Genomic DNA, 54831 nt, shown 5'->3' on the forward strand with positions numbered 1-54831 from the left:
GAGCCGATGCATTCCTTATCGGCGCATTAGGTGAAGGGGTGGGACGATGTCTCCCACGGTCTGTACTGGTCAGAGTCAGAAGCGAGGCTTTAGTCCCACCCACCCCTTCAAGTCTAAACATACAAGCGGGCTTGCCCGCGATGGCGGTCTAACAGGCAACATAAATGTTGAATGTTATGGCCTCATCGCGGGCAAGCCCGCTCCCACAGGGTTTTATGGTGTTTGATTAATTACAACAACTCAAAACTCTGCTGCGTCACGTCCTCGGAGTTCAGGCCGATCTGCACGTTGAACTTGCCCGGTTCCGCTGCGTACTTGAGCTGGGTGTTGTAGAACTTCAGGTCGTCCTCGGTGATGGTGAAGTGCACGACTTTCTGTTCGCCGGCCTTGATCATCACTTTCTGGAAGTTCTTCAGTTCCTTGATCGGACGAATCATCGAACCGGTCTCGTCCTGGATGTACAGCTGGACCACGGTTTCACCGTCACGCTTGCCGGTGTTCTTCACTTTTACGCTGGCGTCGAGCTTGCCGGTCTTGTTCAGCGTGGTCGATGACAGCGCCATGTCGCTCAGGTTGAACTCGGTGTAACTCAGGCCGTAACCGAACGGGTACAGGGGACCGGTGGTGTCATCGAAGTACTGCGAGGTGTAGTTGCCCGGTTTGCCCGGGGTGAACGGCCGGCCGATGGTCAGGTGGTTGTAGTAGGTCGGAATCTGCCCAACCGAGCGCGGGATGGTGATCGGCAGTTTGCCCGACGGGTTGTAGTCGCCGAACAGCACGTCGGCGATGGCGTTGCCACCCTCGGTGCCGCTGAACCAGGTTTCGAGGATCGCGTCAGCCTGTTCCTTCTCTTCGAGAATCGACAGCGGACGGCCGTTCATCAACACCAGCACCAGCGGTTTGCCGGTGGCTTTCAGGGCTCGGATCAGCTCGCGCTGGTTTTCCGGGATGTTCAGGTCGGTGCGGCTCGACGATTCGTGGGACATGCCACGGGACTCGCCCACGGCAGCGACGACCACGTCAGCTTCCTTGGCTGCTTTCACCGCTTCGTCGATCAGCACGTTCGCCGGGCGTGGGTCATCCACCACTTCCGGGGCGTCGAAGTTGAGGAAGTTCAGGTAACCGAGGATTTTCGGGTCGCTGGTGATGTTGGCACCGCGAGCGTAGATCAGCGTCGATTTATCGCCCAGCGCGCTGCTCATGCCATCGAACAGGGTCACCGATTGCGCAGGGCGACCGGCAGCGGCCCAGCTGCCCATCATGTCGATCGGGGCCTTGGCCAGCGGACCGACCAAGGCGATTTTCGCGGTTTTCTTCAGTGGCAGGGTTTCGTTCTGGTTTTTCAGCAACACCAGGCTGCGGCGCGCCACATCGCGGGCCTCGGCGCGGTGCAGGCGGCTGTCGGCGTAGGTGTCGACCGGATCATCCTCAGCCTTGCCGATACGCAGGTACGGGTCCTTGAACAGGCCCATGTCGTACTTGGCATCCAGCACTGCGCGAACGGCGTTGTCGATGTCGCTTTGCTGGATCTCGCCGGCCTTCAACAGCCCCGGCAGTTCTTTGCCGTACAGGGTGTCGTTCATGCTCATGTGGATACCGGCCTTGATCGCCAGCTTCGCGGCTTCACGGCCGTCACGAGCGACGCCGTGCTTGATCAGCTCGAAAATCGCCCCGTGGTCGCTGACCGCCAGGCCCTTGAAGCCCCATTCCTTGCGCAACAGGTCGTTCATCAGCCAGGTATTGGCGGTGGCAGGCACGCCGTTGATCGAGTTCAGCGCAACCATCACCCCGCCAGCACCGGCGTCAATCGCGGCGCGGTACGGCGGCAGGTAATCCTGGTACATCTTGACCGGGCTCATGTCGACCACGTTGTAGTCGCGGCCACCCTCGACCGCGCCGTACAGGGCGAAGTGCTTGACGCTGGCCATGATGCTGTCGGCCGTGTTGGCGCCCGCCCCCTGGAACGCCTTGACCATCACCCCGGCAATGCGCGACACCAGATAGGTGTCCTCGCCAAAGCCTTCGGACGTGCGGCCCCAGCGCGGATCGCGGGAAATATCGACCATCGGCGCGAAGGTGAGGTCGAGGCTGTCAGCCGCGGCTTCCTTGGCGGCTATACGCCCGGACAGGCCGATGGCGTCCATGTCCCAGCTCGAGGCCAGGGCCAGCGGGATCGGGAAAATGGTGCGGTGACCGTGGATCACGTCGTAGGCGAAGAACATCGGGATCTTCAGGCGGCTGCGCATGGCAGCATCCTGCATCGGACGGTTTTCCGGGCGGGTGATCGAGTTGAACGTGCCGCCGATGTTGCCGGCCGCGATTTCCTTGCGGATCATTTCGCGGGGCATTTCCGGGCCGATGCTGATCAGGCGCAGTTGGCCGATTTTCTCATCGAGGGTCATTTGCTTCATCAGGTTGCTGACGAAGGCGTCCTTGTTCTCCAGGGGGGCGGGCGTCGTGGCGGCCAATACGTTATGACTGGCCAGGCCGACGAACAGGCCCAGCAAACACAGCTTCTTCATGAATAGTTTTCTCAAGGGCCCAAACGGCGATGTACACGCCGGCCAGCCAAAATTTAGGGAACGACTATTGTTGTTCGGGTGCTGACTTAAAAAGCGCCAGCCGAAGTCCGCACGCGCTTTCACGCGGGGCCTCTTTTTAGCCCATCGGCCCGTGGCAATCCAGAGGCGCGGGCGATTATGCCCCAACAGCCGGCCGAGAAGGTTTCACGGTCGGTTTTTTCATGAAATGTACAAGGGAGCATCATCCTGATGAATGTCAGTCCAACCCATCGTTCACGCTTGCAAGTCGCCATGTTGCTGATGCTGACGTCGTTACTGAGCGCTTGCGGCATCAACAACATCCCGACCCTCGACGAGCAGGCCAAGGCCGCGTGGGGGCAGGTGCAAAACCAGTATCAGCGCCGCGCCGACCTGATTCCCAACCTGGTGGAAACCGTCAAGGGCTACGCGGCCCACGAGAAGGAAACCCTGACCGCCGTCATCGAAGCGCGGGCCAAGGCCACGTCGATCCAGGTGGATGCATCGACCCTGGACAACCCGGAAAAGCTCAAACAGTACCAGCAAGCCCAGGATCAGCTCAGTGGTGCCTTGAGCCGACTGATGGTGGTGTCCGAGCGTTATCCGGACCTGAAGGCCAACCAGAATTTCCTTGCCCTGCAATCGCAGCTAGAGGGTACCGAAAACCGGATCAGCGTAGCCCGGCGCGACTTCATTCTTGCGGTGCAGAAGTACAACACCGAGATCCGTACCTTCCCCGGTCGCCTGTGGCATACGGTGATGTACAGCGACCTGCCGGTTCGCGAAACCTTCGAAGCCACGCCGGGCGCGGAAAAGCCCCCTGAGGTCAAATTCTGAATCAATCCCGTAGAGAGCGGTGTATGTATGGATGAGGTTGCCAATGCGCGTTTTGAAAGTGGGTCTGATGCTGTTGTTGTGGGGGGTGGCCGTCACGGCTCGTGCCGAGCTGGTTTTCCCGGCGCTGACCGGGCGAGTGGTGGACAACGCCCAAATGATCGAGCCGTCGGTGCGCCAGCAACTGACCCAGCAACTTCAGGCCCATGAAACCGCCACTGGCGAGCAGCTGGTGGTGGTCACCCTGCCGGATTTGCAGGGCACCGACATTGCCGATTTCGGTTATCAGTTGGGGCGTCACTGGGGTATCGGGCAGAAGGACAAGAACAACGGTGCCTTGCTGATTGTCGCCCGGGACGAGCGAAAACTGCGTATCGAAGTCGGTTATGGCCTGGAGGATCGCCTCACCGACGCCCAGAGTTCGGTGATCATCAATCAGGTCATCACGCCGGCATTCAAGACCGGGAACTTCAACAAAGGCATCAGCGATGGCGTCGCGGCAATGCTGGTGGTGCTAGGCGGAAATCCCTTGGACGAACCGTCGACCGCCTATGAATCCCGAGGCGATCCGGGGGACGATTTCGTCTCGCGCCATCCGGGGGTTTTCGTGTTTGTGCTGCTGTTGTTCATCCTGATTTTTTTTGTCGGCCAAATGCTCGGTATTCTTCCGGCCGGCCGTGGCGGCTCCGGAGGTTCCGGTGGCGGCTTTGGTGGTGGTGGTTTTGGCGGCGGCGGTGGAGGCGGGGGGTTCAGCGGCGGTGGGGGCAGTTTCGGCGGGGGCGGTTCGTCCGGCGGCTGGTGACAATAATAATGAGCAGGCATTTCACGACATGGCATTACTGACTGAACACGAACAACGCAAAGTCGCCGAGGCGATTGCCCGGGTCGAACGCGATACCGATGCGGAACTGGTGACGGTGCTCGCGGCCCGCGCCGATGATTACGCCTACATTCCGCTGCTGTGGGCCAGCCTGCTGGCGTTGCTGGCGCCGGGTATCGTGCATTACCTCACGGGTTGGCTGACCATGCACAGCCTGCTGCTGGTGCAGTGGATCACCTTCATCGTGTTGTGCCTGGTGTTTCGCTTGCCGAAAGTCACCACGCACCTGATCCCGAGGTCGGTGCGTCATTGGCGCGCCTCAAACCTGGCCCGTCGGCAGTTTCTGGAGCAGAACCTGCACCACACGCAAGGCAGCACCGGCATGCTGATTTTTGTCTCAGAGGCCGAGCGCTACGTGGAAATTCTCGTGGATGAGGGCATCTCCAGTCGTCTGGACAACAAGCATTGGGATGCGATCGTCGCCACGTTTACTCAGCAGGTGAAGGCAGGGCAGACCCTGCAAGGGTTTGTCAGCTGCATCGAAGCCTGTGGCAAGCTGCTCAAAGTACATGTGCCGGTGACCCATGCGCGCAATGAATTGCCGAACCGTTTAGTGGTGCTCGGCTAAGTCTGATCACGGCGTTGTGTAGCGCTCGCCGCTACAAGTCCCGTCAATTGTCCCGACTCAGCCTTCTCGTCAATATTTCTCTCTACCAGCGGATGCCCAGCGAAGGGCACTCCAGCGTAGAGGGATTCTTATGCCAACCCAACAATCAATTGACTCTCTTGTACGGATCGCTCCCCGCGGAGAGAAAAGTGCGTCGTCGGTGAAACTGACGGCGAAAGAAACACAAATCCTGATGTGGTGTTACAAGGGCAAAACTTCCTGGGAAATTTCCAGGATCGAAAATTGCGCGGAGTCGACCGTCAATTTTCACTTCGCCAATATTCGCCGAAAATTCGACGTCAGCTCTCGCAGTTGCGCCATCTTCAAGGCGATCGAGTCGGGAGCGATCAACGTTGACTCGGGCGTTGTGCGAGGTGCACATGAGCCTGACTGATTCGACCTACAACAGTATCAGCGCGCTGATGGTGGGAATGGGGATCGCAACATTGCCGGTGATCGATGGCGAGGTATTGTTCGGTGCATCGCTCGGCGCGTGGCTGGTGACCACCACGCGCGCTAACTTCAAGGCCTGGCAGCGTATCGGTTCCTGGTTGTTGTCTGCGGGTGTGGGCTACCTGTTTTCGCCTGTCGCCCAACCGCTGGCACCCTTTCTGACTGCGGGCGTGACGGCGTTTATCTGCGCGTTGATCGTCATTCCCATCAGTATCAAGCTCATGCAGTGGATTGATGGCGCGGGTATCGGTGAAATCATTCGGCACTTCAGGGGGCGAGGATGATGGGCCAGGAAATGGTTGCTCTGGTTTGGGTAACGGGTGTGGCTCACTTGATCAGTGCCTTCAGGCTGGCGTGTTATCAACGCGATGAACACCACCACTGTTGGCGTGAAAGTGTATTGATCAGCCTGTGTGGAGGAATGTTCTGCCTTGCCGGTATTGACGTGTTGCTGGCATTTCTACCGGTCAGCCCTTGGCATGCTGGGGTGAGCGTCCTGGCATGCGTAGTGATTGTTCGCAGCAGCGGTAACCTCATGGTTTTGTGGCACGCCTTAAAGCAATGACGTACTGGGCTTCAAGTTTTGTTCGAGAGTTCAAGTGCCGCCAGGGTGATGGACATCTCGGAAAGTTTGAGCTCCATTTCCCGCAGCCGTTGTTTTTCTTCCAGCGTGTTTTGTATGGCGCAACGATCATTTTCATCAAGCAACCGCCATAACGCGAGAATGGTGTTTTCCCGGGTTGTACTTTCCTGATTCGCTACCGAGGAATCAGTAACGGTTTGTCTCAGGATCGGCCCTTCACCCAGCAGCAACCAGTCGAGTGAGATGCCACGAGCTTGCGCGATATCTACGCATAATGAGTACGGTGTGCTGTCGCGGCCTTTCCAGCTGCTAAGGGTTTGCGGGCTGATCTGTAACGCTGAAGACAGAGAAGCATCGGTTTTTGTGCCGGTAATCTGCTTCAGGCGAGCCAGGACAGCTTGTGATTTTTTGCTACGCAATTTGAGCCTCTTCCTTTTGACATATGCTTTTTGAGTGCCTAATTTATGCGTAATGAGTACTTTTTTTCTTGTGAGTAATCAATCATCGACTATGAGTCAGAAGAATACGATGTCGAAACTTCCTAATGGTATCAGGGTGATTTCCTACGAGCATGGCTCGAACCCACTACGCGTCTGCCAGATGCACTTCCTTATGTCTGGCAGACATTGTTCACAAGACCTGAGCGCCGCAATCAAGGCCTCAAGCAGTATTGCGTTTGATCAGGTTGATTGCCACCCAATGACCGTCGGGAACCCAGCATGAGCACTTACAAAATGGTATGCCCGCACTGCTTGAACAGGATGCGCATTCGCACCAGTGAGGGCCGGCATATTTTTCTGCGGGTGGCGTACCTGCAATGCACGTCGGAGGCCTGTGGCTGGTCGGTACGGGCCGAGTTTGAAATGACCCACGAGCTTTCACCCAGTGGCATGCCCAACCCCGCCGTGCGCCTGCCTTGCGCCGGGCCCGACCTGCGTCATGCCGCGAAGCCTGTTGTGAGCCCTGCAACGACCGATGTACCGCAGGAGACGTGAGCATGAGCATCCTTGATGAAAATGCAGATCTGAATGAAGAGCTTTTGGCGATTGCCCAGGCGTTTCTGGTGCGGCATGAAAGTGAAGGGGGGGTCGACGATCAAGTCCTGTTCTGTCGTGCGGTGAAACATTTGCAGAACATGGAGGTGCCAATGCACCTGGCGGAAAGGTTGGTCAGCCGTGCCTACGGCTTACTCAAATCCTGCAACGATCGTCGGCGACTGGATATCGATGCAAGTTCCGAAACGGTCGCCGTGGTGACTGATCCGGTCAATGGCCTGACCTGGGCGGTGCCCGTGGGGTTGATCTTCAAACACATCATCAATTCGCCCAGCAACCGTAAGCTTCGCCTCGTGGAACCCTGAGGCATCAGCCGCCGCATCAAGGTCCTGGATCGCATGACTGGGACCTGCAACAAAATAACCCCGTGCCCAAAGTCCTCGACCCCCTTAAAATACCGGCATTCTCCGATTTGCATCGCCCGAGGCCGTTTTCCATGTCCGTCACCGCCACTCCTGCCAGCCTCGCGCCGGATCATCACGCCCAGTTCCTCGAGCTGCTGCAAACCAGCCTCGATCAAAACGCCTTCATCAAACTGGTGCTGGCCAAGTACGCAGGCACTGAGGCAGACCTGCAGCGGGTCATCATCAAACCCGTGACAGTCAAGGCGCAGCCCTGCCTGTCCTTCGTTTACCGCTACAAGACCCGCGATATCACCAAGAACCTGCCCTTGGCCGAAGGCGTGGCGACGATTGCCGAGCTGCTGCCGGCGTCGTTCAAAAATGCGCATTTGTTGTCGCTGACTGACGAAGCTCAGCTCGAATACAGTAAAAAGGGCAAATCTTCGCTGTTCAGGAGCAAACCCCAGCAATTGCGTGAAGCGCCGTCTGCCGAGCATAACCGCGAAAAAAACCGCTTTCTTGATCTGAACCGGCCGTTTCTCGCTGACCTTGGTGTGACAAACAGCAAGCATGAACTGATCCCGGCGATGTCTCGCAAATGGAAGCAGATCAACAAGTTCATCGAAGTCTTCAGCCATGCGCTGACTTCGTCGCCGTTGGCGCTGGACAAACCGGTGCGCGTGGCGGACTTCGGGTCGGGCAAGGGCTACCTGACCTTCGCCATCCACGATTACCTGCGCAATACCTTGAAGGCCGAAGGCGAAGTGACCGGCGTCGAGCTGCGTGAAGACATGGTCACCCTGTGCAACACCGCGGCGGCAAAGCTTGAGCATCCGGGGCTGGTGTTCAAATGTGGTGATGTGCGCAGCGTGGCGCCGAGTGAGCTGGATGTGATGATCGCCCTGCATGCCTGCGACATCGCCACCGATTATGCGATTCACACCGGCATTCGTTCCGGTGCCTCGATCATCATGTGCTCGCCGTGCTGCCACAAACAGATCCGCCTGCAAATCCAGAGCCCGGCGTTGCTCAAGCCGATGCTGCAATATGGATTGCACCTGGGGCAGCAGGCGGAAATGGTCACCGACAGCTTGCGCGCCTTGTTCCTGGAGGCCTGCGGCTACGAGACCAAGGTGTTCGAGTTCATCTCGCTCGACCACACCAACAAGAACAAGATGATTCTGGCGGTCAAACGTGCCGAGCCGGTGAATCCGGCGCAACTGTTGGCGAAAATCCAGGAGCTGAAGGCGTTCTACCACATCAGCGAACATTGCCTGGAAACCCTGCTGCGTGCTGACGGTTACCTCTGATCCTGTAGGAGCCCGGCTTGCCGGCGATAGCGATCTCGAGGACGCCTTCGCCGGCAAGCCGGGCTCCTACAGGGTTAAGCTGTGGCAGCTCGCGCCGGGTGCACTGCGGTCTTGCGCCCCAGCACCACCGTCACGATCACACCGGCCGCAAACACCCAGGTGATCGGCTCAACGTGTTCACCGAAGAACAGCGCCGAAAAGGCGATGGTGAAGAAGATCTGTAACAACTGGATCTGACTCACCCGGGCAATGCCGCCCATGGCGAGCCCGGCGTACCAGGCGAAGAACCCCAGGAACTGCGAGAACAGTGAAACGTAACCGAAGGCCCACCAGGTCCGGGCTGAAATGTCTCCCTGGTGTTGCAGCGCCAGATACATCACCGGCCCGATCAGCAAGGGCGTCGACAACACCAGCGCCCAGCAGATCACCTGCCAACCGCCCATCTCCTTGGCCAGCCGACCGCCTTCGGCATACCCCAGGCCGCCAACCGCAATCGCCCCGAGCATCAGCAGGTCCCCAGCCTGAATGCTGCCCGCGCCGCTGATCAATGCATAACCGAGCACCAGCGCACTGCCTAGCGCGGCGCAGGCCCAGAAGGCTTTCGACGGTCGCTCGTGGGACAGCCACGCGGCATACAGCGCCACGCACAGCGGCTGCAAACCGTTGACCAGCGCGCCGTGGGACGCCGGCAAGGTTTGCATGGCCCACGCCGACAGCACCGGGAAACCGAGGATCACACCCGCAATCACCAGGCTCAGGCCTTTGACCTGTTTCCAGGTTGGCCACTTTTCCCGTCGCCACAGCAACAGCAACGCCGCCGGAACCGCCGCGAACAGCGCCCGGCCCAAGCCATTGAGCAGCGGATGGAGTTCCTGCACGACGATCCGCGTGAAGGGCAGGGTAAGGCTGAAAATCACAACGCCGAGCAGGCCGAGGGCCATGCCGGTGTTTTCGCGGGAGGACATGATGGCAACCAGAATTCAAGGTGACAGAGGTGTCATCATCTAGCCATAAACCCTTGGTGTTTGGCGCTTACAGCTGGGGACAGAATTATCCGTACAGTTCCAGGTCCTTATGGCGAGGGAGCTTGCTCCCGCTGGGCAGCGCAGCGGCCCCTATGATTGCGGGAAATTGACGACTGCTTCGCAGTCGAACGGGAGCAAGCTCCCTCGCCACACAAGACAAGATCGATCCGCATCGTTCGTAGTAGCCGGTTGTTACCCGACCCGCCGGATAAGGACTACCTTGAATACTCCTACGTATTTTCCAGAGGAGTCCTCCCCATGGCAGCGAAGAAAATTTTGATGTTGGTCGGCGATTACGTCGAAGACTACGAAGTGATGGTGCCTTTCCAGGCGCTGCTGATGGTCGGCCACACGGTGCACGCCGTTTGTCCGGACAAGGCTGCCGGTCAGACCGTACGCACAGCGATCCATGACTTCGAAGGCGACCAGACCTACAGCGAAAAACCCGGTCACCTGTTTGCCCTCAACTTCGACTTTTCCAAGGTCAAATCTGCTGACTATGACGCACTGCTGATACCCGGTGGTCGTGCGCCGGAGTACCTGCGTCTGAATGAAAAAGTCCTGGAACTGGTACGGGATTTCGACAAGGCGGGCAAGCCGATTGCAGCCGTGTGCCACGGTGCGCAGTTGTTGGCGGCGGCGGGTATTCTTGAAGGTCGCGAGTGCAGCGCTTACCCGGCCTGCGCCCCGGAAGTTCGCCTGGCGGGCGGTACATTCATCGACATCCCGGTGACGGATGGCCACGTTCAAGGCAATCTGGCCACGGCACCGGCCTGGCCTGCGCACCCGAACTGGCTCGCTGGTTTCCTCGGGTTGCTGGGGACCAAAATCACGCTGTAACGAGGGACTGACCCATGTGCGAGTTGTACGTCAAAGCCGATCCGATTCTCTACGAATCGCGCTCCCGCTCGCTGCGCATCTGCGGGGTGGTCACCACCCTGCGCCTGGAGAATCAGTTCTGGGACATCCTCAGCGAAATTGCCGAGGTCGACGGCATGACCACCAATCAGTTGATCACCAAACTGTATGAAGAGGTGATGGACTATCGTGGCGAGGTGGTCAATTTCGCCTCCTTCTTGCGGGTGAGTTGTACGCGGTATTTGAGTCAGCGGCGGAATCAGGCGCCGGAGTTGTCGGTGGTGAAACGATCTACGGGTTAGGTTTATGGCGTACTTGCCGGCCCCATCGCGACAGATTTGCCGGGCTGGTCTTTACTCTGGAGCGCGCAACCTCTTCAATCGCCCAGGAGAAACAGCATGTCCGGATGGTACGAAGTCAGCAAAAGCAGCAGCGGTCAGTTCAGGTTTGTGCTGAAGGCAGCGAACGCCGAAACCATTCTGTCCAGCGAGCTGTACACCACCCGCGCCGCGGCCGACAAAGGCATTGCATCGGTCCAGGCCAACAGCCCGCTGGATGAACGCTACGAGAAAAAAACCACCAAGGATGGCCATCCCTACTTCAATCTCAAGGCCGGTAACCACGAAATTATCGGCAGTAGCGAGGCCTATTCATCACCCGCGGCCATGGACAAAGGCATCGCCAGCGTGAAGGCCAACGGGCCGACCACGGTGATCAAGGACAAGACCTTGCCGGTGCTTTAAAAGCGGTTGTCAAACCCGACTCGCCCCCACGCAGGAATGCATTCCACTGTGGGGGCGAACCTGCTCGCGAAGGCGTCAGCCGCAACCCGCTAAACCTCGACAGGCACCGCGAGCTTCGGGTTGCCCAGCGCATGACTCTTCGAATCAAAAAACCGCAACTCAATCCCCGTCCCCTCAAACACCTTCGCGTAATGCCGCTTCTGATGCTGGATGAACGCCTTGCTGCGCGGATAAATCGAGACCGCCATCACCTGCGGTTCCGCCAGCCGCAAGGCGTGGATGATGTGGTTGTCCTGCTCGCCCAGCGCGTGACCGAAAATGCACAGCGCCTGGCCATGGCCGAGTAGCTGCTCGTAGCAGAACGACAGGTAATCCGAACTGCGGATGGTCTTTAGCTTGTCTGCACTTGGGCCTTCGTTGACGAACAACGGCACGTCGTCGAGGGTCTTGATCGTGTTGTTGATGGCGAAACTGCCCAGCAACGTGCCCTCGGTCGACATCAGCTTGCGCGCCGTGCCGTCCTGATTGCGCACCAGGTGCAGACCACCGTGCAGGTACAGCAAGCGGGTTTTATCGGTGGCTGTGGCGCTGAGGTCAAAACCGGGTTCGGCGCCCTGAAACAGATCAGTAATCGCCTCGGGCTGATGCTGCAGCGCCCAGTAGTTGAGCAGGTCGTAATTGGTGGTGAACACCGTGCGGTAGCTCGCCATTTCCTGATTGATCGTTGCCAGTGTCGAAGGCACTACCAACCGCCATGGGATGTGCACCGCATGCACCGTGTTGATCAGCGCTTCCTTGATCGCGTAATAACGATTGCGCGGTGCGGCAGAACTGACGGCCAAGGCCTTGTTGACCCGGCTGGTGATTTTCAGCGCGCTGAGCACCTGCTCGAAACTGCGCGTCTGCATCGCATCGAACACACTCAGTTCCGAAGGGCTCAGGGGTTTTTCTTCAATGGTGCGGGCGTTTTCGAACAGCGACTCATAGCCAAAGTCGTCCCACACCACCCGGCTGGCGCCGTTACCCACCAGCAAACCGCTGAACGAAACGGTGCTGCGCAAGGCGTTCCAGTCTTCAAGTTGGGCATCGACATCCTGGAAATCGGTCATTGCGATCAAAGTCTCACGGCAAAAGGGGGCTGATGGGCGGCGACTTTATCACGACCGGGCGTTTGCCCTGAGCGACCTGCGCATCTGCGCGTTCTAACCGGGCACAGCTTGAACGAAGAACGTTATGCTGCGAGTTCGTTCGAGCCAACTTCGCCGAGTCCCAGATGCTGCAAAAAAGCCTGATCCGCCGTCTCGACCTGATCACTCTGCAACTGTTCGTCGCCGTGCATGAAGAGGGTACGCTGACCCGTGCGGCGACCCGTGAAGCCATTGCGGTGTCGGCGGCGAGCAAGCGTCTGATGGAGCTTGAAGAGGCGCTGGGCATCAGCCTGTTTGTGCGTCAGGCCAAGGGCATGACGTTGACGCCGGCCGGTGAAACCCTGCTGCACCATGCGCGGCAGATGCTGTTCAACGTCGAGAAGATGGGCCTGGAGTTGGGCGAGCACAGCCACGGCGTGCGCGGTTACGTGCGGATGCTCGCCAATCTGTCGGCGATCATTCAGTTTCTGCCCGAAGACCTGCGGGACTTTTCCGAGCGTCATCCGCAAGTCAAGACCGACCTTGAGGAAAGGCCTAGCGCCGGGGTGATCCAGGGGGTGCTCGATGGCGTGGCGGATCTCGGGATCTGTTCCATCGACAGTGACGTCAAGGGTTTGCACAGCGTGTTGTATCGCCAGGACAAACTGGTGGTGTTGATGCCATCGGATCATCCGCTGGCGAGCCGTACGAGCCTGGCGTTCGCCGACACCCTGGACAGCGATTACGTCGGTCTGCATGCGGCCAGTTCTATCAATATGCGCACCCACGCGGCGGCACGTCAGGCCGGCAAGGTGTTGCGCCTGCGCATTCATGTGCCGGGTTTCGATGCGATGTGCAGGATGGTCCAGGCCAACATGGGCATCGGCATTTTGCCGCACAAGGCGTATGAATTGTTTGGTCGGGCGTTGGGATTGCATGCGGTGCCGTTGACGGATGAATGGTCGGATCGGGCGTTGATTCTGGTGGTTCGCGATCAAGCGCTGCTGTCGCCGGTGAGCCGGATGTTGTTTGAGCATTTGAGGGGGGCAGTCTGATAGTACTCGGCTGAATGGGCGGTCCTCTTCGCTGGCAAGCCAGCTCCTACAGGGATCTTCAGTGCGGTGCCGATCCAGTGTGGGAGCCCGCCAGGAAGGTCACGAAAATCTCCGGGAGCGTTCGCATTTCGCGAACGCCCGTTGCCAACTGAAGGTTGGATTCCTCAGGGCCCGTTCCTCTAGCCTTGGCATCAATTCCAAGAACAACTAGAGGTACCCCGCGATGACTGCCCCGTTGAGCGCAATCAAAGTGATCGAGATCGGCACGCTGATCGCCGCGCCATTCGCTGCCCGCATGCTCGCCGAGTTCGGCGCCGAAGTGATCAAGATCGAAGCCATGGGCCAGGGCGATCCCCTGCGCAAATGGCGCAAGCTGCACGAAGGCACTTCGTTGTGGTGGTACCTGCAATCGCGCAACAAGAAATCGTTGGCGCTGAACCTCAAATCCCCCGAAGGCATCGAACTGGTCAAGCAACTGGCGACCAGCGCCGATGTGCTGATCGAAAACCTGCGCCCCGGCGCACTGGAAAAACTCGGCCTCGGCTGGGACGTGCTGCATGCCCTCAACCCCAATCTGACCCTGGTGCGGATCTCCGGTTACGGCCAGACCGGTCCCTACCGCGACCGTCCGGGTTTCGGCGCGATTGGCGAGGCCATGGGCGGGATTCGCTACACCACCGGCACCCCCGGTTCGCCACCGGCGCGAGTGGGTGTCAGTCTTGGCGATTCCCTGGCGTCGCTGCACGCCGTGATTGGCGCGCTGATGTCGCTGCTGCGGGTCAAGACCGGGCAGGGCGGCGGGCAGATCGTTGATGTGTCGCTGGCCGAAAGCGTGTTCAACGTCATGGAAAGCCTGGTGCCCGAATACGACATGCTTGGTCATGTACGTGAGCGCAGCGGCGGCGCCTTGCCCGGGATTGCACCTTCCAATACGTACCTCACCGCCAATGGCGCCTACGTAGTCATCGCCGGTAATAGCGACCCGATCTACAAGCGCCTGATGCAAACCATCGGCCGCCCCGATCTGGCCGAGGCGGCAGAATTCGCCCATAACGACGGGCGTGCAGCCAAGAGCGGTTTGCTCGATGCGGCCATCACCCACTGGACCAGCAGCCTGCCCATTGACGACGTCCTGGCCGCGCTGGAAGCCGCCGAAGTGCCCGCCGGGCGCATCTATTCCGTGGCCGATATCGTCGCCGATCCGCACTATCAAGCGCGGGATATGCTGCTTAACGCCGAGCTGCCCGGAGGTGCCACGGTGAAGATGCCGGGCATCGTGCCGAAGCTTTCCGAAACCCCCGGTGGCGTGAATTGGTCCGGCCCCGGTCTGGGCCAGCATACCGACAGTGTCCTCGCACAATTGGGCCTGACACTGGCCGACATCGAACGCCTGAAAACACAAGGAGTGGTGCAATGATCACCGATTATTCCGAGCGCCTGATCGTTCAGGAAGTGTCCCCGCGCGACGGCTTGCAGATCGAGCCGACCTGGGTCAAAACCGTCGATAAGATCGCCTTGATCGATCAACTGTCGCAAGCCGGTTTCAGTCGTATCGAAGGGGGTTCATTTGTCTCGCCCAAGGCGATTCCTGCATTGCGCGATGGTGAGTCGGTGTTCAGGGGCATTGTCCGCAAACCGGGAGTGATCTATGTCGCTCTGATCCCCAACCTCAAAGGTGCACAACGGGCGCTGGCCTGCAGTGCCGATGAGTTGAACCTGGTGATGTCCGCCAGCCAGACCCATAACCGGGCGAACATGCGCATGGGTTGTGAAAACTCGTTGGCCGCGTTCGGCGAGATTGTGCAGTTCGTTGGCGACAGTCCGGTGCGACTCAACGGCAGCATCGCCACCACCTTCGGTTGCCCGTTCGAAGGCAAGATCGACGAGGACCGCGTACTGCAAATCGTCGATGCCTATCAGGAGCTCGGCATTCAGGGCATCACCCTGGCCGACACCACCGGCATGGCCAATCCGCGTCAGGTCGATCGCCTCGTGCGCCGGGTGTTGCAGCGGGTTTCGCCTGCGGATCTGACCCTGCATTTTCACAATACCCGGGGCCTTGGCTTGTGTAACGTTCTCGCCGCCTACGAGGCCGGTGCTCGGCGCTTTGATGCGGCACTTGGCGGACTTGGCGGTTGTCCGTTCGCACCGGGCGCCTCGGGCAATATCTGCACGGAAGACCTGGTCAACCTGTGCGATGAAATCGGCATTCAAACCGGTATCGATTTGCCGTTGTTGCTCGAGCTGTCCCGAGGGTTGCCAGCGCTGCTGGGCCACGAGGTGCCCGGTCAATTGGCCAAGGCCGGACGCAACTGCGATTTGCATCCGATCCCTACCTGACATCAACCCCTTGTAGGCGCTGGCTTGCCAGCGATGAGGTCATCCCGTTCAACATTAATGTCGACGGGTACACCGCTTCGCCAGCAAGCCGGCTCCTACAGAAAACGCACCTCAACCAGACAACAAAAACAATCGGACACCCATGGGAAGTCCGCCTGGAGAACCACTATGAGCCTGAATGCACTGGAGGCGAGCGCGAGCCCGTCCGTTAGCCACGACGAAGAAAAAGCCCTGGTCAGCAAAGTCGCCTGGCGCCTGATGCCATTGATCATGGTTTGCTACCTGTTCGCGTTTTTCGACCGCATCAACATCAGCTTCGCCAAGTTTCAATTGCAAACCGACCTGAGCCTGAGCGACACCGCTTATGGCCTCGGCGCCGGGTTGTTCGTCGTTGGCTACGTGATTTTCGAAGTGCCGAGCAACATGATGTTGTACAAGGTCGGCGCCCGCCGCTGGATCGCCCGGATCATGATGTCTTGGGGCCTGGCCACGGCACTGATGGTGTTCGTCAACAGCGAATGGCAGTTCTACGCGCTGCGCTTCGTGATTGGCGCGATGGAGGCGGGTTTTGCGCCGGGCGTGCTGTATTACCTGACGCTCTGGTTTCCGCAGCACTACCGCGGTCGCATCACGTCGATGCTGTTCCTGTCCTCTGCGTTTGCCGGTCTGGTGGGCGCGCCGTTTTCCGGTTTGGTGTTGCAGCACCTCGACGGCGTGTTGCAAATGCGCGGCTGGCACTGGCTGTTCCTGCTCGGTGGTGTGCCGTGTATCGGCCTCGGTTTGCTCGTGCTGACGCTGCTCAAGGATCGCATCGAAGACGCCCATTGGCTGACGCCGTCGGAGAAGACGATGCTGGCCAGTCGTATCGCTCACCACGAACCGCACAAGAGCGGCGGCTCGCTGCTCGCGGCGCTGCGGATTCCGGGATTCCTGACACTGGGGCTGATCTACTTTCTGATCCAGGTGGCGTCCTACGGCCTGAATTTCTGGGCACCGCAATTGATCCGCAGCGCCGGTACCGAGAGCCCGGTGATGATCGGTCTGCTGACGGCTATTCCGTACATCTGTGGCGCGATCTGCATGGTGGTCATCGGGCGGTTGTCCGATGCGACGGGTGAACGGCGCAAGTTCGTCGCAGGTCTGGTGGCGGTGGGCGCAGTCGGTTTCTTCAGCGCCGGGATCTTTGCCAATCACACGACCTTCCTGATCGTCGCCCTGGGCTTGCTCGGTGCCGGCATCATCGCGTCCATCCCGAGCTTCTGGACCTTGCCGCCAAAACTGCTGGCCGGTGCCGGCGCAGGTGCGGCGGGCGGGATCGCGGTGATCAACACCCTGGGCCAGTTCGGCGGCATCGTCAGCCCGGTCATGGTCGGGCGGATCAAAGACCTGACCGGTAGCACCACGCCAGCGCTGTATGTGATTGGGGTGTGTGCGCTGATCGCCGTGGCGCTACTGATGTGGGGGCTGCCGCAGAAGTTGCGTACCCTCGACAAGTTTTAAAAGATCGCAGGTGCGCCAGCGCCTACAAAGACCACGCATTCCTGTAGGCGCTGGCGCAGCCTGCGATCTTTTGATCTTCAAGACGTCACGGTCAGTGCTTTCCCCGCCGCATCGCCAAACTGAATCAACACCACCCCCGCAATCAACAACAGCGCCCCCAACACCTTGGGCAATGTCAGGTGCCGCTCCACCAACCCAAACCACCCAAAGTGGTCGAGCAACATCGACGCCACCACTTGCCCCGCGAGCGCCAGGGCCATAAAGCCCGAAGCCCCAAGCTTGGGCAGCAGCACCAACGCCAACGAAATGAAGCACACCCCGAACGCGCCACCTGCCCACATCCACAGCGGCGCCTTGCTGATAAACGTGAGTGAAGGCAACGGCAAGCGCAATGCCAGGATGATCGGCAGCAGCACCAGAATGCTCACCATCAATGAGGCAAGCGTTGCCCACAACGGATGACCCAGGCCGCGCCCAAGATTGACGTTGATCGCGCTCTGGAAAGGCACCACCGCCCCGGCAAACGCGGCAAGCAGTAACAGGCCAGCCCAATGCAACGTACTCATGTTCTTACTCCAACAAGTTTTGCTGGACTGTAGGGTATTCGTCGTGCAGATTTAAATTCCATTTTGCTATTCAGAACATGCATCAGATGAATGATCTGCGCCGCATCGATCTCAACTTGCTGGTGATCCTCGATGCCTTGCTCAGCGAGCAACACGTCACCCGCGCCGCCGAGCGCCTGCATTTGAGCCAACCGGCGGTCAGCCATGCCTTGGCCCGCTTGCGCGATTTACTGGGGGATCCGCTGTTGGTCCGTGCGGGGGCGGGTCTTGTGCCCACTCCGCGAGCACTGGAATTGGTGGTGCCGCTGTCCGAAACGTTGGCCCAGGTGCAATCCTTGTTGGCACCCAATGCCTTCGATCCGGCGACGGCCAAGCGCACTTTTCGCCTGGCCATGTCCGACTACGGCGCTGCCATCGTCCTGCCGGGATTGATCCGTACCTTGCGTCGAGAAGCGCCGGGCATCGACCTGCAAATCAGCCACGCCAGCCGCGAAGGCATGCTCGAAGGCGTGGTCAACGGTGATATCGATATCGCCGCCGCTGTCTTTCCAGAGTTACCCAACGAATTGCGCAGCCTGCCGCTGTTCGAAGAGCACTACGCCTGCCTGGTGGACCGCAACAGCCTGCCCGCCGAGGGCGTGCTCGACCTGCCCACCTACCTGAGTCGTCCCCATGTCTTGCTGGAAATGCGCGGCAGCGGCACGCCGGAAATCGAGCGCGCCCTGACCTGTCTGCGCGAGCGCCGCCGCGTCGCCATCAGCCTGCCGCACTGGCGCGTCGCCCCGGAGTTCATCAGCGGCACCGACCTGATCCTCACCGTCGCTTCACGGGCCTTGCGCGACATCGATGAGCAGACGCTGATCGTGGTGCCGCCACCGTTTCAGATTCCGTCGTTCACCTTTGTGTTGGTGTGGCACAAGCGGCGAGGCGGGGATCAGGCATTGAATTGGTTGAATCAGCGGATTGGGGAGGTGATCAAACGCTAAAGGCTTTTTCTGAATGACCGTTACCAACTGGAGGGTGGAAGTCGACGCGTATGAAAAACTCGCAGTACTTGAAGCCGATCCTGGCGAACCCGATAGGGAATCAAATAGGGACGATCAGGCATGACCCATTCCCGCGTACCGGGTAGGCGTCCCTCGCGGCCTGTCGCTGGAAACCGGGCGAGGTGATCAACACTGGCGAGAATTGCCTGGACGAACTCGGCTGCAGCTTTTGGATTCTCGATGGCGATGTACGTGGCTTCGTCATCAAGATTCTTTAACGCCGTACGCAACCACTCAACCTGCATTGACAGTCCACTTTTCTGTGATTGCGTTCACTTCCTCCTGCGTCGCGAAGTCCCCATCCTCGGCTTCTTTCAAGGCTTTCTGAATTTCCTCGATTTGCCACGCTTCACGTGCCAGGTATTCGCGCAAGGCATTCACGGCGAGAAAAGATTTGCTGCGGCCCGTAGCTTTGGAAAGACTGGCGAGGGTATTGGCGATTTCGTCCGGTATGCGCAGTGACATAACTGACATGATGGTCTCGATGTAGTGATTTGTAATACAACATACTACACCGCGATCAGTAGGGCGCGGCCAGCCCGTTCGTCTATCGAGATGTTTCAGTCGAGTGCTACAGACCTGAGATAGACTGCCGAACATTCAACACTGCGCATAAAAAGGAGCCCCAATGACCCCCTCGCTACTCATGGCCGTGCTTGCCTCGGGATTTATCTACGGCATTACGCCGGGCCCTGGCGTGCTGGCCGTTTTCGGCATTGGCGCGGCGCATGGACGGCGGGCCGGTGCAGGTTTTTTGTGCGGGCATTTGCTGGGCGATGTGGTCTGGTGCAGCACCGCGCTGGTGGCGATCGTCGGCGCGCGGGAAATCGGCAGTACCGCGTTTGATGTACTCGGCGTCCTCAGTGGGCTCTATCTGTTCTGGTTAGGCTGGCGTGCCGTGCGGGCCCGTCGCAGTGGCACCGAAGCTCCGCAGGGGCCGGCGCGGCAGCCGTTCTGGCATGGCATTCTGTTTGGCCTGACCAACCCGAAGGCATATCCGGTGGCAGTGGCCACGTTTACCGCATTGTTGTCGAGCCGCGCGGAGTTGCTGACCTGGTCGATGTTGCCGTGGTTGATCGTCCTCAGCTTCGTCGGCGGACTTATCGCCTACGCTATCCTCATCGGGATTGTCGGGGCACGGCGGGTACGCACCCTGTACCAACGCCATGAACTGGCGATCACCCGGCTGTGCGGGGTAATGTTCATCGGTTTCGCCATCAACGCGCTGGCGCATGCCTTGCCGGGGTTGGTTGCGAACAAGGCTTGACGTTGATCGCAGGGATGCATCAGTCACACCGGCAGCGCAGGGGCGCTTGATCGGTCAGGGATGGATTTGATTGCTGCATTGTCCGGAAGCGCTCTCTGTACCATGGCAACCAGAAATTCTGCGCCGCTGGCGAGCTACATCGATCTCTTGCTGGACGCCGTTTGCGCGGTGGATAAGCAGGGCCGCTTCGTCTTTGTCAGTGCAGCCTGCGAGCGTATTTTCGGTTACAGCCCCGATGAGATGATCGGCCTGCCGATGATTGATCTGGTGCACCCGGCCGACCGTCAGCGCACCCTCGACGCTGCACGGGAGATCATGGGCGGCGAGCCCAAGCTCAACTTCGAAAACCGCTACGTGCGCAAGGATGGCCAGGTCGTGCACATTCTGTGGTCGGCGCGTTGGTCCGAGGTCGACCAACTGCGTATCGCCGTGGCGCGTGACATCACTGAGCGCAAACAGGCCGAATCCCGGCAAGCGGCGCTGTACGCCATCTCTGAAGCTGCCCATGCGGCAGAAGATTTGCTGGCGTTGTTCAAACGCATCCACATGATCATTGGCGAATGGCTGCCGGCGCTGAATTTCTCCGTGGCGCTGTATGACGAGCACTGCGCACAACTGAATTTCCCTTATCACGTCGATGACCACGAGCCGCAACCCGGGCAGCCGGGGACGATTACCGGGCGTTTGTGCGTCGAAGTCATCCGCTCGGGGCAGCCGATACTGCTGACGCCGGACCAGATTGCGCCGGGTTTTGAGACGCTGATGACCGGGCACGACGCCCCTTGCTGGCTGGGCGTACCGCTGAACTCGCAAAAGGGCACCATCGGAGCGCTGATCGTCAAGAGCATCCCCGGCGGGGAGCGCTATACCGAGCAAGACAAGGAGCTGCTGCAATATGTCTGCGCTCAGGTCGCTACCGCCATCGAGCGCAAGCAATTGCACGCCCGTCTGCAACACATGGCTCAGTACGACCAACTGACGCAACTGCCCAATCGCGAGCTGCTGCGGGACCGGCTCAAGGCGTCAATGGAGGTGGCCCGGGAGGCGAACGGACGAATGGCGTTGTTGTACGTCGATCTCGACCGCTTCAAACAAGTCAACGACACCCACGGCCACGCGGTCGGCGACATGCTGCTGCAAGCGGTGGCCAACCGGCTCAGGGGCTGCGTGCGGGACACCGACACGGTGGCGCGCATTGGCGGCGATGAATTCGTGGTGTTACTGCACAGCATTCAGGCTTCGGAAGACACCGACATCGTGGTCGGAAAAATCCGTCAGGTGCTGGACCAGCCCCTGCGCCTGGACGGCCACAGTCTGAACATCCAGCCCAGTATCGGCGTCGCCCAGTACCCTGAACATGGCACTGAAGATAAGCAGTTGCTGCGCCATGCCGACGAGGCGATGTACACCGCCAAGCGCGCACATCACCTGCGCTTCGTCTGAAAGTGTCATCACCGTTCGTCGAGACGATTTCAGGTTTTCTAAACCTTTTGGCACGCGAAAATTCAGATTCTATGCGGGCTACAGCTCGCCGCGATCAATACCAAGAGGAAGAGAATCATGCCTAACTCAAGAAACTCGAACTCGGGAAATTTCGCCAACGATCGAACGAAGGCATCTGAAGCCGGTCGCAAAGGTGGGAAAACGACCACCACGACTGTCGATAAAGAGAAGCCCGACATGGGTCGAAAAGGCGGACAAGGCGGGCAAAAGTCCCGCTAGTGGATAACGGTCGTTTTAATTGAGAAGCGGGAGCGAAAGCTCCCGTTTGAATTTTAAGAGGAGGGCGCGACCATGAACCGGATGGCCACCCGATTGCGTAATGCCAGTTTTGTAACGTTGTTGGGCCTGTGCGCCAGCAGCGCCTTCGCCCAGTCGCCTGCGGAATTCATCAACGATGCCTCCGCCAAAGGCATGGCGGATATCGAAGCCAGCCGACTGGCGCACCAGAAGTCCGAATCCAAAGAGGTCAAGGACTACACCATCGTCGTGATCAACGACCGCACCACCGCCAACCAGCACCTGGCAAAAATCGCCAAACAACTGGATCTGCCGGTGGCACCGCGCGAGGAGGTGATGGAAAAAGCCAAGGCATTGATGCCGCAGGTGATGGAAGGCGCGACGTTTGATGAGGCCTATACCGCCAGTCAGGTGAAAACCACTCAGGAAGCCATCGAACAATTGCAGCAGACGGCGCAGACCACTGACGTACCGCAAATCAAAGCGTTTGCCGAGGAGACTCTGCCGAAGCTACAGAACCATCTGGAAATGGCCAGGGCGCTGCAAGCCAGTCGCTGATTTTTGAATTGCGCAGGCGATGACAGACGCCTGCGCAATGGCTGTTTTATCAGCAGTCTTTCAATCCGGACTGAGCCTTTTCTTCGATAACGGTACCGTCCAGGGAAATGGTCTGGCCTTCGCCGAGGGTCCGATACTTCTTTCTCAGCGCCTCCAACTCCTTGAGGTCCAGCGCTTCGAGCCCAAGCATCGCGTTCTGCGCATCCTTGGTCACCCGCAGCAACTCATCGACCTTCAAATGCAAAATGTCCGTGTCGCGGTTCTGCGTGTTCTGGATCAGGAACACCATCAGGAAGGTGATGATGGTGGTCGAGGTATTGATGACCAGTTGCCACGTGTCGTTGTAACCGAAAAACGGCCCGCTCACCGCCCACAAAAAAATCAGAATGATCGCTCCCATGAACGTCATGGGGCTGCCGGCCCACAGGGCGAGTTTCTGCGCGACTTTTGCGAATTTCATGGCCGTATTCCTTGTTGGGGATGAACCTGAAATTCAGACATCAGAGGGGAGAGGAAAATTCGGCTGGGGTTGAGGTGTAACTGAAAAAGCGGAGCTCTGAAACCATTCACAGTGACCAACGCGGTATCTTGGCGAACCGGTTGTCGGCCCACGTCCCGACAACGCACCGACAGGAGAACGCAATGACTTGGTCCGCCAAACAATACGTCGCTTTTGAAGATGAACGCACCCGCCCAGCCCGAGACCTGCTGGCGGCGATCCCCGCCGGTGATGTGCGCTCGGCCGTCGATATCGGTTGTGGTCCCGGTAACTCGACGGAGTTGCTGGTGGAACGTTTTGCCGGCGCTGCGGTGCGCGGGTTGGACAGTTCGAGCGACATGATCGAGGCTGCACGCCAGCGCCTGCCACAAGTGCAATTCGATATCGCGGACATCGATACCTGGAGCGAAGCAGGTCCGTTCGATGTGATTTTCGCCAACGCGGTGTTGCAGTGGGTGCCCGATCACGCCACGTTGTTGCCTGCACTGGTGAACAAACTTGCGCCCGGCGGCAGCCTGGCGATTCAGATGCCCGACAACCTCCAGCAACCTTCGCATCGCTTGATGCGCGAAGTCGCGGCTGACGGACCATGGGCCAGCAAGCTTTCGAAAGTCGCCGGGCAGCGGACCGAGATGGCCGATGCCGGCGTTTATTATTCGATGCTCAAAGCCTGCTGCACGCGCGTCGATGTGTGGCGCACCACCTACCATCATCCACTCGCGGAGGGTGCGGCCGGTGTCGTCGAGTGGTTCAAGGGCAGTGGGTTGCGGCCGTTTATTGAACCGCTGGATGAGGCGGAGCGGGTGCAGTACCTCAAACAATATCTGTCAGCGATTGAACAGGTTTATCCGGCGCTGGCTGATGGTTCGGTGCTGTTGCCGTTTCCACGGTTGTTCATTGTCGCGACCCGCTGAGACTGCAAAGCACCCCGACATTGTGGCGAGGGAGCATGCTCCCTCGCCACAGGATTGCATCAGGACGGCTCTGCATCCAGCCGTCGAGCGATCACATCCAGCACATCGCAACCATCGCGCAATGGCACGCAGCACAGCAATGCAAAATCACTCAAAACGACGGTGTCAGAGGTCAGGTCACCGCGCATGGCGAGGTTTTCCAGAAGTTGAGTAACGGCTCGGATTCTGTAGCTGGCGGTGCTGAGGAGGGAGTGCAGAGGTTGGGTCGTGTTGACGTAGAGGGAGGGGAGGTCGTCGGCGTTGCTGGTTAAAGCCATGAATTCCTGCATGAGTGATTTCCGTGTAATTTTTTGAATTAACCACTCCATCGTCGCCAAACAAAGGGTGGCAGCTGTACGCGGGTTGGCGAACCGGGACACGGCAAAACCGGCAGATCCTAAGATCTCCCACGCACAGCTACCAAAAAACAGGCAGCACAGTGCGTTCAAAAGCGCACCGATAACTGCTCGGAAGCTTCTGCACCGTATCGTCGAGTCGCCAAACCCGACACGCCATTGGGGCGCGCTCGGACTATAGGACTCATGACAAAGGTGCAGCAATGCGCAAGTCTACGGACAATTCCCAGTGTCGTGTAGGACATTGCTTTTTATGATTAATAACCAAGAAATTGGTTTATTTGATTGGCTGTTTCGAAAGAACTTCGTTGCTTAGTGTCTGGGGGCTCTAACATTTCTGGCTGCGGAATTCAGTTCATCAACGAATTGCACCTGAGGTAATTCGCTCATTCGAGCGACGACTCGTTCAGGTCGATTTAGTTGTGCCCTTTGATCTGCCGAAAAACGCGTATTTTGTAGCGAGCGGCCAGAAGTAGATGGTACAGAGCGAGCGGTTGAGTGTGTGGGAGCAATAGGGTTTTGCGCTCTCGCTGGGGTGTACGGTGGTGGCGGATCCAGGTTCAAGCTGGAGAATGAAGGAGGCGAAACCTCTTGCAACGACAGTGTTGAATACCGAGGGGGATTATCGAAGGCTCGGGCTGCCGACTGAAACCATTGAGTGCCTCTAGCAGTTGCTGCTCGTGCCGCCCTGTAAGCCAGCGTTACGCTGGCGACACCCGCGGTCATCCCTGCGCTTGCCAAAACCGGTGCAATAACGGAGGCAGGATTTGCGAATGCTACTGCCCCAAGCAATATGCCAGTCGCGCCGGTACCTAACGCCAAAACCCCTTGTCCGCTGAAGCGAGCACTGCTGGATAACGCAAGAGCCATTCCGCCTATAGAAGACGACCCTCCCATGAATCCAGCAAGTTTGCTCAAAATGATCGGTAGAGCGACGCGTCCTGTTGGATCTCGATGATTGATTGGGTCTGCGAGGCAATACGTGTATGAGTTCAATCCACCCGCACCAAACGGGCTCAGTTTGTCTGGGCTATGGAAGCGCATCAATATCGGGTTATAGGCTCTATAGCCATTACCCAGCATGTACCAACCCGTATGACGCTCTCGACATTGGCCATTGAATCCTAAGCCAGTTGATGGCAGGTACGTGCCTGAGAGGTGGCCATAGACGGTATATGTCATGTGGCTTGTTTCGTACCGGTTCACTTCGGCCAGCACGGATTGGTTCTGGCTGGTTGCAAGTAGAACTGTGCGGCTGGTGGGTTGGGCCATGGGATTGTGTCTTTGCGTTCAAGGATGTGATCACGCTGTTTTACAGCAAACGATCCAGTCGCTGTACTAGCAGAACTGATAGTCCCTTAGCCCTAATCCGGCCTTCATCGCATTAAAAAAACGTGAGTGATCGTCTCCCGGTACAGACGATCTTCGATTTAAGAACTGAACTGGTTCGGCTGAGAAAAGTTAGGCGGGTGTTTCAACCCATCGGCTCACAGGGCCGCATCCGGGAATGATCGTTTTCATATTTTTCGATCAGCAGCGGACTTTAGGGTGTTCGTGAACTCGAGGCATAAAACCGGCCACAGGGGCCGGTTGATTTCTCGCTGAAGCACTGTCATCAGCCCTGCTGCAACACCTTGAGTGCCGCCGAGGCCAAAAAGCCCGAACGGCTTTTCTCTTCCGGATGGTGCAGCACGTACTCATCAATACGGTTGAGCAGGTAACCCGGAAGCGTGATGTTCAGCTTCTGGGCCTTACCCAGATACTTGGTAACGTCGATGTCCACCAGCGCCCACGCACACCCGGCATATTTCGGGTCAGCTGCGTGCAAGGTCACTTTGTTGGCTGGTGGAATGGGCGAGCCGTCTTCGGCCAGAATCTCGAAATGGCCTTCGATGGCTTCCCGGGCCATCGCCATCGCGTCATCCAGATCTTCCCCGGCGGAAAAGCAGCCCGGAATGTCGGGGACTTCAACGCCCCAGGCGTGCTCGTCGTCGCCCATCGAAATCGCAATTGGATAAAGCATGTTCATTGTCCTCCGAGGACTTGGCGCCTAGCACTCGTCAGAGCAGCGCCTGTTGCAAAATACTGATGGCCGTTTTCTTGAGCAGATCTTTCTTCGGGTGAGGGACTGTCACCAACCCCGGCTTGGTCGGGTGCTTGAAGTGATGATGGCTGCCTCTGACTCGTACCAGATACCAGCCGTCCGCAATGAGTTGGCTTATCAAAAAACGGCTATTCACATCACCTCCCTGTGGTGTGCTTGTGGTTACTATACCTACTGATTTTTTGTAATCAACACTATAACCACCGAATCTCACGGGTTCGGCGGTGCAGCGATAGGAATCGAGTCTAGGAGGGCGCTGCGGGAATGGCTTTGTGCAAGTCTTGGTTTACGTGTTTTGTGTATTTCGAGGTTTTTCGTCAGGTACGCTCACACGAAATCGCTGGTGCCGATGAAGGGTTCCAGATCACGAGGCGTCAGGCCTTGTTGATCCATGCGAAATTTAATTGCCTCAATCGGATCCGAGGGGGGCATCGGGTAATGTTCGTCTTCGTACTTTTCGATGAGCAGCGCAAGAACTTCCAACTCATCGCCTTCCGAGCCCCACAATTGCTCAACACGAGCAAATGCAGCGGTCAGGTCTTCTTGGCTGCGAATAGGTTTAATATTCATCACACGGTCTCCGTGTTGATCTGATCGTACTGAGCGTGAGTGCTAACGAATCGTATGAAACCAAGTTGGCGTTGGTAATCAATTGCCATGAACACTCGGTACTAGTTGCCACCGATGTTGAATACAACCCTGCCACCCTTGAAGATGCTGGTCGTTCTAAGCTCCGCTTTGACCTCGGTTTTTTCCATGTGCCGATACCCTTCAACCAGTGGTGTTTCGGGGTCAGCATAAGCCGGACTACTTTCCCAGAACTCCCGCAATGTCCCTTTTGCAATCACACGCACTGCATTACCTCGCGTTTTGGGAGATGGTGGTCGTCGCTTCAAAGAGATGCAATCCTGGATCTGGACGAAATCCGTTACCGGACAAGAACAAACGTTAACAAAACTCAGATTTTGCGACGTTAATTTTTCAGGATATGGAAATGCTGACCAAATTGCGCCAACAGATTGGAGCTTCCAGGCGCGTAAATCACAATGGGCGGCTGCAATACCTATCAAGCTCCTGCCGCTTTTCATGAAGCTGCTTTCGTCGACTTTCAATACGATGAAGCGCTGCGCGTTGGTCGAATTGCTTTCGCGCTGATTGACAGAAACTAACGAGCGATTCTGTTCAAAGAGCGTAATTAACCAGAAATATCAATTTTTGATTTCGTCTCTGCCTACTCATGCGCTATTTTTGTTAACGAAAATGGCAATATGGGCGCGTCTGGTCTCGGGGGCGCGTGATGGCTCACATAGCACGGAAACAGTATCACTCATCAGAGGCGATGAATGGGTAGCTGAAAATTCGACCGCCATAACAAAAATTGATTTTATAAAAAATGATGTCGAAGGGCACGAATCCAAAGTAATACATGGCTTGAAGCAAGCATTATTTAAATTCCGCCCCATCATCATGCTTGAATATAGCGAACAATCAAGCGTCACAATATTTAGAAATGACGGCATTTTTGAAACATATTTAAATGATTGTGAAATGTTTGTTTTAGGTAGCAACTATGACCCCGCTTGTTATGGTGGCAAGCCATTTGTAAGCATTAAGAGAATTCTTGCAAAAAAAACTGAAAAAGAAAACAGCAAAACTTTATTGTTTTAATGCCGCGCACCCATAGGACAGTATTTTAATTGTTCCTAAAGAGAATATTTTATTTCTCCCTGGCTCAAACTTTATTAATGGAAATCCATAACATGCGTACGCGTATCACTTATGCAAAGAAAGTTCGCCGCGAGTTTTACAAAACTGTGTGGTTTTATTTTCTTGTTGTCTCGCCGATTTTTTTAATGCTCATTTTTATTATCTCGCTGCTCGGTCTGATCATCAGTCAGCTCGAAGGGTGGAGCGCATTTGAAGGTATTTACTTTGCTTTTGTCACCGGCCTGACCATCGGTTACGGCGACCTGGCGCCCAAACTGGCTACCTCGCGTTTCCTTGCCATCGTGCTTGGTTTTAACGGCGTGCTGATGACGGCCATCTTTGCAGCTATCAGTATTAAGGCCATTGAAGTCACCGCTCGTGCGGCAAGTACCGATGAGTAGGACTGGCGCAATAAGCAGAACCATCTAGCCTCAAGCTCAAGGTTTGAGCAGTAGTTACGGCCCTAGAGAACAGATTGGTGCCGCCACCAGATTGACGAGGAAACTCGCTGTGCCAGGTGCCCGCTTTGTCGCGGGCTTCCCAGTAGAAGTAGGGCACTTTCGGCCCTCTGGATTGAGCGACAACATCAATGAATTTGTCTTCAAACGTCATCTAAAGCGTCTTAAGTGCCCTAATTTCCCGCCGCGTCTTACAGAGGAATCGTTTTAGCCCATGGATATCAAGCAGCTCTGGCTCAACCTCCAAGACCTCTGGGGTGCCCTCGATCAACACCCGCTCCTGCATACAAGCCTGGCGCTGATGCTGTTATTGGTCATTGCGCTGGTCCTCGGACGAGTGGCGCGGTACCTCATGTTTCATACGACCAAAATGCTCGGTCGCCAACCGACACTGCACTGGATCAACGACTTTTACTACAACAAGGTCTTTCATCGCCTGGTCCAGGCGACGCCGTTGCTGGTGATTCAGTTCGGCCTGCGCCTGGTGCCAGGGCTGAGCACGACCGCCCTGAATTTCCTCAGCAATGCGTCGCTGGCGCTCACCTTTCTGTTTCTGTTGCTGGCGGTCACATCCCTACTCAATGCGTCGCTGGACATCTACGCGCGCACCGAACACGCCCTTACCCGTTCGATCAAAGGTTACGTGCACCTGACAAAAATGGTCTTGTACGCGCTGGGCGCGATCATTATTGTCGCCACCCTGATCGACCGTTCGCCGCTGTTGCTGCTCTCGGGTCTGGGCGCCATGTCGGCGGTGATTATTTTGGTCTACAAGGACACGCTGCTGTCGTTTGTGGCCGGTGTGCAACTGACCAGCAGCGACATGCTGCGGGTGGGCGACTGGATCGAGATGCCGCAGGTCGGCGCTGACGGTGACGTGGTCGACATCACGCTGCACACGGTGAAGGTGCAAAACTTCGACAAGACAATTATTTCGATCCCGACCTGGCGCTTGATGTCCGAGTCGTTCAAGAACTGGCGTGGAATGCAACAATCCGGCGGTCGACGGATCAAACGCAGCTTGTTCATCGACGCCAGCGGCGTGCGTTTCATCCGCGATGATGAAGAGCAGAAATTGTCGCAGGTGCATCTGGTGAGCGATTACATCGGTCGCAAACAGGTCGAACTCAAAGCCTGGAACGAAGCGAAGGGCAATGTGGCAGCGATATCGGCCAACCACCGGCGGATGACCAACATCGGGACCTTCCGCGCTTATGCGCTGGAGTATCTAAAAAGTCACTCGGCGATACAGCCGAGCATGACCTGTATGGTCCGCCAGATGCAGGCCACCGCGCAGGGCATTCCGCTGGAAATCTACTGTTTCACAAGCACAACGGCGTGGGCGGATTACGAGCAGATTCAGGGGGATATTTTCGATTACTTGGTGGCGGTGCTGCCTGAGTTTGGGTTGAGTCTTTATCAACAGCCGAGTGGCGGGGATTTGCGTACAGGTCTGCTGCCAGCGATCCTCGGCGCAAGCCATATTCCCGAACCGGAAAAGCACATCATGTAACACCGCAATCCCCTGCGGCTTTTACCGACCTTTTTAGGCAAAAAAAACCGCCCCAACCGAAGCTGGAGCGGTCCACTGCTCGACCGTGTTACAGGTCGTCGATGTGATCTCGCAGCAATTCGAATAGGATCTGGTACACCTCGTCGGCGTCCTCCATGGCGAGCGTATTGGTAGTCAATCCTTTAGCATCCGTGGCTATAAAGGAATCTAAAAAGAATTTTACGTATGGCAGAAACAACAAAGGCCTGCATCGCTGCAAGCCTTTGATTTATATGGTATCGGTACCAAGAATCGAGCCCGGGACCTACTGATTACAAGTGCAGTAGGCGTCGGCTGAACAGTCGAAAGCCCGAAACTGACCCCAATACAGCCCCCAACTGAATGCAGTCATGTGCATGCACCGCTGGAGGCCTTGAAATTAGTGGAGCGGGTGAAGGGAATCGAACCCTCGTTATCAGCTTGGGAAGCTGGAGTAATGCCATTATACGACACCCGCTCAGAGCGGTGACTTTGTACCAGATGTGCGCGTGGAAATGAAGTTTTTCTTTGCGCCAGACGGGTTTAGCGCAGATGAGACATGGCAAGGACCGGGTAACGGTCGTTCGCGGGCAAGCCTCGGCTACAGGAATACAATCAACACTGTAGCGCGGGGCTTGCTCGCGATGACGCTGTTTCAGATGGCCAATGCATGGTGGTCCTGGACGTAGTGGTAACGCGGTCGGCTTTCATGCTGTGCCGGTTTCAGGAAGCCCAACAGTGCGTTGCGGCTGTCTCGGCAAGCGGCTTTGTGCTCCATGTCGAGAAAGTGGCCGGTGGCCTGGAGGGTGCTGAACGTGCTGTGTTGCACGTGCCCGGCGAACAATCGGGCGTCGTCGGCGGCGGTGTATTCGTCCCATTCGCCGTTGAGGAACAGCACCGGTACGCCGATTTTCTTCGCCGCGTGCAAATAGCACTGGCGATCGCTGTGCAGCACGTCGTTGATGTGGAAGTGCATCTGCCCGTATTCATGCTCGGCCAGGGAGCTGACGTGACGGTAGTTGAAGCGCTTGAACAACGACGGCAAGTGTTTGCCGATGGTGTCGTTGACCAAATGCCCAACGCGGTCGCCGTCGCGGCTGCCCAGATAGTCGACGCCGCGCTCGAGGTAATCGAGCATGTGCGCGTTGATCACCGGGGAGAACGAGCTGATCACGGCTTTTTCGATGCGCCGTGGTCGTTGCGACAGCGCCATCATGGTCGCCGCGCCACCCCAGGAAAACGACAGCACGTGTTCGGCGCCGAAGTGGTCGATCAGTTCCAGGAGGATCTGCCCTTCGATTTCCTTGGTGAGCATTTTTTCATGCAGGTTGTGGGCTTTCGACTTGCCCGCGTAGGGCTGGTCGTAGCAGACCACGTTGAACTGTGGATAGAGGTTTTTCACGGTTTGTGCAAACGACGCAGTCGTGGCCATCGAGCCGTTGACCAAGATAATGGTCTTCTCTGCGGCGTCTGCGCGATAGAACTCCGTGTAAACCCGATACTGACCTTGTATATCCAGCACAGCGATTTCTGGCCTCATGTCATAAGACTCCTGGCAAGCGGGTATGCGCGCAAATGAGATTGCACGAGCTTTGTGACAGGTAGGCATACGCCTGGAATTTGAGAGGCCCATGTCGATCCATTGCAGTCCGGTCGACGGGTATTGTTATTGGCGGGCAGTCTGCCGGATGAGGCCGGAACCCAAGGGTCCCTACCGGCAAAAAGTTTCTTAGAGGTATGGGGTGACTCGTCGGTCACATTTCGGCCGACGTCCTGATTCAAGCAGGGGTCACATCAATGTGCAAGTGCCGTTGGTAAATTGTTCGACAACTTCGGCTGAGCGGTCGATTGCTTAGATCAATCCGATCTCTTCATCGCTCAATGGGCGGTATTTGCCCGGTTTCAACGCGTCGTCGAGCGTTAATGGCCCCATGCGTTCTCGGTGCAGGCGCAGCACCTTGTTGTCGAAGTGGCCGAACATGCGCTTGACCTGATGATAGCGACCTTCGACGATGCTCAGGCGTGCGGACTTTGGTCCGAGCAGCTCCAGGCTGGCGGGGAGGGTGGTGAGGTCTTCAAAGGCGAAGTACAGCCCTTCATTGAATTTGATCGCGTACTCGGGGCCGATGTCCTGTTCGGTTTCGACGTAATACACCTTCGGCAATTTGGTCTGCGGTTGGGTCAGGCGTCGCGACCAACTGCCATCGTTGGTGATCAGCATCAGGCCGGTGGTGTTGAAATCCAGGCGTCCGGCGATGTGCAGATCGTCCTTGTCCGGCTCTTGAATCAGGTCGAGCACGGTCGGGTGCTGCGGATCACGGGTAGCGCTCACGCAACCGGCAGGCTTGTGCAGCATGAAGTGGCGCAGGGGTTTTCCGATTTGCAGCACATCGTTGTCGACTTCGACGCGGCTGAATTCACGGACTTCAGCGTGTGGGTCGCTGACGATTTTTCCGTCAACACGGACGCGTTTTTCCACCAGCAACAGGCGCACTTGCTTACGGTTGAAGCAGGGCAGGTTACTGAGGAATCGGTCAACACGCATGAATTAACGATCAGTGAAGAAAGGGCCGCGCATCTTACTTGAACGGCTGTGGCGCCGCTTGCAACTGCGTCTCGACTTCGGCGCAACGCGGGCACAGGCAGGACGCATTGCGCACTTCGGCCGGCAACGCTTCTAGGATCGCCGGGTCGATGCTGACGCCATAGCACCAGCAGGCGCGGTCGGCGGTTCGCGGGTCGGCCAGGGTGCAATCGTTGGATGCACCGCAGGCCGGGCAGAGGTCAGGCGGGTTCATAGCGGGACTGAGACATTTCCATGCAGGTGCGGTTACGGCCACTTTGTTTGGCCCGGTACATCGCATGATCCGCTCGCGACAGCAAACTGTGCAAGGTGTCATTGGGTTGCAGGGTGGTGAGGCCGATACTGACGGTTACGTGCAGGGCCTGATCGTTGTAGGCATAGCGCTGTTGTTCCACGTGCTGACGAATTTTCTCGGCGATCATCCGACCGGTCTCACCGTCAGTGTCCTTGAGCAGCACGATGAATTCTTCCCCGCCCCAGCGGCAGACGATGTCGGACTGCCGCAGGCAGCTTTCCAGGCTCCGGGCAAAACCGATCAGCACCTGATCGCCGGCCAGGTGACCGTAGGTGTCGTTCAACGCCTTGAAGTGATCCAGGTCCAGCAACAGCGCGGTCAGTGGCTTGAGTTCGCGTTGGGCTTCGTGCATGGCTTGCGCGGCCAGCAGGTCGAAGCCGCGACGGTTGGGCAGTTCGGTCAGGCTGTCGAGGGTGGCCTGGGCCTGGATCTTGTCCTGATAGCGTTTGATCGCCCGGTTGAGCAGGGCCAGGACGATCAGCATGACCAGAAAACAGATCAACAGGTTGAGGTACAGCGACTGGCGGATTTCAGTCAGGGCGCCGTCTTCGCGTTTGTCGACGAACAGGTACCAGTTGAGTTCTGGAATGAAGCGCACATTGAGGAAGTGTTCCTGGTCCTGGACCGAATACTCGTAGCTGCCGCTGTGGGGTTTTGGCAGCCGGTTGGCCAGGTCTTTCATGCTGTCGAGCTCGCTGAGTTTCTGCCCGATGTGCGCGCCTTGCGGGCCACCTTCGGCGCCTGTGAGCACCAGGCGCCCAAAGTTGTCGACGAAGAACACGCTGCGTTGATAGCGCTGCTGGTACTTGTCGATCAGCTTGATGACCGCATCAACCGTCAGACCAACGCCCGCTGCGCCGATGAATCGGTTGTTGTAGTCGTAGACCTTGTAGTTGATGAAGAAGGTCAGGTTGTCCTTGTTGGCGAGGTCCGGGTCGACGTTGATCTCGTAGGGATCCTTCATGTCGCGCACGCGAAAGTACCAGGCGTCGCGGGGCTCGGTAGCCTTGATCTGTTTCAGCACACCCTTGGCGTGGTAGTAGGTCAGGCTGGTGTTGGAGACGAAGAATGCGGTGTAGGCGCCGTAATGGGTCATGACTTCGTTGAGGTAACGGGTCATCTGGTCGGCGTCATTTTCACCGTTGACGACCCAGTCACGCATGAAGGTGTCGCGGGACATCATCGAGGAAATCAGGATCGGTCTGACAAGGTCTTTCTGGATTTCCGAATAGACCGTGTCGGAAGTCAGCGGCAGTTCTGTATTGACGATGCTGTCGCGGATCGACGCCCGCGACGCGTAGTAACTGAGAAAGGACGTAGCCATGAAACCTGCGCCCAGCAACGCGACCAGCGTGATGACCAACGAACGTTGAGAATACAGCGGCGAGCGAAGCGGCATGGCAGTTCCGTTGGCAGTGGTCCGATGGATAGCATTCTAATGGCACTGCCGGGAAATAACTGCTCCATGTGCGCCGCGAATACTCGTTCCAGTGGTTGCGTCATCACATAACGTCTGTAGGAATCGCGTTTATGCCAGTGTTTTCAGGTAGGCCCGCCATCCGCCGAAATGACTGATATCCGTCGCGCCCTCCAATCCATACGCCTCACAGATAAAACCGCTTTCCCAGCGACCATCCGCCAGTTGCACTTTGCCCAACCCCAGCGGCGCCGGAATCCCGGTCAGGAACGACCCCAATTCCGTGCTCGGCAACTCCCAGACTTCCACGGCAATCGCCACGCCACCGTCTTTCACGCGGACCATGCCGGGCCGAAACGGCGGTCCACCGGCCAGCGCATAGAGCTGATAGTCAGGTGAGCTGAAGGTCGTTTCCAACAACCGGGCACCTCGCTGCTTGAGCTGCCAGTTCAGCGCCAAGCCGTCCAGGTGTGCGCCGCAAACCACCAGTCGAGCGCGGTCATTGCGTGCGACGGTCGTTGAGGCAGGCGCCGCCAAACCGTGCTGGCGTTGCAAACCATCGGCCACGCTCAACAAGTACTGATCGGTGAAGGCACGACCAAACAGCGTCACGCCCCACGGCAAACCATTGCCCATGAGACCGTTCGGTACAGCGATGGCGGCGTAGTCGAGCAAGTTCATGAAGTTGGTGTAGTAGCCCAACTCGGAATTGCGCAGCACGGGTTCAGCGTCGAGCTCGGCCAATGTGACCGGGCGGCCAATGGTCGGCGTGACGACGCAATCGAGACCCTCCAGCGCTCTATCACACAAGGTTTTCAGCGCTTGCAGCCGGTACTGGGCGCGGAAAGTTTGCACGCCATTGACGGCGGGGGCCTTGGCCAATACGGCGCGGATCACCGGCAGCACGGCTTCGGGATTTCGTTCCATCAATTCGCCGGCCACGCTGTACCGTTCGGCAACCCATGGGCCTTCATAGAGCAGGCGCGCGGCTTCCAAAAATGGCGACAGGTCCAGTTCCACCACCTCGCCGCCCAACGCCTTGAGCCGGTCGATGGCATCACCGAACAGCAGCGGGCCTTCAGGGCAGCCGAAGAACTCAAGGTCCTGCGCACGCGGCACGCCGAAGCGGAACGGACGTGGAGAGCCGAACGCCGAGCCGTCATTCCACAAAGGATTATTGCGACTGTACGCGTCCCTAGGGTCGAGGCGTGCAGTGAGCGCCAGTAACTGACTGGCCTCTCGAGCCGTTGCGGTAAACGTGGTCACGCAATCGAGGGTGCGACAGGCCGGGACCACCCCGGCGGTGGAGATCAGCCCCTTGGTGGCTTTCATGCCGACCAGATTGTTCAGCGCTGCCGGCACGCGGCCGGAGCCTGCCGTGTCGGTGCCCAATGAAAAGCTCGCCACACCGAGCGCCACCGCCAGCGAAGAACCGGCACTGGAACCACCTGACGGGTACTCCGGCAACACACTGTTCGGGCAGGCGCCATAAGGCGAACGGCTGCCGTTGAGGCCTGTGGCGAATTGGTCGAGATTGGTCTTGCCCAACGGGATCGCGCCCAGCGCCAGCAGTTGCTCGACGATGGTCGCCGAACGTTCCGGCACATAGGCAAACGAGGGGCACGCCGCCGTGGTCGCAATGCCCGCCAGGTCGATGTTGTCCTTGATCGCGAACGGCACGCCATACAGCGGCAGGCTGTCGATGTCGCGGCCATCGAGGGCGGCGAGGTAGGGTTCCAGTTCATCGACACTGAGCAAATGGATGAACAGGTGATAGTCCGGGTTCAGCGCCGCGGCTTTGTCCCGCAGGCTCAGCAACAGTTGCCGAGGTGTAATGCTGCCGTCGCGGTAAGCGCTGCGCAGGGCGTCGAGTTGCAGATTGATGTTCATGGTGTCGGTCCTTATCAAAATGGCTTCAGTCGAGTTCCAGCACGGCGACGCGTTGTCCGGCGCGCACCGTGGAGCCTGGCTGCACACGAATTTCGCGCACCACGCCGGCCATCGGGGCGAGCAGGGGGATTTCCATCTTCATCGACTCCAGGATCACCAGCACATCGCCGGCCTCGACCCGGCTGCCGGCCTCGACCTGCACTTGCCAGAGGTTGCCGGCGATGTGGCTGTCTATGCTCAGTTGGCCGTTGCCCAGCGGCGCATCTTCGGTCGGCTCAGGGGCTGCTTCCTCGCTGTCGAAATGCGCCTGGCCGCTGGCGATCCAGCGCTCGCGTTCGGCGTTGAACGCACCTTGTTGTTGCTTGCGAAACGCCTCGATGCCGCCGGCCTCTTTCGCCAGAAACGCCTGGTAATCCGCCAGGTTCAACTGGCCGTGCTCGATGTTCAGATCGAAGCGACCCAAGGGGAAGTCGCGGCGGATGCGCAGCAGTTCATCGGCACTGACCGGGTAGAAACGGATCTGGTCGAAAAAGCGCAGCAGCCACGGTTTGCCATCGAACGCAGCGACTTCACGGTAGCGGTTCCACATCTGCAAGGTGCGGCCGACAAACTGATACCCGCCGGGGCCTTCCATGCCGTACACGCACATGTAGGCGCCACCGATGCCCACCGAGTTCTCGGCGGTCCAGGTGCGCGCCGGGTTGTACTTGGTGGTCACCAGGCGATGGCGCGGGTCGAGGGGGGTGGCGACCGGTGCACCGAGGTAGACGTCGCCCAGGCCCATCACCAGGTAACTGGCGGCGAACACCGTACGCTGCACTTCATCGAGGTTCGGCAGGTCGTTGATGCGGCGGATGAATTCCAGATTGCTCGGGCACCACGGCGCGTCCTTGCGCACGGTGGTCATGTATTTCTCGATGGCCAACTGGCACGCCGGATCGTCCCAGGACAGCGGCAGATGCACGATGCGCGACGGCACTTGCAGGTCCTTGGCGGCGCACACGGCATCCCATTCGCCAGCGACGATGCCGAGCAGGTCGGACAGCGACAGTTGCTCAGGCTGATAGTGGATTTGCAGCGAGCGGATACCGGGCGTCAGGTCGATCACGCCGTGCAGGTGTTGGCTTTCCAGGGCTTGCATGAGGGCGTGGACGCGGAAGCGCAAAACCAGATCCAGTTCGGGTGCGCCTATCTCAAGCAGTAAATGGGTATCGCCTGAGAGTCTTGCAACCAGCCGCGTATCGTCCTGCCCGATATCCAACACCACAGGCGACACAATCCCCTGTAGGAGCTGGCTTGCCAGCGATGAAGTTGATGCGGTGTCTGGCCGGGCCCCATCGCTGGCAAGCCAGCTCCCACAGGTATCCCATTTCAAGGCGAGGCTTCGGGCAGTCTTGAGGTCGACGGGGGAGAACTGCACTTTGTCCCCAGCCTTGAGTTGCCCCAGTTGCCAAAGATCCGCTTCGATCACGGTCACCGGGCATACGAATCCGCCAAGGCTCGGGCCGTCCGGGCCGAGGATCACCGGCATGTCACCGGTAAAATCCACCGCGCCGATCGCATACGGATTGTCGTGAATGTTCGACGGATGCAGCCCTGCTTCTCCGCCATCGGCACGCACCCATTCCGGCTTGGGGCCGATCAGGCGCACGCCGGTGCGGCTGGAGTTGAAATGCACTTCCCACTGCGTGGCGAAGAAGGTGCCGATGTAGTTTTCAGTGAAGTATTCCGGCGCGCCGTGAGGGCCGTAGATCACGCGAATCTGCCGCACCGCCGGTAGCGCGGCGAGCTGTTCTTCAGCCAGTTGCTGACCGATGCTGTGGTCACTCAAGGCCGGCACATGCAACACATCGCCAGCACGCAAAGCGCGCCCGCCGTGACCGCCGAACTGGCCGAGGGTGAAGGTGCTTTTGCTGCCCAGGTAATCCGGCACTTGCAGGCCACCGCGCAGGCACAGATAACTGCGCGCACCGGCGCCGGCAATCGTACCGAGGCTCAACGTTGCCCCCGATTCAATCAGCAGCGCCGTGTTCATCGGCACGGTTTCGCCATTCAAGGCCAGATCAATAGCGGCGCCGGTCACGGCCACGACCGCATCGCAATTGAAGCGCAGCATCGGCCCGCTCATGGTGATTTCCAGCGCCGCGGCGCCTTCGTCGTTGCCCAGCAAGCGATTGCCCAGACGCAGCGCGCGGCTGTCCATCGGCCCCGATGGCGGCACACCGACGGCCCAGTAACCGAGGCGGCCGGGGTAGTCCTGAACGCTGGTCTGGGTGCCGGCGCTGATCACTTCAAAGGTGTTGGCCTGATACACCAGGCCTTCCAGGCAACGGGTCCACGGTTGGCCGCTGGCGAAGGGCGCATCCAGCAGAATCTGCCGCAGGTAATCGCGGTTGGTTTCGACGCCATACAGTTGGCTGTCGCCGAGTGCTTGATGCAAATCGGTGCGAGCCTGTTCCCGCGTCGGCGCCCAGCTGATGACCTTGGCGATCATCGGATCAAAGTAGGGCGGGATCTCGCAGCCAGCCTCGACCCAGGTGTCGATACGCAGCTGAATGCCATTGGCCGCTGGAAAGTTCACAGCGGTGAGCAATCCCGGGCTCGGCTGAAAATCCCGGCCCGGATCTTCCGCATACAGCCGCGCCTGAATCGCGTGCCCCTTCGGTTTCAATTCCTGAACCAATTCGCCCAGCGGCGGCAAATCACCGGACGCCAGTTGCACCATCCAGCGCACCAGGTCGACGCCCCATACTTGTTCCGTGACGCCGTGTTCCACCTGCAAGCGGGTATTCACTTCCAGAAAATAGAAGCGCTGGGCGTCGCTGTCGAACACAAACTCGACGGTGCCGGCGCTGCGATAATTGACCGCTTTGGCGAGCTTGATGGCCGCCGCGCACAACGCCTCGGCCATGCCCTCCGGCAGATTGGGTGCCGGGGTTTCCTCGAGGACTTTCTGGTTGCGCCGCTGTACCGAGCAGTCGCGCACGCCGAGGGCAATCACCTCGCCACGGCCGTCACCGAATACCTGAACTTCCAGGTGACGTGCACGCTGGATGTACTTTTCGATGAACACCCCGGCGTCGCTGAAGTTGTTCTGGCCCAAGCGCTTGACCGCTTCGAAGGATTCACTCAACTCGGCGGCACTGCGGCACACGCGCATGCCGATGCCGCCACCGCCGGCGGTGCTTTTGAGCATCACCGGGTAACCGACCTGTTCGCCGGCAATCAGCGCGGCGTCGAGGCTGTCGAGCAACTCGGTGCCTTCGAGCATCGGCACGCCATGTTGCTTGGCCAAGGCGCGGGCGGTGTGCTTGAGGCCGAATACGCGCAGTTGCTCAGGCGTTGGGCCGATGAAGGCAACCCCGGCGGTTTCGCAGGCTTCGGCGAACGCGGCGTTTTCCGAGAGAAAACCATAACCGGGATGGATTGCGGTAGCACCCGTGGATTTGGCGATGGCGAGGATTTTTTCCACCGCCAGATAAGTACCGCCCGCCGCGCCTTCACCGAGGCTGTGGGCTTCGTCGGCTTGCAGGATATGCAGGCTGGCGGCATCGGCCTCGGAGTACACGGCAACGCCCTGCACCTGCAGTTCGCGCAAGGTGCGCAGGATGCGGCAGGCAATGGCGCCACGGTTGGCAATCAAGACTTTTTCGAACATGGCATAACCCCCGGAGGCGACAGCACATCAGCCTCGACTTGGGATGCGGGCCGTCCCGCAGTTTTTCGAAAGGCACCGGGGTCGTCCCCGTTGACAGAAATACACAGCACCCTTGTAGGAGCTGGCTTGCCAGCGATAGCGGCGTGTCAGCCGACATCATGGCTGAAGGTGCCGGTCAATCGCTGGCAAGCCAGCTCCTACAGGGGAGCGGTTACTTGATGCACTGCCCCGAACGGGCCTGGCACAGGGCAAACAACCATTTACGCAATCGCGCTAATTTCAGTTCCATACCAGCAGCTCCGCAGGTGTCGGGTTGTAGGCGTTGCACGGGTTGTTCAGTTGCGGACAGTTGGAAATCAGCACGATCACATCCATTTCGGCACGCAGGTCGACGTACTTGCCCGGTGCGGAAATCCCGTCTGCAAAGGTCAACCCGCCATCGGCCGTGACCGGCACGTTCATGAAGAAATTGATGTTTGGTCCGATGTCGCCCTTGCCCAGTCGACCGTCATGCGCACAGGCGCGCAGGTAGTTGTCGCGGCAGCTGTGCATGTAGCGTTTTTCCAGCGCGTAACGCACGGTGTTGCTCTCTTGCGCGCAGGCGCCGCCGAGGGTGTCGTGGCGCCCGCAGGTGTCGGCGACGATTGTCAGCATCGGCTTGCCAAGGTTGGAATACAGCACGCTGCCGGTGCTCAGGTACACGCTGTTCTGACGGCGCAAGGTGCGCTGCACGTCGTAGCGCTCCTTGGGGTTGGCAACGCTGTAGAACAACGTATCGACGGCCTGATTGCCTTCCAGATCGAGGATGCGCAGGGTTTGACCGGCCTTGACTTCCATCAGCCAGGGTTCACCGGCGGGGATGGTGGCGCGGTAGATCGCGGTTTCAGGCTGCTTTTCAGTGGTGATGAGAGCGAGTGACATGGCAGCGATCCTCAGGCGAACAGACGGTCGGTGTTGATGAAACCGCGCTCGTTTTCCGGGCGCGAGGTGCGGCAGTGTTCGGCGACGCTGGCGTCGGCGTTCATCCAGCTCAGCTTCAAGGGTTTGGGGGCGTATTCCGGCGACGGATCCATCGGGTGTTGCAGGGCCGTGAGCACCACCAAGGTATCCATCGGTGCGTACAACTCGATGTAATCACCGGCCTTGGAATTGGCCTCGACGAAGTGGAAGCGCCCGGCGTCATCGACGTTCACCCGGCTGAACAGATTGAGAGTCATCAGCAGGTCCGACAGGCCCAGGCCCCACTTGCCCAGTTCCACCAGCAGGTTGTCGGTACCGTTGCGGAAGAAGCCGTTGCGCAGTTCCTGGTAGCGACCGGTGCCGTATTTTTCTGCAACCTCTTCAGTGCAGAGCACACCGCCGAGGCTGTCGCTCCAGCCGCAGGTGTCGGCGGTGATCGCGGCCAGCACGCGGCCCATGTCCGAGTACAGGCAATGGCCGGTGGTGAGCTTGGCGGTGTGTTGGCATTTGAGGCTGTCGGGCAGGTTCAGGCGTTCGGTTTTTTCATTGGCGTTGAGCAGCGTCAGGCTGACGTTGGCGCCGCCGCGAATGTCGGTCAGGCGCAGCAATTGGCCGCGTTTGAGCACGAACGAGCGATGGCCACCACCCGGCAGCATTTCTTCGGCGAAGGGCGGGAACAGTTGGGTCGAATCAGTCATCGGGAAAATCCTCTCAAGCGGTTCGAAGTGAGCCCGCCAGTTGCACCGGCAAGGCGTCGACGGCGGCACGGCTGATGCGGCGGTCGCTGTTCAAGGGAATGTCGTAGGTGATGCGCGCGCCGTAGGCCCCGGGGGCGTGCGGATCGAGGCGGACCTTGTCGAACACCAGCAAGCGCGTACCGAGGCTGAAACCTTCGGACAGGTCGTGGGTGACCATGAACACGGTCAGCCGGGTCTCGCGCCACAGTTCCAGGAGCAAGCCGTGCATGTCTTTGCGGATGCCCGGATCGAGCGCACCGAACGGTTCGTCGAGCAGCAGCACCCGCGGCTTCATGATCAGCGCCTGGGCGATGGCCAGTCGTTGCTGCATGCCGCCGGAGAGCTGCGCCGGGTATTTGTCCAGCGAATGTCCGAGGCCGACTTTGTGCAGCAATGCCGAGGCCTGTTCCCGAGCCTCACGCTTGGCGCTACCAAACAGGCGTCCGAGCAGTGGCGAGCGAGGCAGTTCGAGACCGAGGGCAACGTTGTCCAGCACGCTCAAATGCGGGAACACCGAGTAGCGCTGGAAGACCACGCCACGGCTGGCGTCCGGCTCACCGGCCAACGGTTGACCGTCGAGCAGGATCTGGCCGCGACTGGCACGCTCCTGACCGAGCAGCAGGCGCAGGAAGGTCGATTTACCGCAACCGGAGGCGCCGACCAAGGTGCAGAATTCACCCTCGTCGACGTTCAGGTTCAGGCCTTCGAGCACCACTTGATCGGCGTATTGCTGCCAGACGTTTTTAACGGTGATGAAGCTCATGCCCGCGCTCCTTCATACCAAGGGAACGCACGTTGGGTCAGGTACTTCAGGCCCCAATCCATCAGCCAGGCAAGCAGGGTGATCCACACCACATAGGGCAAAATCACGTCCATTGCCAGGTAGCGGCGCACGAGGAAAATCCGGTAACCCAAACCGTCGGTAGAGGCGATGGCTTCGGCGGCAATCAGGAACAACCATGCCGAGCCGAGCATCAGCCGCAGCGAGATCAGCAACCGTGGCAGCAATTGCGGCAACACCACTCGCAGCATCAGGGTCCAGGTCGAGGCACCCAGGGTTTGCGCCTTGATCAGCAACTCCACGGGTATTTCCCTGGCGCGCTGTTCCAGATCCCGGGCCAGCGCCGGGGTGATGCCGATCACGATCAGCATCACCTTCGACAACTCCCCCAAGCCGAAAACGATGAACAGGATTGGCAGGATCGCCAGCGGCGGCACCATCGACAGCACCGTCAACAAGGGCGACAACGGTGCGCCAAACAGCGGCAGGGTGCCCGCGGCGATGCCCAGGCACAGACCGGCCAAGGCACTGATACCGAGGCCGATGGCCAACCGGCGCAGGCTGGACGCGGTGTCTTGCCAGAGCAGGTATTCGCCGGTGCGGCTGTCGGCGACAAACGCCAGGCGTTTCACCGCATCGGTCATCTGCACGGCGCTGGGCAGCAGCTTGTCATTGGGGTTGTCCGCCAGTCGCTCGGCCGAGCCCATGAAGTAGGCAAACAGCAACAGGGCGAACGGCAGGATCACCAACAGCAGGCGACTCGGGCGATCCGGGTGGCGATTGATCAGGCGCATGGCCAGTTCTCCTGATTACAGCTTGGCGTCGGCGGCCATCTGCACGTAGCTCGGATCGAAGCGCAGCTTGAGGTTGCCTTTGTCGCCGCTGGTCACGCCATTGGCGAAGGCCATGCCGACCGCGCTGGTGTCTTTGGCGCCTTCACCCAGCAAACCGTGCTGGAAGGAAAACTCGGCGACTTTGCGCATGGTTTCCGGCAACTGCTGACTGGTGCTGAAAGCCAAAGCTTCCTTGGGTGTGGCGAACAGTTTGGTGGTGTCCAGTTGCGCCTGGAAACCCGCCAGGTCAGTGCCCGATGCCTTGGCCATGTGTTCCAGCGCGGCTTTGCTGGCGGCGCTTTTCGCGTTCATCAACTCGACCACTTCGAACCAGGCACCCGTCAGGGCTTTGCCCAGTGCCGGGTTGTCTTTGAGGGTGGCGCTGTTGACGACCATCATGTCCATGATTTCGCCGGGGATCTGGCTGGAATTGAAGACTTCGGTCACCGCAGGCTTGGCCTTGATGTCCGAGAGCATCGGGTTCCAGGTGGTGACGGCGTTGACTTGATCGGTGTTGAAGGCGGCCGAGATATCGGCGTCGGAGGTGTTGACCACTTTCAGGTCTTTCTCGGTGAGGTTCACCGAATCCAGGGCCCGGGCCAGCAGGTAGTGCGAGACCGAGAGTTCGACCAGATTGACGTCCATGCCCTTGAGGTCGGTGAGTGTCTTGCCTTCGCCCTTGAGCACGATGCCGTCGTTGCCATTGGAGAAGTCACTGACGATCAGCGCGGTGCTGTCGACGCCACCGGCCGCAGGGATGGTCAGCGCATCCATGTTGGTCATGGTGCAGCCGTCGAACTGGCCAGCGGTGTACTGATTGATCGATTCGACGTAGTCATTGAGTTGCACCACGTCGATCTTGATACCGTACTTCTTTGCCCATTTGTCGACGATGCCCTGGCTGCCGGCGTATTCCCAAGGCATCCAGCCGGCATAGATCGTCCAGCACACGCTGAAGTGATCTTTCTGGGCGGCTTGGGACGAGAAGCTCACAAGGGCTGCGAACGCAGCGGCGAGCAGGGCGGATAAACGAAGCTGGGACATGGTGGTTCTCCAGTTGGTCAAGGGCGGACAGGAAGGCAGCGGCACCGCTAGCGGTGGCTTGTCTCCCGGGCTTTTGTCCCGCCGTGTAACCTCAACTGGAGGTCGCCAACTCTCGGACCAGCCACTCGCGCTTGCGAGCCGGAACCCTAGTCAGCCATTGCAAATTGTGGTGCCGCGAACCTGTAGTGAGTCCTGCACGGTATTGACTAAGCGAGAGCCGTGCCAAGTCTGCTCGAGGTGTCTGGCACGGGGATCAGCGAAAGGGAGGGGAGGGGCGATCAGGTGCTGTTGCATTGTGATGGTGCGTCCGTGCACTGAGATGTAGCGCGATCCGCCACTGATCAGAAGGTCAACGCCGACTGGCACTTGGGAGTAAAAATACACGGTCCACGCCATCACGGCGGTGGATATCGCCATGGTTACCGTTAATCAACGCGCGAATAGATGAAAAACCTTTCATCGGACAGATGTTTCAACGTGTTGCGCGAACGCACCAGATTCCGAAATCGATGTCTGATCTTTCGACAGTCAGCAACATTTGACTGTCGCCTGCCAGCGTCGCTGGTGTGGCTAACCCGCGGTCCAGGAGGCCGCTATGTATCGCCGAATTCTACTGCTTGCTGTGTTGGGATTGTCCCTTGGTGGGTGCGTGCCCTATTACGATGAAGGAGGCAGTTACTACCGTTCCGAAGTCTATACCTCGCCGGCGCCGACCTATTACGCCGGGGGCAGTTCCTACTATTCCAATGGCGGCGGTTACTACTCGCCAGCTCCCCGGTACTACTCACCGCCAGCGCGGTACTACCAGCCGACGCCGCGTTATTACTCGCAGCCGCGGGTCTATCAATCGGCTCCACGCTATTACCAGTCGGCCCCGCGTCATTATCAGTCATCGCGCGGCGACTACCGGGCGCATCAGAACCAGGGTTGGGATGGCCGCAGCAATCGAGGCGGTTGGGACAAAAACCGAGGCCACGACGGACGGCGGGGCGGTAGTGGCGATCATAACGGTCGTGGCGATCACGATGGCCGCGGCGGTCACCGCTGATCCTTACAACAATGCAATTCCAATGTGGGAGCTGGTTAGCTCCCACATTTTTTTGCGGACTTCAGTAATTCAACAAATCCGCCAACGGATGCCGACCTTCCCAAACCTTATGGAAATGCGCCTGCACCACCGCGTCCGGCACATTGTTGATGTCCGGCCAATGCCAGTGGGGCGTCTGATCCTTGTCGATCAACCGTGCACGCACGCCTTCGCTGAATTCCGGATGACGACAGCAGTTGAGACTCAGGGTGTATTCCATCTCAAAGACCTGGGCCAGCGACAGGTGTTTGGCGCGAATGATCTGTTCCCACACCAGATGCGCAGTCAAGGGTGAGCCTTCGCTCAGGGTCCTGGCGGCGCGACTCATTATCGGGTCGCTGTTGTCGCGCAGGGCGCTGATGGCTTTCCAAGCACAACGCACATCGCTGACATCCAGCAGTTCGTCGATTTGCTGGCGACGCGGCAGCCACTGGGCTTCAGGCATTTGCGCTACTGCTTCTTGCTGCAACGCCTTGAGCAGACTGTTGAGCTGCATCGGTGTCTGTTCCTGCCAGTTCAATTGCAGCAGGCCTTCGATCAAATCCGCTTGCTGCTCATCGCGCAGAAACCGATCCGCCAGATCCAGATCGATCGCATCGCGGCCATTCATGTGCGCGCCGGTCAGGCCAAGAAACAGGCCGAGTTTGCCCGGTAGCCGCGACAGAAACCAACTGGCGCCAACGTCCGGGTACAGGCCGATGCTGATTTCCGGCATCGCCAAACGGCTGCTTGGCGTGACAATGCGGATGCTTGCCCCTTGCAACAGGCCCATGCCACCGCCGAGCACATAACCATGGCCCCAGCAGATCAGCGGTTTCGGGTAGGTGTGCAGGCGAAAGTCCAGGCGATATTCCGCCGCGAAGAATTGCGCGGCCAGGGGCGGCACTTCACCGGGGTGGGCGCGACAGGCTTCGACCAGGCTGCGCACTTCGCCACCGGCGCAAAAGGCCTTGGGGCCATTGCCGCGCAGCAGGACGCAGACGATTTGCGGATCTTTGGCCCAAGCGTCCAGTCGGTCGCGCAGGGCATTGATCATTGGCAGTGACAGGGCGTTGAGCGACTTTTCGGCATCCAGGCTGGCGATGCCGATACGGGCGCCGTCGGTGCCGGTGAGCTCTTCGAAGTGCAGATTCATCGTGACCTCGATCGGGAATTTGAGGGTTAAGTATGATCGCTGTGCAAGAAAGCGCCGGATCTGCATCAGATCAATTGACAAGCGTGGTGCGCTTTCCTAGGGTTCGCCCCATTGTTTTTGCCGGATGTAACCATGACTGCTGATGACCGTATCAAACTCGAACCGAGCTGGAAGGAGGCGCTGCGTGCCGAATTCGACCAGCCCTACATGACAGAGTTGCGAAATTTTCTGCAGCAGGAGCGGGCGGCCGGCAAGGAGATCTATCCGCCAGGGCCGATGATCTTCAATGCACTCAATTCCACGCCGCTGGACAAGGTCAAAGTCGTCATCCTCGGTCAGGATCCCTACCACGGTCCGGGTCAGGCCCATGGCTTGTGCTTCTCGGTGCAACCGGGCGTGCCGGCGCCGCCGTCGCTGGTGAACATTTACAAAGAATTGAAGCGCGACCTGAACATCGACATTCCCAACCATGGCTACCTGCAAAGTTGGGCGGATCAGGGCGTACTGATGATCAACACCACCATGACCGTCGAACGGGCCAACGCCAACGCGCACAAAGACAAGGGCTGGCAGTTTTTCACCGACCGGATCATTGAAGTGGTCAGCCAGCAACAGCCGCACCTGGTGTTCATGCTGTGGGGCGCCCATGCGCAGAGCAAGCAGAAGCTGATCGATGCGACCAAGCATCTGGTGCTGACCTCGGTGCACCCGTCGCCGCTGTCTGCCTATCGCGGCTTCCTCGGTTGCGGACACTTCAGCCGCACCAACAAGTTTCTGGAACAGAATGGCGAGACGCCGATCGAGTGGCGGTTGCCGCCGGTTTGATGGGAATTGGTTGAGCTTTTGTGGCGAGGGAGCTTGCTCCCGCAGGGCTGCGAAGCAGCCCTGAATTCTGCAATCCGATTTCTTCTGACACACCATGCACATAGGCTTTACGACTGCTGCGCAGCCGAGCGGGAGCAAGCTCCCTCGCCACAGGTGGAGTTAAATTTCTGGTTCTTCCGGTTGTCGATTCCAATACTTGAACAACGGCTCTGCCAGAAACAACACAAACAACAGCCGCATCACCTGCATCGCCGTCACCAGCGGCACCGACAATTGCAGGGTCTCCGCCGTCAGGCTCATTTCGGCAATCCCGCCGGGCATCATGCCCAAGGTCAGCGAACGCAGATCCAGATGGGTCAGCGCACTCAAACCCAATGCCGCCACCGTTGCGATCAACATGGTCAGGACGGTGCCAATCAGTGTCCGCCCCATGAAAGAGGGCGCACGCCGGAAAAACTGCCGATTGAAGTGACAGCCCAAGCCGCTGCCGATCAACCATTGGCCGATCTGACTGCCGCCGTCAGGCAAACCGATGTGCAAGTCCCAGCCGATGCTCACTGCCGCACTCACCAGCAACGGTCCGAACAACCAGGGGTTGGGTTGACGCAGCCGTTCCCAGATCCAGGCCGCCAAAGCGCCCGCGGGAAGCAAAATCGCCAGCCAGCGCCAATCGATGCTGCCGGCGTAGGAGAGTGGCGCACCGTCGCCCAACAGATATTTGAACGCTGCCGGCACACAGAGCACTACCACCAACACGCGCAGACTCTGGCCTGCCGCTACCCGGCTGAGAACCGCGCCATTGCGTGCACCGAGGTTGACCATCTCGCCGGAACCGCCGGGCATGCTGGAGAAAAACGCAGTGGCGCGATCCTCACCGGTGCGGCGCATCAGCCACACACCGACGACCGCCGACAGGCTGGTGACTAGCGCACCGAAGAAGATCAAACCGAAATGACTGAGTACCTGCTCCATTACCACCGGAGTGAAATGCAGGCCGATACCGATACCGACGATCCACTGGCCGCACTTGCGGCCGCCAGGGATTTCCGCCAATTGCCAGGGTGTCAGGCAGCGCACGAGGATGATCGCCAGCAACGAACCGACCATCCACGGCAAAGGCCAGCCGACCTGGCTGGCAAGGAAACCGCCGAGCAGGCCGACCAGCGGGGTTCCCCACCAGGCTTTGAAAGGTGTTCGATCAGACATCGGCAACAACGCGCCGCGCAACTGAACGTTTACGCCAGATGCGCGCAATCGGCACCAGCAACATGACCACGATCAACCCCCAGACACCGACGGTGATACCGCTCGACCAGAGAATATCCAGCGAACCATTGGAAATCGACAGCGCCCGACGCAGATTCTGCTCCATCAAACCACCGAGGATGAAGCCCAGCAAAACCGGCGACAACGGGAAGTCCAGCTTGCGCAGGATGTAACCGAAGATGCCGATGCCGATCATCAGGAACAGATCGAAGGTCGTGGCATGCACGGCGTACACGCCAATGGCGGTGATGATGGCGATCATCGGCACCAGCGCCCAGTTCGGCACGGCAAGGATTTTGGTGAAGATGCGGATCATCGGGATGTTCAGGATCACCAGCATGATGTTGGCGATGAACAACGATGCGATCAGGCCCCAGACGATGTCCGGTTGCTGCTGAAACAGCAGTGGGCCTGGCGTGATGTTGTACAGCGACAGCGCGCCGATCATCACGGCTGTGGTGCCCGAGCCAGGGACGCCGAGGGTCAGCATCGGCACCAATGCACCGCAGGCTTCTGCGCCAATGGCGGTTTCCGGAGCGGCCAGGCCACGTTTGTCGCCCTGTCCGAATTTTCCGCTTGGGCCAGCGATGCGTTTCTCGGTCATGTAGGCCACAGCACTGGCCAACGTTGCGCCAGCACCTGGCAGCACACCCATGATGAACCCGAGCACACCGCAACGCATGTTCACCCAGAACACCGAAGCCGCTTCCTTGAAATTGAACAACATCCGCCCGGTGGCCTGGAACGCTTCTTGGCCACGGTGGGTTTTTTCCAGCAGCAACAGAATTTCGCTGATGGAGAACAGGCCCAGCACCAGCACCACGAACTGAATACCGTCAGTGAGGTGGATGTTGTCACCGGTGAACCGGTACACACCGCTGTTGGCATCAATGCCGACGGTCGACAGGAACAGCCCGATCAGCGCCGCGATAAACGTCTTGAGGGGCCGATCACCTGCCATGCCGCCGAGACAGACAATCGCAAATACCATCAGTACGAAGTATTCCGCGGGACCGAAGGCAATCGCCCATTTCGCCAGCATCGGCGCGAACACGACCATCCCGCAGGTCGCGATAAATGCACCAATGAACGAGCTCCACGCCGACAGTGACAACGCGACACCGGCCAGACCCTGACGGGCCATCGGGTAGCCGTCGAGGGTGGTCATGACGGTCGAAGCTTCGCCCGGGATGTTCAGCAAAATCGAACTGATCCGCCCGCCATATTCGCAACCCAGGTAAACCGCGGCCAACAGGATCAATGCCGACTCCGGTGGCAGGCCCAATGCGAAGGCGATCGGGATCAGCAACGCCACGCCGTTGATCGGCCCCAGGCCCGGAAGCAGGCCGACGACCGTACCGATCAGCGTGCCGCTGAGTGCAGTCACGAAGTTGTAAGGGGTTAACGCGACACCGAAGCCGTGACTCAAATAACCAAGCGTATCCATATCAGTTCTCCAGAACGTCGAGCAGGCCCAGAGGCAGTGGCACGTCCATGACTTTGTCGAACAGCAGGTACAGACCGACGCTCATCAGGCTGATGATGATCGCGCCCGGCAGCCAGCGCCCGCCGTACAGGCGAGCCAGAGGAATGCCAACCAACATGCTGCTGAGGATGAAACCCAGCGGTTCGAACAGTCCGGCGAAGACCAGTAGCAACAGCACGCAGATACCGATCTTGGTCAGGGTCTCGCGATCCATCGGCGGATCTTCATCGGTGTGCTTGATCGGCGAAGGGCGATACACCATGTAAACCAGGGCCAGGCCCATCAGCCCCAGCATCAGCAGCGGGAACGCGCGCGGGCCGATCGGTTCGTAGGAAAACGGTGCCTGATAGGGCAAAGCCATCAGCACCAGGCTGGCACAGGCCAGCAACAGCACCGAAGCAAAAATGCGTTGTAAGAGCATGGGGAACTCCTGTGCTGCGACTCCGTGAAAGGGGAGTCGCAGCCGCTAGACAGAGGCGATCACTGAATCAGGCCGAACTCTTTGGCCAGCACTTTGTAGTCCGCAACCTGCTTCTTCACGTAGGTGTCCAGTTCCGGGCCGGTCATGGCGAACGGGAACAGTTCACGCTGATCGCGCAGCTTGGCGAACTCAGGCGAGGCCAGCAGTTTGTCGAAGGAGTCTTTCCACCAGGCGTAGTCTTCGTCGCTGACTTTTGGCCCGAGGTAGAAGCCACGCACCACCGGCCAGACGATGTCGTAGCCTTGCTCGCGGGCGGTCGGAATGTCCTTCATTTCCGGCTCCTCCAGACGCTTGTCGGAGAACACTGCCAACAGGCGCATGTCACCGCTCTGGATGTGCGGCATGGAGTCGGAGATGTCGGTGCTGCCGACCTGGATGTGGCCGCCGAGCAGGGCGGTGGCGATTTCACCGCCACCTTCGAGGGCAACGTAACGCAGGTCGCGCGGGTTGATGCCAGCGGCTTTGGCGATCAGGGCGGTTTGCATCCAGTCCTGGCTCCCGACGGTGCCGCCGGAACCGATCACCACTTTGCTCGGATCTTTCTTCAGCGCCTGTACCAGATCGTCGAGGGTCTTGTAGGGCGAATCGCTTTTCACCGCGATGGCGCCATAGCTAGTGCCGACCGCTGCCAGCCAGCGCACGTTGGTTTCATCGAAACGACCGAACTTGCCTTGGGCCAGGTTCAACAGCGATCCGCTGGACCATGCCACCAAAGTACCGGCATCGGCCGGACGCTGGGCGACCACCGCGTTGTACGCCACCGCGCCGACACCGCCGGGCATGTAGGTCACGCGCATCGGTTTGGTCAGCAGTTTTTCGTTGATCAGCGCGCTCTGCGCCAGTTTGCAGGTCAGGTCGAAACCTCCGCCGGGGGAGGCCGGGGCGATGCACTCCGGGCGTTTAGGTTCGGCAAGCGCGTGGCCGGTGAACAGCAGGACGCTGGCGGCGAGGGCTAGTTTACGCATTGACAGGTTCATTCATGTCTCCTTGGGAGTTGTTGTTATTGACGCACTGAATTACCAAAGGGCAACGCTATAGCTCACCAGCAGACGCACTTCGTCGGCATCGCGAGCAGAATAGTTGGAACGGTAAGTGGCATTGCGCAGGCGCACGGCGACATCCTTGGGCGCGCCGCTTTGTACAACATATTTAATCTCGCTGTTGCGTTCCCACACTGTGCCTTCGTCGCCGTTCTTGAGCTTGATGTTGTCACCGCTCACGTAACGGCTCATGAAACTCAGGCCCGGGATGCCGAGCTTGACGAAGTCGAAGTCATAACGCGCTTGCCAGGAATGCTCTTCGGCGCCGGAAAAGTCGTTGATCTGTACGAAGTTGACCAGGTAGGGGTCGGCACCATCTACATACGGGAAGGCGGTGTCACCGGCCAGTACGGTAGGGCTGACGCTGGAGAGGCGGGTAGGCGCGAATGCCCGGGTCTGCAAGGACTGCATGGGTGACTTACTCCGTTTATTGTTCTTATTTATCGAAAACGCTTCGAGGCGTTTTTCGGATCGCTGCGTGGCAACAGCGACGGCAGTCGAAACTGCCCGTGGCTGGACTCTAACGAGCTAACCTTTCGCTAACCTTTCAGAAGACTTTCGCGTTTTTTTAGGCTTCACAGTGGCGGATGCGGCTGTAAACTCCGCGCCAAAGAATGGCGTCGACCATCCCTGAATGAGGTAAAAATCCATGCGTGTCCTGCTCGTCGAAGACCATCTGCAGCTCGCCGAAAGTGTCGCCCAGGCGCTCAAGAGCACCGGGCTGACCGTGGATGTGCTGCACGACGGCGTAGCGGCCGACCTGGCGCTGGGCAGCGAGGAATACGCCATGGCGATCCTCGACGTCGGCTTGCCGCGCATGGATGGATTCGAAGTGCTGGCGCGGCTGCGTGCGCGGGGCAAGAACCTGCCGGTCCTGATGCTGACCGCCCGCAGCGACGTAAAGGATCGGGTGCATGGCCTGAACCTCGGCGCCGACGATTACCTGGCCAAGCCTTTTGAACTCACTGAACTCGAAGCCCGGGTCAAAGCCTTGTTGCGCCGCAGCGTGTTGGGCGGTGAGCGTATTCAGCGCTGTGGTGTGCTGGCCTACGACCTGGAAACACGGCGCTTCACGCTGGGTGAAGAATTGCTGACCCTGACCTCCCGCGAGCAAGCGGTGCTTGAAGCGCTGATCGCACGCCCTGGTCGGGTGATGAGCAAAGAGCAATTGGCGTCCCAGGTGTTCGGCCTCGACGAAGAAGCCAGCCCCGATGCGATCGAAATCTACGTGCACCGCTTGCGCAAGAAACTGGACGGTCAACCGGTTGCCATCGTGACCTTTCGCGGCCTCGGCTATTTACTGGAAAGCCGCGATGCATAAGCCCAGCAGCCTGCGCTGGCGGTTGCTGTGGAACCTCGCACTGTTGCTGGTGGTGTTGATGCTGGCCAGTGGATTGAGCGCTTACTGGAACGGCCGCGAAGCCGCCGACACCGCGTATGACCGGACCTTGCTGGCGTCGGCCCGGACCATCGCCGCCGGCCTGTCCGAACGCGACGGCAGCCTCAGTCTCGACGTACCTTACGTGGCCCTCGATACGTTTGCCTACGACAGCGCCGGACGGATTTTTTATCTGGTCAACGACATCAACCAGAAGCTGATCTCCGGTTATGAAAACCTTCCGCCACCGCCACCGGGTACGCCACGCACCGATAACTATCCTGCCCTGGCCCGCTTCTACAATGCGACGTATCAGGGGCAGAACGTGCGCGTCGTCAGCCTGCTCAAGGCGGTCAGCGAACCGAACATGAACGGCATGGCGGAAATCCGTGTGGCGGAAACCGATGAAGCCCGGGTCAGCATGGCCCGCAGTCTGGCGGCCGATACTTTATTGCGCCTGGGCATGCTGGCGCTCGGTGCGTTGTTGTTGGTGTGGTTTGCGGTCAGTGCGGCATTGCGTCCGCTGGAACGCTTGCGCACGGCGGTGGAGGAGCGACAACCCGATGATCTGCGGCCGCTGCCCCTGGTGGAAGTGCAGCGCGAATTGTGGCCGCTGGTGCGTGCGCTCAATCACTTTACCGAGCGTTTACGCGAGCAGTTCGAGCGCCAGGCGCAGTTCATTGCCGATGCCGCCCATGAATTGCGCACACCGCTGGCAGCGCTCAAGGCGCGACTGGAACTGGGCATGCGTTCGGCTGAGCCCGACACGTGGCGCAGCACCCTGGAAACTGCCGCCCAGGGCACCGATCGCTTGACCCATCTGGCTAACCAACTGCTCTCTCTGGCGCGGGTCGAAAATGGCGCCCGGGCGATTGCCGAGGGTGGCGCGCAGTTGCTGGATCTGAGTCAGTTGGCGCGTGAGCTGGGCATGGCCATGGCACCGCTGGCCCACAAACGTGGCGTCGCACTGGCGCTGGAGGCAGACGAACCGGTATGGATGCGAGGCGAGCCGACATTGCTGAATGAACTGCTGAGCAATCTGGTGGACAACGCCCTGGCCCACACGCCAACGGGTGGCAATGTGATTTTGCGTGTTACCGCACCGGCGGTGCTGGAGGTCGAAGATGACGGCCCGGGCATTCCCGCTGAAGAGCGTGGCCGGGTGTTCGAGCGGTTTTACCGGCGAAATCAGCATGTCGCCGGATCAGGTTTGGGGTTGGCGATTGTCGGAGAAATCTGCCGCGCACATCTGGCGCAAATCAGCCTGCATGATGGAGAGCACGCAGGGTTGAAGGTGCGGGTGAGTTTTACTGCGGGGGAGTAACACTCTATCTGTGACTAGGGGGCTGGCATTCATGTTCAGTAAAACATCGAACGGGTTTCTTCCAGATCGTCGCACAGCACCTTGTCGTCAAAGTCGATGCCCAGCGTCTTGAGTGCCGGCACGTTCAAGACATCGACGCGGGCGAATGGATGGTCGGTATCCTTGTGGCAATACAGGCTGGCAATCTGCACCAGGTCCGCATAATCGACCTGTGCAGAGTGGCGTTTGAAGTCCAGGTATAGCCGCGGCACTTGTACGAGCTTGTTTGGAAACTCCCAGACTTTGAGCAGTTTTTCGCCAATCAGTGGATGTATTTCGTCGATCACGTGATTGAGGCTGACGGGGTCGGACAACAATTCATAATGGTCTTCGGCATAGGTCAGGATCGGCAGCACGCCAATCTGGTGCACCAGCCCGCCGAGCGCGGCTTGATCGGGTTTAAGCCGGGTGTAACGGCGACACAGGGCATAGCTGACCCCGGCAATTTCCAGGCTTTTGCGCCAGACATCGCGCATTTTCTGCTCCACGACATCGGAGCGGGCATGAAAAATCTGCTCCATCACCAGCCCGATGG

The 54831-nt window shown here is 58.9% G+C and carries 57 protein-coding genes, 1 tRNA gene, 3 pseudogenes and 1 riboswitch (1 of these 62 only partly in view); of the genes and pseudogenes, 28 read left to right on the forward strand and 33 right to left on the reverse strand.

The window, feature by feature from the left end:
* Positions 1-230 precede the first annotated feature (230 nt).
* The gene (bglX, locus tag CKW19_RS23260; protein ID WP_095060162.1) at positions 231-2522 is read right to left on the reverse strand and encodes a beta-glucosidase BglX; all 2292 of its coding nucleotides are present in this window, start codon (positions 2520-2522) and stop codon (positions 231-233) included.
* A gap of 249 nt (positions 2523-2771) precedes the next feature.
* Between bglX and CKW19_RS23265 the strand changes: the two genes are divergently transcribed.
* The 5 genes from CKW19_RS23265 (at position 2772) to CKW19_RS23285 (ending at position 5598) form a co-directional block, all read left to right on the forward strand.
* The gene (locus CKW19_RS23265; RefSeq protein ID WP_095060164.1) at positions 2772-3377 is read left to right on the forward strand and encodes a LemA family protein; all 606 of its coding nucleotides are present in this window, start codon (positions 2772-2774) and stop codon (positions 3375-3377) included.
* Positions 3378-3420: 43 nt separating this feature from the next.
* Entirely contained in the window at positions 3421-4176 is a 756-nt protein-coding gene (locus tag CKW19_RS23270; RefSeq protein WP_095060166.1) for a YgcG family protein, read from the forward strand.
* Between the two features lie 28 nt (positions 4177-4204).
* Positions 4205-4822, forward strand: a complete 618-nt coding sequence (locus CKW19_RS23275; protein ID WP_095060168.1) for a TPM domain-containing protein — start codon at positions 4205-4207, stop codon at positions 4820-4822.
* Between the two features lie 130 nt (positions 4823-4952).
* Positions 4953-5255: a helix-turn-helix domain-containing protein gene (locus tag CKW19_RS23280; RefSeq protein WP_095060170.1), complete on the forward strand. Its 303-nt coding sequence runs from the start codon at positions 4953-4955 to the stop codon at positions 5253-5255.
* The gene (locus tag CKW19_RS23285) at positions 5242-5598 is read left to right on the forward strand and encodes a putative holin (protein ID WP_095060172.1); all 357 of its coding nucleotides are present in this window, start codon (positions 5242-5244) and stop codon (positions 5596-5598) included. The genes CKW19_RS23280 and CKW19_RS23285 overlap by 14 nt, the downstream gene beginning before the upstream one ends.
* A 292-nt stretch (positions 5599-5890) precedes the next feature.
* On the opposite strand, the gene CKW19_RS23295 is transcribed toward CKW19_RS23285, so the two are convergent.
* A complete protein-coding gene (locus CKW19_RS23295) occupies positions 5891-6316 on the reverse strand; it encodes a helix-turn-helix domain-containing protein (RefSeq protein ID WP_177408847.1) in 426 nt (141 codons plus the stop codon).
* 300 nt (positions 6317-6616) lie between these two features.
* On the opposite strand from CKW19_RS23295, the gene CKW19_RS23300 reads away from it, so the two are divergent.
* The 3 genes from CKW19_RS23300 (at position 6617) to CKW19_RS23310 (ending at position 8603) form a co-directional block, all read left to right on the forward strand.
* Positions 6617-6892, forward strand: coding sequence for an ogr/Delta-like zinc finger family protein (locus CKW19_RS23300; protein WP_095060174.1), 276 nt, complete (start codon positions 6617-6619; stop codon positions 6890-6892).
* 2 nt (positions 6893-6894) lie between these two features.
* On the forward strand, positions 6895-7257 hold the full coding sequence (locus tag CKW19_RS23305; protein WP_095060176.1) for a hypothetical protein: 363 nt from the start codon (positions 6895-6897) through the stop codon (positions 7255-7257).
* Between the two features lie 131 nt (positions 7258-7388).
* Positions 7389-8603 (forward strand): SAM-dependent methyltransferase, encoded by a 1215-nt coding sequence (locus CKW19_RS23310; protein ID WP_095060177.1) that lies wholly within the window; start codon positions 7389-7391, stop codon positions 8601-8603.
* 74 nt (positions 8604-8677) lie between these two features.
* On the opposite strand, the gene CKW19_RS23315 is transcribed toward CKW19_RS23310, so the two are convergent.
* Positions 8678-9568: a DMT family transporter gene (locus tag CKW19_RS23315; RefSeq protein WP_095060178.1), complete on the reverse strand. Its 891-nt coding sequence runs from the start codon at positions 9566-9568 to the stop codon at positions 8678-8680.
* Positions 9569-9886: 318 nt separating this feature from the next.
* On the opposite strand from CKW19_RS23315, the gene CKW19_RS23320 reads away from it, so the two are divergent.
* From CKW19_RS23320 to CKW19_RS23330, 3 genes are all read left to right on the forward strand, one after another.
* Positions 9887-10468 (forward strand): DJ-1/PfpI family protein, encoded by a 582-nt coding sequence (locus tag CKW19_RS23320; RefSeq protein ID WP_095060180.1) that lies wholly within the window; start codon positions 9887-9889, stop codon positions 10466-10468.
* A gap of 14 nt (positions 10469-10482) precedes the next feature.
* On the forward strand, positions 10483-10788 hold the full coding sequence (locus CKW19_RS23325; protein WP_095060182.1) for a ribbon-helix-helix domain-containing protein: 306 nt from the start codon (positions 10483-10485) through the stop codon (positions 10786-10788).
* Positions 10789-10884: 96 nt separating this feature from the next.
* Complete coding sequence (locus CKW19_RS23330) at positions 10885-11229, forward strand: YegP family protein (protein WP_095060184.1); 345 nt, start codon at positions 10885-10887, stop codon at positions 11227-11229.
* Positions 11230-11318: 89 nt separating this feature from the next.
* On the opposite strand, the gene CKW19_RS23335 is transcribed toward CKW19_RS23330, so the two are convergent.
* Positions 11319-12338 (reverse strand): DUF4917 family protein, encoded by a 1020-nt coding sequence (locus CKW19_RS23335; RefSeq protein WP_095060186.1) that lies wholly within the window; start codon positions 12336-12338, stop codon positions 11319-11321.
* A gap of 164 nt (positions 12339-12502) precedes the next feature.
* Here CKW19_RS23335 and CKW19_RS23340 point away from each other — a divergent pair, with 164 nt between their 5' ends.
* The 4 genes from CKW19_RS23340 to CKW19_RS23355 all read left to right on the forward strand — a co-directional run bounded on the left by CKW19_RS23340 (position 12503) and on the right by CKW19_RS23355 (position 17251).
* Positions 12503-13411: a LysR family transcriptional regulator gene (locus CKW19_RS23340; RefSeq protein WP_095060188.1), complete on the forward strand. Its 909-nt coding sequence runs from the start codon at positions 12503-12505 to the stop codon at positions 13409-13411.
* A 223-nt stretch (positions 13412-13634) separates the two neighbouring features.
* Positions 13635-14828 (forward strand): CaiB/BaiF CoA-transferase family protein, encoded by a 1194-nt coding sequence (locus tag CKW19_RS23345; protein WP_095060190.1) that lies wholly within the window; start codon positions 13635-13637, stop codon positions 14826-14828.
* Complete coding sequence (locus CKW19_RS23350) at positions 14825-15751, forward strand: hydroxymethylglutaryl-CoA lyase (protein ID WP_095060192.1); 927 nt, start codon at positions 14825-14827, stop codon at positions 15749-15751. Before CKW19_RS23345 ends, CKW19_RS23350 begins: the two co-directional genes overlap by 4 nt.
* Before the next feature lie 168 nt (positions 15752-15919).
* Positions 15920-17251: an MFS transporter gene (locus tag CKW19_RS23355; protein ID WP_095060194.1), complete on the forward strand. Its 1332-nt coding sequence runs from the start codon at positions 15920-15922 to the stop codon at positions 17249-17251.
* Positions 17252-17328: 77 nt separating this feature from the next.
* Here CKW19_RS23355 and CKW19_RS23360 read toward each other — a convergent pair whose 3' ends face one another.
* Positions 17329-17817, reverse strand: a complete 489-nt coding sequence (locus CKW19_RS23360) for a DMT family transporter (protein ID WP_095060196.1) — start codon at positions 17815-17817, stop codon at positions 17329-17331.
* 77 nt (positions 17818-17894) lie between these two features.
* Here CKW19_RS23360 and CKW19_RS23365 point away from each other — a divergent pair, with 77 nt between their 5' ends.
* Positions 17895-18803: a LysR family transcriptional regulator gene (locus CKW19_RS23365; protein WP_095060198.1), complete on the forward strand. Its 909-nt coding sequence runs from the start codon at positions 17895-17897 to the stop codon at positions 18801-18803.
* A 20-nt stretch (positions 18804-18823) separates the two neighbouring features.
* On the opposite strand, the gene CKW19_RS23370 is transcribed toward CKW19_RS23365, so the two are convergent.
* Both CKW19_RS23370 and CKW19_RS23375 read right to left on the reverse strand, forming a co-directional pair.
* Positions 18824-19108 (reverse strand): type II toxin-antitoxin system RelE/ParE family toxin, encoded by a 285-nt coding sequence (locus CKW19_RS23370; protein WP_095060200.1) that lies wholly within the window; start codon positions 19106-19108, stop codon positions 18824-18826.
* The gene (locus CKW19_RS23375; protein WP_095060203.1) at positions 19098-19337 is read right to left on the reverse strand and encodes a CopG family ribbon-helix-helix protein; all 240 of its coding nucleotides are present in this window, start codon (positions 19335-19337) and stop codon (positions 19098-19100) included. The genes CKW19_RS23370 and CKW19_RS23375 overlap by 11 nt, the downstream gene beginning before the upstream one ends.
* A 154-nt stretch (positions 19338-19491) precedes the next feature.
* On the opposite strand from CKW19_RS23375, the gene CKW19_RS23380 reads away from it, so the two are divergent.
* The 4 genes from CKW19_RS23380 to CKW19_RS23395 all read left to right on the forward strand — a co-directional run bounded on the left by CKW19_RS23380 (position 19492) and on the right by CKW19_RS23395 (position 22428).
* Positions 19492-20130, forward strand: a complete 639-nt coding sequence (locus CKW19_RS23380) for a LysE family translocator (protein WP_095060205.1) — start codon at positions 19492-19494, stop codon at positions 20128-20130.
* 102 nt (positions 20131-20232) lie between these two features.
* The gene (locus tag CKW19_RS23385; protein ID WP_095060207.1) at positions 20233-21573 is read left to right on the forward strand and encodes a sensor domain-containing diguanylate cyclase; all 1341 of its coding nucleotides are present in this window, start codon (positions 20233-20235) and stop codon (positions 21571-21573) included.
* A gap of 117 nt (positions 21574-21690) precedes the next feature.
* Entirely contained in the window at positions 21691-21852 is a 162-nt protein-coding gene (locus CKW19_RS23390) for a KGG domain-containing protein (RefSeq protein WP_082344429.1), read from the forward strand.
* 72 nt (positions 21853-21924) lie between these two features.
* A complete protein-coding gene (locus tag CKW19_RS23395; RefSeq protein ID WP_095060209.1) occupies positions 21925-22428 on the forward strand; it encodes a DUF4142 domain-containing protein in 504 nt (167 codons plus the stop codon).
* Between the two features lie 49 nt (positions 22429-22477).
* Here CKW19_RS23395 and CKW19_RS23400 read toward each other — a convergent pair whose 3' ends face one another.
* Positions 22478-22888, reverse strand: coding sequence for a low affinity iron permease family protein (locus CKW19_RS23400; RefSeq protein WP_095060211.1), 411 nt, complete (start codon positions 22886-22888; stop codon positions 22478-22480).
* A gap of 182 nt (positions 22889-23070) precedes the next feature.
* On the opposite strand from CKW19_RS23400, the gene tam reads away from it, so the two are divergent.
* Positions 23071-23841, forward strand: a complete 771-nt coding sequence (gene tam, locus CKW19_RS23405; protein WP_095060213.1) for a trans-aconitate 2-methyltransferase — start codon at positions 23071-23073, stop codon at positions 23839-23841.
* Positions 23842-23900: 59 nt separating this feature from the next.
* On the opposite strand, the gene CKW19_RS23410 is transcribed toward tam, so the two are convergent.
* The 6 genes and pseudogenes from CKW19_RS23410 to CKW19_RS29620 all read right to left on the reverse strand — a co-directional run bounded on the left by CKW19_RS23410 (position 23901) and on the right by CKW19_RS29620 (position 27194).
* The gene (locus CKW19_RS23410; protein ID WP_095060215.1) at positions 23901-24170 is read right to left on the reverse strand and encodes a short-chain dehydrogenase; all 270 of its coding nucleotides are present in this window, start codon (positions 24168-24170) and stop codon (positions 23901-23903) included.
* Positions 24171-24548: 378 nt separating this feature from the next.
* Positions 24549-25508, reverse strand: a complete 960-nt coding sequence (locus CKW19_RS23415; RefSeq protein ID WP_095060217.1) for an RHS repeat-associated core domain-containing protein — start codon at positions 25506-25508, stop codon at positions 24549-24551.
* 343 nt (positions 25509-25851) lie between these two features.
* Positions 25852-26259 carry a type II toxin-antitoxin system HicB family antitoxin gene (locus CKW19_RS23420; RefSeq protein ID WP_034150108.1) on the reverse strand — a complete coding sequence of 136 codons (408 nt, stop codon included), beginning with the start codon at positions 26257-26259 and terminating at the stop codon, positions 25852-25854.
* A gap of 37 nt (positions 26260-26296) precedes the next feature.
* Positions 26297-26476, reverse strand: coding sequence for a type II toxin-antitoxin system HicA family toxin (locus CKW19_RS23425; protein ID WP_095060219.1), 180 nt, complete (start codon positions 26474-26476; stop codon positions 26297-26299).
* A gap of 203 nt (positions 26477-26679) precedes the next feature.
* Positions 26680-26910 (reverse strand): annotated as a pseudogene (locus CKW19_RS23430) (type II toxin-antitoxin system HigA family antitoxin); the annotation flags it as partial.
* A pseudogene (locus CKW19_RS29620) lies at positions 26910-27194 on the reverse strand (type II toxin-antitoxin system HigB family toxin). The pseudogenes CKW19_RS23430 and CKW19_RS29620, both read right to left, overlap by 1 nt.
* 361 nt (positions 27195-27555) lie before the next feature.
* Here CKW19_RS29620 and CKW19_RS23440 point away from each other — a divergent pair.
* The 3 genes from CKW19_RS23440 to CKW19_RS23450 all read left to right on the forward strand — a co-directional run bounded on the left by CKW19_RS23440 (position 27556) and on the right by CKW19_RS23450 (position 30018).
* Positions 27556-28008, forward strand: coding sequence for an FkbM family methyltransferase (locus tag CKW19_RS23440; protein WP_143498421.1), 453 nt, complete (start codon positions 27556-27558; stop codon positions 28006-28008).
* A 92-nt stretch (positions 28009-28100) separates the two neighbouring features.
* Positions 28101-28448, forward strand: coding sequence for a potassium channel family protein (locus CKW19_RS23445; protein ID WP_095060223.1), 348 nt, complete (start codon positions 28101-28103; stop codon positions 28446-28448).
* Positions 28449-28719: 271 nt separating this feature from the next.
* The gene (locus CKW19_RS23450; protein ID WP_095060225.1) at positions 28720-30018 is read left to right on the forward strand and encodes a mechanosensitive ion channel family protein; all 1299 of its coding nucleotides are present in this window, start codon (positions 28720-28722) and stop codon (positions 30016-30018) included.
* Between the two features lie 422 nt (positions 30019-30440).
* Here CKW19_RS23450 and CKW19_RS23455 read toward each other — a convergent pair.
* The 12 genes from CKW19_RS23455 to CKW19_RS23510 form a co-directional block, all read right to left on the reverse strand.
* A tRNA-Gly gene (locus tag CKW19_RS23455) sits at positions 30441-30514 on the reverse strand.
* A gap of 177 nt (positions 30515-30691) precedes the next feature.
* On the reverse strand, positions 30692-31576 hold the full coding sequence (locus CKW19_RS23460) for an alpha/beta fold hydrolase (RefSeq protein WP_095060227.1): 885 nt from the start codon (positions 31574-31576) through the stop codon (positions 30692-30694).
* Positions 31577-31888: 312 nt separating this feature from the next.
* Positions 31889-32581 (reverse strand): pseudouridine synthase, encoded by a 693-nt coding sequence (locus tag CKW19_RS23465; RefSeq protein WP_095060230.1) that lies wholly within the window; start codon positions 32579-32581, stop codon positions 31889-31891.
* 34 nt (positions 32582-32615) lie between these two features.
* Positions 32616-32834: a cysteine-rich CWC family protein gene (locus tag CKW19_RS23470; RefSeq protein WP_095060232.1), complete on the reverse strand. Its 219-nt coding sequence runs from the start codon at positions 32832-32834 to the stop codon at positions 32616-32618.
* Positions 32821-34314, reverse strand: coding sequence for a sensor domain-containing diguanylate cyclase (locus tag CKW19_RS23475; protein ID WP_095060234.1), 1494 nt, complete (start codon positions 34312-34314; stop codon positions 32821-32823). The genes CKW19_RS23470 and CKW19_RS23475 overlap by 14 nt, the downstream gene beginning before the upstream one ends.
* A 129-nt stretch (positions 34315-34443) precedes the next feature.
* The gene (gene atzF / locus CKW19_RS23480) at positions 34444-36222 is read right to left on the reverse strand and encodes an allophanate hydrolase (protein ID WP_095060236.1); all 1779 of its coding nucleotides are present in this window, start codon (positions 36220-36222) and stop codon (positions 34444-34446) included.
* A 25-nt stretch (positions 36223-36247) separates the two neighbouring features.
* Positions 36248-39880: an urea carboxylase gene (uca, locus tag CKW19_RS23485; protein ID WP_095060238.1), complete on the reverse strand. Its 3633-nt coding sequence runs from the start codon at positions 39878-39880 to the stop codon at positions 36248-36250.
* A 279-nt stretch (positions 39881-40159) separates the two neighbouring features.
* On the reverse strand, positions 40160-40801 hold the full coding sequence (locus tag CKW19_RS23490) for an urea amidolyase associated protein UAAP2 (RefSeq protein ID WP_095060240.1): 642 nt from the start codon (positions 40799-40801) through the stop codon (positions 40160-40162).
* An 11-nt stretch (positions 40802-40812) separates the two neighbouring features.
* Complete coding sequence (locus CKW19_RS23495) at positions 40813-41538, reverse strand: urea amidolyase associated protein UAAP1 (RefSeq protein ID WP_095060242.1); 726 nt, start codon at positions 41536-41538, stop codon at positions 40813-40815.
* A gap of 13 nt (positions 41539-41551) precedes the next feature.
* Positions 41552-42340, reverse strand: a complete 789-nt coding sequence (locus CKW19_RS23500; protein WP_095060244.1) for an ABC transporter ATP-binding protein — start codon at positions 42338-42340, stop codon at positions 41552-41554.
* Positions 42337-43152, reverse strand: a complete 816-nt coding sequence (locus CKW19_RS23505) for an ABC transporter permease (RefSeq protein ID WP_095060246.1) — start codon at positions 43150-43152, stop codon at positions 42337-42339. Before CKW19_RS23505 ends, CKW19_RS23500 begins: the two co-directional genes overlap by 4 nt.
* A gap of 15 nt (positions 43153-43167) precedes the next feature.
* A complete protein-coding gene (locus CKW19_RS23510; RefSeq protein ID WP_095060248.1) occupies positions 43168-44235 on the reverse strand; it encodes a putative urea ABC transporter substrate-binding protein in 1068 nt (355 codons plus the stop codon).
* Between the two features lie 60 nt (positions 44236-44295).
* Positions 44296-44396, reverse strand: a riboswitch (guanidine-I (ykkC/yxkD leader).
* A 434-nt stretch (positions 44397-44830) separates the two neighbouring features.
* On the opposite strand from CKW19_RS23510, the gene CKW19_RS23515 reads away from it, so the two are divergent.
* The gene (locus CKW19_RS23515; protein ID WP_095060250.1) at positions 44831-45283 is read left to right on the forward strand and encodes a hypothetical protein; all 453 of its coding nucleotides are present in this window, start codon (positions 44831-44833) and stop codon (positions 45281-45283) included.
* Positions 45284-45344: 61 nt separating this feature from the next.
* Here CKW19_RS23515 and CKW19_RS23520 read toward each other — a convergent pair whose 3' ends face one another.
* The gene (locus CKW19_RS23520; RefSeq protein WP_095060252.1) at positions 45345-46457 is read right to left on the reverse strand and encodes an enoyl-CoA hydratase/isomerase family protein; all 1113 of its coding nucleotides are present in this window, start codon (positions 46455-46457) and stop codon (positions 45345-45347) included.
* A gap of 132 nt (positions 46458-46589) precedes the next feature.
* On the opposite strand from CKW19_RS23520, the gene ung reads away from it, so the two are divergent.
* Positions 46590-47282, forward strand: coding sequence for a uracil-DNA glycosylase (gene ung, locus CKW19_RS23525; protein ID WP_053155726.1), 693 nt, complete (start codon positions 46590-46592; stop codon positions 47280-47282).
* Between the two features lie 159 nt (positions 47283-47441).
* On the opposite strand, the gene CKW19_RS23530 is transcribed toward ung, so the two are convergent.
* The 5 genes and pseudogenes from CKW19_RS23530 to CKW19_RS23550 form a co-directional block, all read right to left on the reverse strand.
* Positions 47442-48488 (reverse strand): AbrB family transcriptional regulator, encoded by a 1047-nt coding sequence (locus CKW19_RS23530; protein ID WP_095060314.1) that lies wholly within the window; start codon positions 48486-48488, stop codon positions 47442-47444.
* The gene (locus CKW19_RS23535) at positions 48481-49995 is read right to left on the reverse strand and encodes a tripartite tricarboxylate transporter permease (protein ID WP_095060254.1); all 1515 of its coding nucleotides are present in this window, start codon (positions 49993-49995) and stop codon (positions 48481-48483) included. Before CKW19_RS23535 ends, CKW19_RS23530 begins: the two co-directional genes overlap by 8 nt.
* Position 49996: 1 nt before the next feature.
* The gene (locus CKW19_RS23540; protein WP_095060256.1) at positions 49997-50455 is read right to left on the reverse strand and encodes a tripartite tricarboxylate transporter TctB family protein; all 459 of its coding nucleotides are present in this window, start codon (positions 50453-50455) and stop codon (positions 49997-49999) included.
* Positions 50456-50514: 59 nt separating this feature from the next.
* Positions 50515-51492, reverse strand: a complete 978-nt coding sequence (locus tag CKW19_RS23545; RefSeq protein WP_095060258.1) for a tripartite tricarboxylate transporter substrate binding protein — start codon at positions 51490-51492, stop codon at positions 50515-50517.
* A 39-nt stretch (positions 51493-51531) separates the two neighbouring features.
* Positions 51532-51903: pseudogene (locus tag CKW19_RS23550) on the reverse strand (OprD family outer membrane porin); the annotation flags it as partial.
* Between the two features lie 301 nt (positions 51904-52204).
* Here CKW19_RS23550 and CKW19_RS23555 point away from each other — a divergent pair.
* Complete coding sequence (locus CKW19_RS23555; protein WP_007979804.1) at positions 52205-52876, forward strand: response regulator; 672 nt, start codon at positions 52205-52207, stop codon at positions 52874-52876.
* Positions 52869-54257, forward strand: coding sequence for a sensor histidine kinase (locus CKW19_RS23560; RefSeq protein WP_095060260.1), 1389 nt, complete (start codon positions 52869-52871; stop codon positions 54255-54257). The genes CKW19_RS23555 and CKW19_RS23560 overlap by 8 nt, the downstream gene beginning before the upstream one ends.
* A 35-nt stretch (positions 54258-54292) precedes the next feature.
* On the opposite strand, the gene CKW19_RS23565 is transcribed toward CKW19_RS23560, so the two are convergent.
* Positions 54293-54831, reverse strand: partial view of an HDOD domain-containing protein gene (locus tag CKW19_RS23565; RefSeq protein ID WP_095060262.1) — the 3' portion only. 283 nt of this gene lie beyond the right edge of the window; only the last 539 of its 822 coding nucleotides appear in the window; its start codon lies off the right edge, out of view — the gene reads right to left on this strand; it ends in the stop codon at positions 54293-54295.

Origin of the sequence: Pseudomonas sp. Irchel s3f7 (assembly GCF_900187615.1) — a bacterium.
Classification (GTDB): Bacteria; Pseudomonadota; Gammaproteobacteria; order Pseudomonadales; family Pseudomonadaceae; genus Aquipseudomonas.

Bases quoted from the DNA above. Each gene is read 5' to 3' on its own strand.
- CKW19_RS23330 (WP_095060184.1), top strand. From the start codon at position 10,885: ATGTCCGGATGGTACGAAGTCAGCAAAAGCAGCAGCGGTCAGTTCAGG.
- CKW19_RS23390 (WP_082344429.1), top strand. From the start codon at position 21,691: ATGCCTAACTCAAGAAACTCGAACTCGGGAAATTTCGCCAACGATCGA.
- CKW19_RS23530 (WP_095060314.1), bottom strand. From the start codon at position 48,488: ATGTCTGATCGAACACCTTTCAAAGCCTGGTGGGGAACCCCGCTGGTC.
- CKW19_RS23470 (WP_095060232.1), bottom strand. From the start codon at position 32,834: ATGAACCCGCCTGACCTCTGCCCGGCCTGCGGTGCATCCAACGATTGC.
- CKW19_RS23510 (WP_095060248.1), bottom strand. From the start codon at position 44,235: ATGTCCCAGCTTCGTTTATCCGCCCTGCTCGCCGCTGCGTTCGCAGCC.
- CKW19_RS23505 (WP_095060246.1), bottom strand. From the start codon at position 43,152: ATGCGCCTGATCAATCGCCACCCGGATCGCCCGAGTCGCCTGCTGTTG.
- CKW19_RS23300 (WP_095060174.1), top strand. From the start codon at position 6,617: ATGAGCACTTACAAAATGGTATGCCCGCACTGCTTGAACAGGATGCGC.
- tam (WP_095060213.1), top strand. From the start codon at position 23,071: ATGACTTGGTCCGCCAAACAATACGTCGCTTTTGAAGATGAACGCACC.
- CKW19_RS23490 (WP_095060240.1), bottom strand. From the start codon at position 40,801: ATGTCACTCGCTCTCATCACCACTGAAAAGCAGCCTGAAACCGCGATC.
- CKW19_RS23335 (WP_095060186.1), bottom strand. From the start codon at position 12,338: ATGACCGATTTCCAGGATGTCGATGCCCAACTTGAAGACTGGAACGCC.
- CKW19_RS23310 (WP_095060177.1), top strand. From the start codon at position 7,389: ATGTCCGTCACCGCCACTCCTGCCAGCCTCGCGCCGGATCATCACGCC.
- CKW19_RS23270 (WP_095060166.1), top strand. From the start codon at position 3,421: ATGCGCGTTTTGAAAGTGGGTCTGATGCTGTTGTTGTGGGGGGTGGCC.
- uca (WP_095060238.1), bottom strand. From the start codon at position 39,880: ATGTTCGAAAAAGTCTTGATTGCCAACCGTGGCGCCATTGCCTGCCGC.
- ung (WP_053155726.1), top strand. From the start codon at position 46,590: ATGACTGCTGATGACCGTATCAAACTCGAACCGAGCTGGAAGGAGGCG.
- CKW19_RS23355 (WP_095060194.1), top strand. From the start codon at position 15,920: ATGAGCCTGAATGCACTGGAGGCGAGCGCGAGCCCGTCCGTTAGCCAC.
- atzF (WP_095060236.1), bottom strand. From the start codon at position 36,222: ATGAACATCAATCTGCAACTCGACGCCCTGCGCAGCGCTTACCGCGAC.
- CKW19_RS23350 (WP_095060192.1), top strand. From the start codon at position 14,825: ATGATCACCGATTATTCCGAGCGCCTGATCGTTCAGGAAGTGTCCCCG.
- CKW19_RS23415 (WP_095060217.1), bottom strand. From the start codon at position 25,508: ATGGCCCAACCCACCAGCCGCACAGTTCTACTTGCAACCAGCCAGAAC.
- CKW19_RS23385 (WP_095060207.1), top strand. From the start codon at position 20,233: ATGGCAACCAGAAATTCTGCGCCGCTGGCGAGCTACATCGATCTCTTG.
- CKW19_RS23515 (WP_095060250.1), top strand. From the start codon at position 44,831: ATGTATCGCCGAATTCTACTGCTTGCTGTGTTGGGATTGTCCCTTGGT.
- bglX (WP_095060162.1), bottom strand. From the start codon at position 2,522: ATGAAGAAGCTGTGTTTGCTGGGCCTGTTCGTCGGCCTGGCCAGTCAT.
- CKW19_RS23555 (WP_007979804.1), top strand. From the start codon at position 52,205: ATGCGTGTCCTGCTCGTCGAAGACCATCTGCAGCTCGCCGAAAGTGTC.
- CKW19_RS23380 (WP_095060205.1), top strand. From the start codon at position 19,492: ATGACCCCCTCGCTACTCATGGCCGTGCTTGCCTCGGGATTTATCTAC.
- CKW19_RS23315 (WP_095060178.1), bottom strand. From the start codon at position 9,568: ATGTCCTCCCGCGAAAACACCGGCATGGCCCTCGGCCTGCTCGGCGTT.
- CKW19_RS23285 (WP_095060172.1), top strand. From the start codon at position 5,242: ATGAGCCTGACTGATTCGACCTACAACAGTATCAGCGCGCTGATGGTG.
- CKW19_RS23475 (WP_095060234.1), bottom strand. From the start codon at position 34,314: ATGCCGCTTCGCTCGCCGCTGTATTCTCAACGTTCGTTGGTCATCACG.
- CKW19_RS23305 (WP_095060176.1), top strand. From the start codon at position 6,895: ATGAGCATCCTTGATGAAAATGCAGATCTGAATGAAGAGCTTTTGGCG.
- CKW19_RS23320 (WP_095060180.1), top strand. From the start codon at position 9,887: ATGGCAGCGAAGAAAATTTTGATGTTGGTCGGCGATTACGTCGAAGAC.
- CKW19_RS23325 (WP_095060182.1), top strand. From the start codon at position 10,483: ATGTGCGAGTTGTACGTCAAAGCCGATCCGATTCTCTACGAATCGCGC.
- CKW19_RS23500 (WP_095060244.1), bottom strand. From the start codon at position 42,340: ATGAGCTTCATCACCGTTAAAAACGTCTGGCAGCAATACGCCGATCAA.
- CKW19_RS23410 (WP_095060215.1), bottom strand. From the start codon at position 24,170: ATGCAGGAATTCATGGCTTTAACCAGCAACGCCGACGACCTCCCCTCC.
- CKW19_RS23360 (WP_095060196.1), bottom strand. From the start codon at position 17,817: ATGAGTACGTTGCATTGGGCTGGCCTGTTACTGCTTGCCGCGTTTGCC.
- CKW19_RS23445 (WP_095060223.1), top strand. From the start codon at position 28,101: ATGCGTACGCGTATCACTTATGCAAAGAAAGTTCGCCGCGAGTTTTAC.
- CKW19_RS23495 (WP_095060242.1), bottom strand. From the start codon at position 41,538: ATGACTGATTCGACCCAACTGTTCCCGCCCTTCGCCGAAGAAATGCTG.
- CKW19_RS23465 (WP_095060230.1), bottom strand. From the start codon at position 32,581: ATGCGTGTTGACCGATTCCTCAGTAACCTGCCCTGCTTCAACCGTAAG.
- CKW19_RS23340 (WP_095060188.1), top strand. From the start codon at position 12,503: ATGCTGCAAAAAAGCCTGATCCGCCGTCTCGACCTGATCACTCTGCAA.
- CKW19_RS23560 (WP_095060260.1), top strand. From the start codon at position 52,869: ATGCATAAGCCCAGCAGCCTGCGCTGGCGGTTGCTGTGGAACCTCGCA.
- CKW19_RS23280 (WP_095060170.1), top strand. From the start codon at position 4,953: ATGCCAACCCAACAATCAATTGACTCTCTTGTACGGATCGCTCCCCGC.
- CKW19_RS23460 (WP_095060227.1), bottom strand. From the start codon at position 31,576: ATGAGGCCAGAAATCGCTGTGCTGGATATACAAGGTCAGTATCGGGTT.
- CKW19_RS23265 (WP_095060164.1), top strand. From the start codon at position 2,772: ATGAATGTCAGTCCAACCCATCGTTCACGCTTGCAAGTCGCCATGTTG.
- CKW19_RS23535 (WP_095060254.1), bottom strand. From the start codon at position 49,995: ATGGATACGCTTGGTTATTTGAGTCACGGCTTCGGTGTCGCGTTAACC.
- CKW19_RS23375 (WP_095060203.1), bottom strand. From the start codon at position 19,337: ATGTCAGTTATGTCACTGCGCATACCGGACGAAATCGCCAATACCCTC.
- CKW19_RS23420 (WP_034150108.1), bottom strand. From the start codon at position 26,259: ATGCTTTATCCAATTGCGATTTCGATGGGCGACGACGAGCACGCCTGG.
- CKW19_RS23365 (WP_095060198.1), top strand. From the start codon at position 17,895: ATGCATCAGATGAATGATCTGCGCCGCATCGATCTCAACTTGCTGGTG.
- CKW19_RS23540 (WP_095060256.1), bottom strand. From the start codon at position 50,455: ATGCTCTTACAACGCATTTTTGCTTCGGTGCTGTTGCTGGCCTGTGCC.
- CKW19_RS23450 (WP_095060225.1), top strand. From the start codon at position 28,720: ATGGATATCAAGCAGCTCTGGCTCAACCTCCAAGACCTCTGGGGTGCC.
- CKW19_RS23345 (WP_095060190.1), top strand. From the start codon at position 13,635: ATGACTGCCCCGTTGAGCGCAATCAAAGTGATCGAGATCGGCACGCTG.
- CKW19_RS23400 (WP_095060211.1), bottom strand. From the start codon at position 22,888: ATGAAATTCGCAAAAGTCGCGCAGAAACTCGCCCTGTGGGCCGGCAGC.
- CKW19_RS23545 (WP_095060258.1), bottom strand. From the start codon at position 51,492: ATGAACCTGTCAATGCGTAAACTAGCCCTCGCCGCCAGCGTCCTGCTG.
- CKW19_RS23370 (WP_095060200.1), bottom strand. From the start codon at position 19,108: ATGCAGGTTGAGTGGTTGCGTACGGCGTTAAAGAATCTTGATGACGAA.
- CKW19_RS23275 (WP_095060168.1), top strand. From the start codon at position 4,205: ATGGCATTACTGACTGAACACGAACAACGCAAAGTCGCCGAGGCGATT.
- CKW19_RS23395 (WP_095060209.1), top strand. From the start codon at position 21,925: ATGAACCGGATGGCCACCCGATTGCGTAATGCCAGTTTTGTAACGTTG.
- CKW19_RS23520 (WP_095060252.1), bottom strand. From the start codon at position 46,457: ATGAATCTGCACTTCGAAGAGCTCACCGGCACCGACGGCGCCCGTATC.